The sequence below is a fragment of the Amycolatopsis sp. NPDC059657 genome (genome assembly GCF_042734395.1).
Classification (GTDB): Bacteria; Actinomycetota; Actinomycetes; order Mycobacteriales; family Pseudonocardiaceae; genus Amycolatopsis.
On sequence record NZ_JBHWEB010000046.1, the window covers coordinates 8248 to 65918 of the forward strand.

41 protein-coding genes (1 of these 41 running past the window's edge) are annotated in these 57671 nt (G+C 69.4%); 15 read left to right on the forward strand and 26 right to left on the reverse strand.

Annotated features, from left to right (window positions below):
• Window positions 1-31: 31 nt before the first annotated feature.
• The 4 genes from ACFV15_RS24410 to ACFV15_RS24425 form a co-directional block, all read right to left on the reverse strand.
• A complete protein-coding gene (locus ACFV15_RS24410; RefSeq protein WP_378352896.1) occupies window positions 32-256 on the reverse strand; it encodes a tautomerase family protein in 225 nt (74 codons plus the stop codon).
• A gap of 11 nt (window positions 257-267) precedes the next feature.
• Window positions 268-4044 (reverse strand): amino acid adenylation domain-containing protein, encoded by a 3777-nt coding sequence (locus ACFV15_RS24415; protein ID WP_378352897.1) that lies wholly within the window; start codon window positions 4042-4044, stop codon window positions 268-270.
• Between the two features lie 89 nt (window positions 4045-4133).
• On the reverse strand, window positions 4134-4799 hold the full coding sequence (locus ACFV15_RS24420; protein WP_378352898.1) for a LuxR C-terminal-related transcriptional regulator: 666 nt from the start codon (window positions 4797-4799) through the stop codon (window positions 4134-4136).
• Window positions 4800-4890: 91 nt separating this feature from the next.
• Window positions 4891-5886 carry an ArsR/SmtB family transcription factor gene (locus ACFV15_RS24425; RefSeq protein WP_378352899.1) on the reverse strand — a complete coding sequence of 332 codons (996 nt, stop codon included), beginning with the start codon at window positions 5884-5886 and terminating at the stop codon, window positions 4891-4893.
• 116 nt (window positions 5887-6002) lie between these two features.
• Between ACFV15_RS24425 and ACFV15_RS24430 the strand changes: the two genes are divergently transcribed.
• Window positions 6003-6506: an acyl-CoA thioesterase gene (locus ACFV15_RS24430; RefSeq protein WP_378352900.1), complete on the forward strand. Its 504-nt coding sequence runs from the start codon at window positions 6003-6005 to the stop codon at window positions 6504-6506.
• Window positions 6507-6550: 44 nt separating this feature from the next.
• Complete coding sequence (locus ACFV15_RS24435) at window positions 6551-7498, forward strand: glycoside hydrolase family 6 protein (RefSeq protein WP_378352901.1); 948 nt, start codon at window positions 6551-6553, stop codon at window positions 7496-7498.
• Between the two features lie 62 nt (window positions 7499-7560).
• Here the strand turns inward: ACFV15_RS24435 and ACFV15_RS24440 are convergent, their stop codons facing one another.
• Window positions 7561-7998, reverse strand: coding sequence for a YybH family protein (locus tag ACFV15_RS24440; protein WP_378352902.1), 438 nt, complete (start codon window positions 7996-7998; stop codon window positions 7561-7563).
• A 106-nt stretch (window positions 7999-8104) separates the two neighbouring features.
• Between ACFV15_RS24440 and ACFV15_RS24445 the strand changes: the two genes are divergently transcribed.
• The 4 genes from ACFV15_RS24445 to ACFV15_RS24460 all read left to right on the forward strand — a co-directional run bounded on the left by ACFV15_RS24445 (window position 8105) and on the right by ACFV15_RS24460 (window position 11471).
• Window positions 8105-8485 (forward strand): YciI family protein, encoded by a 381-nt coding sequence (locus tag ACFV15_RS24445; protein WP_378352903.1) that lies wholly within the window; start codon window positions 8105-8107, stop codon window positions 8483-8485.
• The gene (locus ACFV15_RS24450; RefSeq protein WP_378352904.1) at window positions 8473-9684 is read left to right on the forward strand and encodes an RNA polymerase sigma factor; all 1212 of its coding nucleotides are present in this window, start codon (window positions 8473-8475) and stop codon (window positions 9682-9684) included. The genes ACFV15_RS24445 and ACFV15_RS24450 overlap by 13 nt, the downstream gene beginning before the upstream one ends.
• A gap of 156 nt (window positions 9685-9840) precedes the next feature.
• Window positions 9841-10935, forward strand: a complete 1095-nt coding sequence (locus ACFV15_RS24455; protein WP_378352905.1) for a hypothetical protein — start codon at window positions 9841-9843, stop codon at window positions 10933-10935.
• Window positions 10914-11471 (forward strand): class IV adenylate cyclase, encoded by a 558-nt coding sequence (locus ACFV15_RS24460; RefSeq protein ID WP_378352906.1) that lies wholly within the window; start codon window positions 10914-10916, stop codon window positions 11469-11471. The genes ACFV15_RS24455 and ACFV15_RS24460 overlap by 22 nt, the downstream gene beginning before the upstream one ends.
• A 231-nt stretch (window positions 11472-11702) precedes the next feature.
• On the opposite strand, the gene ACFV15_RS24465 is transcribed toward ACFV15_RS24460, so the two are convergent.
• The 8 genes from ACFV15_RS24465 to ACFV15_RS24500 form a co-directional block, all read right to left on the reverse strand.
• Window positions 11703-12374 carry a response regulator gene (locus ACFV15_RS24465; RefSeq protein WP_378352907.1) on the reverse strand — a complete coding sequence of 224 codons (672 nt, stop codon included), beginning with the start codon at window positions 12372-12374 and terminating at the stop codon, window positions 11703-11705.
• A gap of 10 nt (window positions 12375-12384) precedes the next feature.
• Window positions 12385-14937: a histidine kinase gene (locus ACFV15_RS24470; RefSeq protein ID WP_378352908.1), complete on the reverse strand. Its 2553-nt coding sequence runs from the start codon at window positions 14935-14937 to the stop codon at window positions 12385-12387.
• A 4-nt stretch (window positions 14938-14941) separates the two neighbouring features.
• Window positions 14942-15172: a hypothetical protein gene (locus tag ACFV15_RS24475; RefSeq protein ID WP_378352909.1), complete on the reverse strand. Its 231-nt coding sequence runs from the start codon at window positions 15170-15172 to the stop codon at window positions 14942-14944.
• A 402-nt stretch (window positions 15173-15574) separates the two neighbouring features.
• Window positions 15575-20350, reverse strand: a complete 4776-nt coding sequence (locus tag ACFV15_RS24480) for a cytochrome P450 (protein WP_378352910.1) — start codon at window positions 20348-20350, stop codon at window positions 15575-15577.
• Entirely contained in the window at window positions 20350-22086 is a 1737-nt protein-coding gene (locus ACFV15_RS24485; RefSeq protein ID WP_378352911.1) for a fatty acyl-AMP ligase, read from the reverse strand. Before ACFV15_RS24485 ends, ACFV15_RS24480 begins: the two co-directional genes overlap by 1 nt.
• Before the next feature lie 20 nt (window positions 22087-22106).
• Complete coding sequence (locus ACFV15_RS24490) at window positions 22107-29102, reverse strand: beta-ketoacyl synthase N-terminal-like domain-containing protein (RefSeq protein WP_378352912.1); 6996 nt, start codon at window positions 29100-29102, stop codon at window positions 22107-22109.
• Window positions 29103-29112: 10 nt separating this feature from the next.
• Window positions 29113-35154 (reverse strand): SDR family NAD(P)-dependent oxidoreductase, encoded by a 6042-nt coding sequence (locus ACFV15_RS24495; protein ID WP_378352913.1) that lies wholly within the window; start codon window positions 35152-35154, stop codon window positions 29113-29115.
• A 10-nt stretch (window positions 35155-35164) separates the two neighbouring features.
• Entirely contained in the window at window positions 35165-36793 is a 1629-nt protein-coding gene (locus ACFV15_RS24500) for a PfaD family polyunsaturated fatty acid/polyketide biosynthesis protein (protein ID WP_378352914.1), read from the reverse strand.
• A gap of 171 nt (window positions 36794-36964) precedes the next feature.
• Here ACFV15_RS24500 and ACFV15_RS24505 point away from each other — a divergent pair, with 171 nt between their 5' ends.
• From ACFV15_RS24505 to ACFV15_RS24515, 3 genes are read left to right on the forward strand one after another with little or no spacing between them, the layout of a single operon-like run.
• Window positions 36965-38980, forward strand: coding sequence for an adenylate/guanylate cyclase domain-containing protein (locus ACFV15_RS24505; RefSeq protein WP_378352915.1), 2016 nt, complete (start codon window positions 36965-36967; stop codon window positions 38978-38980).
• Entirely contained in the window at window positions 38961-39686 is a 726-nt protein-coding gene (locus ACFV15_RS24510) for a GAF domain-containing protein (RefSeq protein WP_378352916.1), read from the forward strand. The genes ACFV15_RS24505 and ACFV15_RS24510 overlap by 20 nt, the downstream gene beginning before the upstream one ends.
• Complete coding sequence (locus tag ACFV15_RS24515) at window positions 39683-40468, forward strand: S8 family serine peptidase (protein WP_378352917.1); 786 nt, start codon at window positions 39683-39685, stop codon at window positions 40466-40468. The genes ACFV15_RS24510 and ACFV15_RS24515 overlap by 4 nt, the downstream gene beginning before the upstream one ends.
• Here ACFV15_RS24515 and ACFV15_RS24520 read toward each other — a convergent pair.
• Window positions 40437-41087, reverse strand: coding sequence for a class I SAM-dependent methyltransferase (locus ACFV15_RS24520; RefSeq protein ID WP_378352918.1), 651 nt, complete (start codon window positions 41085-41087; stop codon window positions 40437-40439). The two genes, ACFV15_RS24515 and ACFV15_RS24520, sit on opposite strands and share 32 nt — an antisense overlap.
• A 42-nt stretch (window positions 41088-41129) precedes the next feature.
• Between ACFV15_RS24520 and ACFV15_RS24525 the strand changes: the two genes are divergently transcribed.
• Window positions 41130-42065, forward strand: a complete 936-nt coding sequence (locus tag ACFV15_RS24525) for a 5'-3' exonuclease H3TH domain-containing protein (protein ID WP_378352919.1) — start codon at window positions 41130-41132, stop codon at window positions 42063-42065.
• A gap of 43 nt (window positions 42066-42108) precedes the next feature.
• On the opposite strand, the gene ACFV15_RS24530 is transcribed toward ACFV15_RS24525, so the two are convergent.
• From ACFV15_RS24530 to ACFV15_RS24555, 6 genes are all read right to left on the reverse strand, one after another.
• On the reverse strand, window positions 42109-42624 hold the full coding sequence (locus tag ACFV15_RS24530; RefSeq protein ID WP_378352920.1) for a GNAT family N-acetyltransferase: 516 nt from the start codon (window positions 42622-42624) through the stop codon (window positions 42109-42111).
• Window positions 42624-43835 (reverse strand): GNAT family N-acetyltransferase, encoded by a 1212-nt coding sequence (locus ACFV15_RS24535; protein WP_378352921.1) that lies wholly within the window; start codon window positions 43833-43835, stop codon window positions 42624-42626. Before ACFV15_RS24535 ends, ACFV15_RS24530 begins: the two co-directional genes overlap by 1 nt.
• Window positions 43836-43861: 26 nt before the next feature.
• A complete protein-coding gene (locus ACFV15_RS24540) occupies window positions 43862-44242 on the reverse strand; it encodes a DUF4333 domain-containing protein (protein WP_378352922.1) in 381 nt (126 codons plus the stop codon).
• Between the two features lie 34 nt (window positions 44243-44276).
• Window positions 44277-45473, reverse strand: coding sequence for a GNAT family N-acetyltransferase (locus ACFV15_RS24545; protein WP_378352923.1), 1197 nt, complete (start codon window positions 45471-45473; stop codon window positions 44277-44279).
• Window positions 45474-45527: 54 nt separating this feature from the next.
• Window positions 45528-46352 (reverse strand): DUF4333 domain-containing protein, encoded by an 825-nt coding sequence (locus tag ACFV15_RS24550; RefSeq protein WP_378352924.1) that lies wholly within the window; start codon window positions 46350-46352, stop codon window positions 45528-45530.
• Window positions 46353-46433: 81 nt separating this feature from the next.
• Window positions 46434-49205 carry a DEAD/DEAH box helicase gene (locus ACFV15_RS24555; protein WP_378352925.1) on the reverse strand — a complete coding sequence of 924 codons (2772 nt, stop codon included), beginning with the start codon at window positions 49203-49205 and terminating at the stop codon, window positions 46434-46436.
• Window positions 49206-49303: 98 nt separating this feature from the next.
• On the opposite strand from ACFV15_RS24555, the gene ACFV15_RS24560 reads away from it, so the two are divergent.
• The 5 genes from ACFV15_RS24560 to ACFV15_RS24580 all read left to right on the forward strand — a co-directional run bounded on the left by ACFV15_RS24560 (window position 49304) and on the right by ACFV15_RS24580 (window position 53840).
• A complete protein-coding gene (locus ACFV15_RS24560) occupies window positions 49304-49906 on the forward strand; it encodes a hypothetical protein (protein ID WP_378352926.1) in 603 nt (200 codons plus the stop codon).
• Window positions 49907-49971: 65 nt separating this feature from the next.
• Window positions 49972-50979 (forward strand): FecCD family ABC transporter permease, encoded by a 1008-nt coding sequence (locus ACFV15_RS24565; RefSeq protein ID WP_378352927.1) that lies wholly within the window; start codon window positions 49972-49974, stop codon window positions 50977-50979.
• Window positions 50976-52010: a FecCD family ABC transporter permease gene (locus ACFV15_RS24570; protein WP_378352928.1), complete on the forward strand. Its 1035-nt coding sequence runs from the start codon at window positions 50976-50978 to the stop codon at window positions 52008-52010. Before ACFV15_RS24565 ends, ACFV15_RS24570 begins: the two co-directional genes overlap by 4 nt.
• On the forward strand, window positions 52010-52852 hold the full coding sequence (locus tag ACFV15_RS24575) for an ABC transporter ATP-binding protein (protein WP_378352929.1): 843 nt from the start codon (window positions 52010-52012) through the stop codon (window positions 52850-52852). Before ACFV15_RS24570 ends, ACFV15_RS24575 begins: the two co-directional genes overlap by 1 nt.
• Window positions 52853-52862: 10 nt before the next feature.
• Window positions 52863-53840: an ABC transporter substrate-binding protein gene (locus tag ACFV15_RS24580; RefSeq protein ID WP_378352930.1), complete on the forward strand. Its 978-nt coding sequence runs from the start codon at window positions 52863-52865 to the stop codon at window positions 53838-53840.
• Window positions 53841-53870: 30 nt separating this feature from the next.
• On the opposite strand, the gene ACFV15_RS24585 is transcribed toward ACFV15_RS24580, so the two are convergent.
• The 6 genes from ACFV15_RS24585 to ACFV15_RS24610 form a co-directional block, all read right to left on the reverse strand.
• Window positions 53871-54752, reverse strand: a complete 882-nt coding sequence (locus ACFV15_RS24585; RefSeq protein WP_378352931.1) for a diacylglycerol/lipid kinase family protein — start codon at window positions 54750-54752, stop codon at window positions 53871-53873.
• Between the two features lies 1 nt (window position 54753).
• Entirely contained in the window at window positions 54754-55722 is a 969-nt protein-coding gene (gene tatC, locus ACFV15_RS24590; protein ID WP_378352932.1) for a twin-arginine translocase subunit TatC, read from the reverse strand.
• A gap of 231 nt (window positions 55723-55953) precedes the next feature.
• Window positions 55954-56268 (reverse strand): Sec-independent protein translocase subunit TatA, encoded by a 315-nt coding sequence (gene tatA, locus ACFV15_RS24595; RefSeq protein ID WP_378352933.1) that lies wholly within the window; start codon window positions 56266-56268, stop codon window positions 55954-55956.
• 31 nt (window positions 56269-56299) lie between these two features.
• Window positions 56300-56512 carry a bacteriophage holin gene (locus ACFV15_RS24600; RefSeq protein ID WP_378352934.1) on the reverse strand — a complete coding sequence of 71 codons (213 nt, stop codon included), beginning with the start codon at window positions 56510-56512 and terminating at the stop codon, window positions 56300-56302.
• A 9-nt stretch (window positions 56513-56521) separates the two neighbouring features.
• Window positions 56522-57493 carry a helix-turn-helix transcriptional regulator gene (locus ACFV15_RS24605; protein WP_378352935.1) on the reverse strand — a complete coding sequence of 324 codons (972 nt, stop codon included), beginning with the start codon at window positions 57491-57493 and terminating at the stop codon, window positions 56522-56524.
• On the reverse strand, window positions 57490-57671 hold the 3' end of the coding sequence (locus ACFV15_RS24610; RefSeq protein WP_378352936.1) for a helix-turn-helix transcriptional regulator. 802 nt of this gene lie beyond the right edge of the window; only the last 182 of its 984 coding nucleotides appear in the window; the start codon falls outside the window, past its right edge; the stop codon is at window positions 57490-57492. The genes ACFV15_RS24605 and ACFV15_RS24610 overlap by 4 nt, the downstream gene beginning before the upstream one ends.

Sequence of the window (57671 nt, forward strand, 5' to 3'; positions counted from 1 at the left end):
CGACGGTTCTAACCGTCGGGAACACTCACGACTAGTAGTTCGGGGTCTTGCGGAGAAGTTCTTTGCGGGCAACGATTTCCGGCAGGTAGACGCGGTCGTTCCACGACTCGGGCGACACCGCCTCGACCGCGATCGAGACGACGCCTTCGTCGCAGCCGAACGCGTCGGTGACCGCTTGGGTGACCGCGGAGACCAGTGCGGCTTCGCGGTCGTTGGTGAGCGGGGCCGGGAAGTGCTTGATGCTGACGTGCGGCATGACTTTCTCCTTCACTGGGTGAGACGGCCTGTGATGGCCTTGACGAGCGCGTCGATGTCGGGGTCCTTGAGCATGCTGTAGTGATCGGCGTCGACGTCGATCACCGTGGGGGCGACCGCGGAGTAACCCGAGCTGTTCTCGATGAACGAGTAGTCGTCGCCGCGTGCCTTGAAAATCGTGACGGGCGCCGAGATCCGGCGCTCCGCGAGTTCGCTGAAGACGTATTTGAACTGGTACGTCTGGCGGACCACCCGGACGATGCGGCGGACCAGGTCCGGGTCGAGGCCATCGAAATGTGCGCTGATGAACGCGACGAACGACTCGTCGTCGTCGACCGTGCGCAGGCATTCGTCCAGCAGCGGGCCCGTGATGCTGCCCGCGAAGACCGAGTACAGGATCGTCAGGTACGCCTCCGAGCCGGCACGCACGCGGGGCGCGCCGGGGGCGAGCAGGAACAGATGGTCGACCTTCTCGCCCGAAAGCTCCAGCTGGTAAGCGGATTCGAACGCGACACGCGCGCCGAACGAGTAACCCCACAAGGTGTACGGGCCCGCGGGCTGCAGGCGCTTGATGACCTCGACGTCGGCGGCGGCCATCTCCCTGATCGTGCGATACGGGGTCTCCCCCGCGTTGATCCCGTACGCCTGCACACCCAGGAACGGGCGGTCGATCTTGCCCGCCAGCGCACGAAGATTCATCGCGTAGCCGCCCAGGCCCGGCCAGCAGAAGATCGGCGAGCCCGATCCCTCCGAACGCAGGCGGACCAAGCGGGAGCAGGTCCGGCCGTCTCCGCAGTCGACCAGCACGGCCAGCTTTTCCACCGTGGGAGCCTCGAAGACCACCTGCAGCGGCAACATTGTCCTGAACTCCTTGTTCAGCTTGTTCACCAGCGCGACCGCGATCAGCGAGTTGCCGCCCGACTCGAAGAAATCGTCGAGCACCGAGACGGTGTCGCGGCGCATGACCTTCGTCCAGATGCCCGCGATCCGGGCCTCCGTCAACGATCGAGGCGCCACGAACGGACGGTCCGCGACGTCGGCTATGTCCCAAGTGGACAAAGCGACCGAGTCGATCTTCCCGTTGACCGTCAAGGGCAAGCGGTCCAGCACGACGACCCGGTTCGGCATCATGTAGTCCGGCAGGCAGGTGAGGAGGTCGTCACGGATCAGCTCGGTCGGTCCCTTCATGTGGACCACGTCCTCCTTCATGCCCATCGCCCGGACCTGCTCGTCGCTCACCTTCCCGCCGACGGAGAAGTACGACGGGTTGCGGGTGCCGAGAATCCCGTCCAACCGGCGAGCCGACGGGAGGTCGTTGCCGGTCTTCGAGCTGTAGCCCGCCGACATGAAGCCGAAGTTGAGGTCGTTCATCTGCAGGTGGTGGAGCTTCCGGCCGAGATCGAGGTAACCGCGCCACGACTCTCCCCTGCTCACCAGCGAGATCCCGATGCTCGCGCGCTCATAGACCTGCTGGTTGATCGCGATCACATGTTTCTTCAGCACGAGTTCGCTCGACACCCGGTGCAAATCGCCGTCGGCGTAGCGGTACTGACCCGCCGGCAGGTCGGCCACGCGTCCAGGGTGTGACTGGACGTAGACGTCGAGCGCGTCGTCCGGGCGCGGGCCCGCGTACGAGACCATTTCGAAGGCGCCGAGGTAGTAGTCCTCGTCCGCGCATTCCACAGTGGACTTGACCTCGGGCGCGAGCGGGGCCGCGCGCAGGTCGAGGCCGTGCTCGGGCAGTATCTCCTCGAACAGGCCGACCATGTGGCCCGCTTCGATCTCGAGCACCTCCTGGATGTTGTTCTTGTACACCGGCTCGATCGCCTGCTTCTTGCCGATGAAATGGACCTTCACCGTCGCCGCCGGAACCGGCGCCGACTGGATCAGAACCAACTGGTGCAGCACCGGCTGGTAGTAGTAGAACCCCGGCCGCAGGCCGAAAGCGTTCATCTCGAAGTACATCTGCGTCGCGTACAGCGAGCCCGGCGAGGCGTAGCCGTACTTCGGCAGCAGCCGCTCGTTGCTCTGAAACTGGCCGAAATACCGGAGCATTTCCCCGAATTCCGCGAATCCGAGGTCCCCCACCGCGCGCGGGTCGACGCCGCCGACGTTCGAATCCAGCAGCTTCAGGATGTCCGCCTTCAAGAACGTGCCACCCTCGAAGAAACGATACGTCTTGCGCGCGAACACGCGCCGACGCTGTTCCGGCGTCGGCATCCAGCCGCGCAGGTCGACCACCGGCTTGCCGCTCAGCGAAGCGGCGTCGCGGCAGCCGCTGTTCGCCAGCTGGGCCTTGATCTGCAGCTTGCTCTGCTTGGACTGGTGGTGGGCCCCGTGGTTGCCCTGGTCCATCAGCGCGGCTTCCTTGGGATTCAGCTCGATGAACGCGATCAGCTCCTGGAACCGGCCGCCGTCCTTCACCACGACCGCGGCGTTCTTGACCCACTCGTGGTTCTCGATCGCGAGCCTGATCTCGTCCAGCTCGACGCGGAACCCGCGCAGTTTCACCTGATTGTCGGTGCGGCCGACGAACTGCACCGTGCCGTCGGCGTTCCAGTACCCCAGGTCGCCGGTGCGGTACAGCCGGGAATACCCGAAGTCCTCCTGGAACGGGTTGGCGATGAACCGTTCCTCAGTCAGCTCTGGCCGGTGCAGGTAGCCGCGCGCGAGCTGGATCCCGCCGACGTACAGTTCGCCGACCTCGCCGACGGCCACGGGTTCCCGGCGCTCGTCCAGGATGTAGTACTGCGTGTTGTCCACGGGCGCGCCGATCGAGATCGTCGGCGGGCCTTCCGCCAGCGCGTCCCTGTCGACCGTGTGCGCGGACGAGTTGATCGTGCATTCGGTGGGGCCGTACAGGTTGACCAGGGCGCAGTCCGGCAGCGCCGCCACGCATTCGAGCGCCAGCGACTTCGACAACGCCTCGCCACCGCTGAAAACCTGGCGCAGCGACACACAGGTGGACAGTTCTTCGGTGTCCAGCAAGGCCTGTAACAGCGTCGGTACACATTGGATGGTCGTGACCTCGTACCGGCGGATCAGCGTGAGCAACCGGTCCGGGTCACGGTAGGCGCCGGGCCCGCCGACGACGACCTGGGCGCCGACGCAGGGCGCGAGGATCTCCCACTGCGCGGCGTCGAAGCTCATCGGCGTCTTCTGCAGCACGACACGGCTTTCGTCCAAGCCCTGTGCGCGACGCAGCCAGCGCATCTGGTTGACGATGGCGCGGTGGTCGACCATCACGCCCTTCGGCTTGCCCGTGCTGCCGGAGGTGTAGATGACGTAAGCCAGGTCATCGGCGGACACCGGGACACGCCGCTCCCCCGAGCCGCCGAACGTGACGACCCGCGCGCCCGGAGCGAGTTCCGCCGCGCGCGAGGCCAGCGAAGGCTCGGTGAGGATCACGCCGGCCCCATGGTCCTCGACCATGTAGCGCAGGCGTTCTTCGGGATATTCCGGCGAAAGCGGCAGGTACGCGGCGCCGGCGAACAGGATCCCCCACGCACCCACCGGCAGCTCGAGCGACGGCTCGACGAACAGGCCCGCACTACCGTCCACACCGGACTCCAGCAGCGACCCGGCCAACGCCTCCGCGCGCGCCACCAGCTCGCGGAAGGTCAGCGACTCGTCCTCGTACCGGATCGCCACGGCGTCCGGCCGTATTCGGGCCTGTTCCCGGAGCAGATCAGGCAGACATCGGGTGTCGAGCGGTACCTCGGTCGCGTTGAACTTCCGGGTGACCAGTGCCACCTCATCCGGCGCGAGGACCTGCTTCGCCTGGTTCACGTTCGGCTCCCTCGGTCAAGGCCGCTGAGACAAGTTGCGGCAAACCTAAGGAGCGCGACTTCCGATCGACTATCGATCGGCTATCCGCCTTACACGGCAGGGCGGCGCGCGGGGATGAACGAGTCCCTGATCATGAGCACGGCCTCGAGACGGTTACGTGCGCCGAGTTTGGTGAGCGCGTGCGAGACATGGCTCTTGATGGTCGCGTTCGAGACGCCGCACAGCTTCGCGGCCTCGGCCGTCGACATGCCCTGGCCGAGCAGCGTCAGCACCTCGCGTTCGCGGTCGCTGAGCTTGAGCACGGCCTCGGCGCGCGGCGAGGATTCCGCGCGCGGGACATAGAGGTCGAGCAGTTCCGGTGACAGCACCCGGTTCCCGGCCGCGACGGCGTGCACCCCACTGACCACGCCGTCGAGTTCGGTGTTCTTCACCAGGCACCCCGACGCGCCCGCGGCGAGCGCGTTGTCGAGGCCGCGCCGGGTCCAGTCCATGCCGAGCACCAGCACCGGGATGCCGCGCCCGGCGAGTTCGCGGACCACGCCGAGCAGGAAGTCGCCGTGCCCGAGGCCGAGCACGACCACATCGGTGTGGCGTAGCGGCCAGTCGGCGATCGGGCGGTGGCTGTCCACCACCGCGACGACCGAGATGCCCTGACCGGTGCTGAGCACGCCCTCGACGAACTGCCCGGAGATCGGGTCGTGTTCGGCGAGCAGGGTACGGACGCGGGGCCCGGAATCCTCGAAAGGATTCGTCATCGCTTGGTACTTCCTCTCCGCGGTGGTGACTATGCGTCACCCTCCAGCGGAATTGCCAGGCCGTCAACAACGTTCGGCCGGGGCCGAATGGTCACCTGGCCATGGGTCCCAGCAGCAACTGCAATCCCAGCGGTGAGGCACGATGCATGGTCGACCGGCCGCGGTGCCTGCTCTCGATCAGCCCGGCCTGGCGGAGCACGGAGGCGTGCTCACTCGCCGTCGCCGGGGCGATCTTGAGCCGCCGCGCCAGGTCGGTGGTGTTGAGGTCCTCCTCGGCCAGCGTCCGCAGGATCCGGGCCCTGGTCTCGCCGATCAACGCCTGGACCGCGGCGCCGGTGTCCTCCGCGCGCTTCGCGCCGAGCGCCGTCCAGTGGCCGACCGAGTAGACCAGCACGGGCGGCAGCTTCGGGTTCTTGTAAGTGGTCGGCATGCCCATGCAGAAGAACGCCGGGATCAGGCGCAGCCCGCGCCCGTTGAGGTGCAGGTCCTGGTCGACCGGGAACTCGACCTCCAGCACCGGCGCACGCCAGCGCGCCGCCGGGTGCAGCGTCGAGAGCAGCCTGCCGGGCCCGGCGACCTGGAGCGTCTCGGTGCGCCGCGAGAGGTCGCGGCCGACGACCTTGGTGATGTGCTTCCAGTGCGGCGCGATCCCACGCTGGAAGTAGTCACGGACGGCCGTGCCGAGCACGCGGACGTCGCCGTCGCTCACCCGATCGGCCCACTGCGGCAGCCGGTGGTCCTTCGCCAGCTCCGCCAGGTCCTCGCGCACGTCTTCGGCGGGCGTCGCGGCGAGCGCGTCGATGCCCTCGTCGATCGTGGCGACCGTGGCGGGCGGGGTGAGGAAGTCCGGGCAGTACCCGTGTGAGGGAATGAGGTCGAGCAGCGCGCGGCCGTTCGGCGGCAGCGCCGCACGCGTGCTGTCACGCCAGCGCCCGAAGACGGGCGCGCCCTCGGGCCTGCGCAGCCGGTACGAGCTCAGCAGCAGTTCCCACATCGGGTCCGCGGACGGCGCGAGCTCGATCCTGGACAGGTCCGCTTCGGTGAAGTGGATACGCAGCACGGCTTCTCCCCAGCGATCGGCGGGCACTACGCGCGGATGCTAACCCATGTATGCAGCTGTTGACACCAACTATCCACTGGGAGTGACACAGTCCGCATTTCCCACCGTACGAGGGTAAAACAAGGTCGGCTACCGTCAGCGTCGTGAACCACTCCGGACTACGCGCCGACGCGGCCAGGCTGACCCTGTCGCACATCATGGCCAACACCGACACCAACCTGCTGGGCACGGTGCACGGCGGGGTGATGATGAAGCTCGTCGACGACGCGGCCGGTGTCGTCGCCGCCCGGCATTCCGGTGGCGCGGCGGTGACCGCGTCCATGGACGAGATGCTCTTCCTCACCCCGGTGCGCGTCGGCGACGTGGTCCACCTGCGCGCTCAGGTCAACTGGGCGGGCGCCACCTCGATGGAGGTCGGCGTGCGGGTCGAGGCCGATCGCTGGGACGCCACCGTGCCCGCGGTGCACGTGGCGACGGCGTACCTGGTGATGGTCGCCATCGACGGCGACGGCAAGCCCCGCACGGTCCCGCCGGTACTGCCCGAGACGGCAGAGGAGAAGCGCCGGTTCGCCGAGGCGGAGATCCGCAGGCGCCACCGCCTCGCCAGGCGTGCGGCGATCCTCGACTCCCGCAACGGCGCCCGCTGAGGCTTTTGTACGGTTCGTGTATGCCGGGCCGGCACGCTCGGCGGATGCGAATGTTGACCAGACTGGCCATCGCCGCCGTCCTGATCGCCGGCCTGCAAGCACCGGGAACCGCCTTCGCGGCGGGTAACCCGCTGGAGAAGACGAACGGGTTCTACGTCGACCCCGGCTCGAACCCGGCCGTCTGGGTCCGTGACCACGCCGGCGACCCTCGCGCCGCGTCGATCAAGTCGGCGATCGCGTCGAAGCCGGGTGCGCGGTGGTTCGGCAACTGGAGCGGTGACATCCGCAAGTCGGCCGACGCCTTCACCTACGCCGCCGACGTCGTGGACAAGCTGCCGATACTGGTCGCGTACAACATCCCCGGCCGCGACTGCAACGGCCACTCCGGCGGCGGCGCGGGCAGTCCCGATGCCTACCGGACGTGGATCTCGGAGTTCGCCGCGGGCATCGGCGGCAAACCGGCCGTCGTGATCATCGAGCCCGACGCGCTGGCCCAGCTCGACTGCCTGCCCGCCGCCGACCGTCAGACCCGGCTCGACCTGCTGCGCTACGCCGCCGGCCAGTTCGCCGAGAAGGCGCCCAACACCTGGGCGTACCTGGACGGCGGCAACGCGACCTGGATCCCGGCCGCGACCATGGCGCAGCGGCTCGACGCGGTCGGCGTGCGCTCGATCCGCGGCTTCACGATCAACGTGTCGAACTTCCTGACCACCGCGGACTCGGCAGCCTACGGCCGGTCGGTGACGGCCGCGCTCGGCTACCAGACCCAGTTCGTGATCGACACCAGCCGCAACGGCAAGGGTTCCAACGGCGAGTGGTGCAACCCGGCGGGCCGCAAACTGGGCACCCCGACGCAGGTCGGCGGCGGCGCGGACCTCCTGGTCTGGGCCAAGGTGCCCGGCGATTCCGACGGCGACTGCGGCATCGGCAAGGGCATCCCGGCAGGCACCTTCAGCCCTGACCTCGCCACCCGCCTCATCACCGGCTCCTGACCCCACGGGGTCGTGAGTGTTTTGGCCGGTTAGAACCGGCCGTACCACTCACGACCCCTTTCTCAGGGTTTGAGGTCGACGGCTGTGCGGAAGGACCCGTCCATGTAGAACGGGGTCGACGAGTGCTCGTGCGTGACCAGCCACTCGCCGTCGATCTTGCGCAGGCCGACCGTCGCGCGGAACCACAGGTCGAACTGCTCGCTGGAACCCTGCGGGGTCGCCGACAGCCGGTTGAGGCTGAAGCCGAACGCGACATCGTCCCCGACGCTCAGCTCGAGGTCGCGGATCTCGAAATCCATCTCGCCGGTGAAGCCCGCGAGCCACTCGCGCACCCCCGACGGGTCCGTGACCGCCGGGCCGGCGTTGCGCAGCGGCGGGGCCAGCGTGTACGTCACGGCGTCCGGCGCGAAGCGGGCGACGAGCGCGTCGGCGTCTTTGGCGCGCATCGCGGCCACGTGGGCGTTGAAGATCTCGCGGATGCGGGTCTCGTCCTGGGTCATGATGATCTCCTAAGCTTCGATACCTCTTACGTAAGTGGTGTAGAAACCGGCGATCCGGTTTCGACATCCGGGTGAAAGAGATTTCAAGATCTTTTGGGAGGCACCCGTGAAGTACCTGATCCTCGTCCTGAGCAACGAGAAGTCCCGCGCGGCCTGGGAGACCTTGAGCGAACAGCAGCAGCTCGAGTTCGGGCTGGCACACCGGACGCTCTCCGAGCAGCTCGCGGCGTCCGGTGAGCTGGTCTACTCGGAAGGCCTGGTGCCGCAGGAGCACGCGAAACGCGTCTCCGTGCGCGATGGGCAGATCATGAGCACCGACGGCCCGTTCGCCGAGGTCAAGGAGTGCTTGGCGGGCTATTACCTGGTAGATGTGCCGACGATTGAGCGCGCGGTCGAACTGGCCGCGCTGGTCCCCGACGCCGCGCTCAGCGAGGTCGAGGTCCGCCCCGTGTTCGAAATGAGCATGCTGGACGAATGGGCCAAGTGAGCCGCGCGATCGAGGACCAGCTGCGCGCACTCGCGCCGCAGGTGCTCGGGGTGCTCGTCCGCCGCTTCGGCGGGTTCGGGACCTGCGAGGACGCGGTCCAGGAGGCGTTGCTCGCGGCGTCGATCCAATGGGCGGACGAGGGACTGCCGGCGAACCCGAAAGGGTGGCTGATCACGGTCGCCACCCGGCGCCGGACCGAGCTGTGGCGCAACGAGACGGCGCGCCGCCGTCGCGAGGAAACCGTCGCCGCGGAGCCGCCGCCTGAACCCGGCTCGTCCGTCGACGACACGTTGACCCTGCTGTTGCTGTGCTGCCACCCCTCACTCACCCCGCCCTCCCAGATCGCGCTGACGCTGCGCGCGGTCGGTGGCCTCACCACCGGCGAGATCGCGCGGGCGTACCTGGTCCCGGAAGCGACCATCGGGCAGCGCATCAGCCGCGCGAAGCAGCGGATCAAGGCCACCGGCACCGAATTCCGCATGCCGCCCGCCGACGAGGTCGCCGAGCGGATGAAGCAGGTGCTGCACGTGCTGTACCTGATCTTCAACGAGGGCTACACCGCGAGCTCCGGCGAAGACCTGCACCGCGTCGAACTCACCGCGGAGGCGATCCGGCTGACCCGCCAGCTGCGGGCGCGATTGCCGGAAGACGGCGAGGTCGCCGGGCTGCTCGCGCTCATGCTGCTCACCGACGCCCGCCGTCCCGCGCGCACCCGCGCCGACGGCGCGCTCGTGCCGCTCGCCGAGCAGGACCGGCGGCTCTGGGACGGCGAGGCCATCGTCGAAGGCGTCGAGCTGATCACCCGCACGCTGCGGGACGCGCCGATCGGCCCGTATCAGCTGCAGGCGGCGATCGCGGCCGTGCACGACGAGGCCCCGCGCGCCGAGGACACCGACTGGCCGCAGATTCTCGGCCTGTACGACCTGCTCGCCGCGTTGACGCCGGGCCCGATGGTCACGCTCAACCGGATCGTCGCGTTCGCCATGGTGCACGGGCCGCACGACGGGCTGCTGGAGCTGTCCGTCGCCGAAGCCGATCCCGCGCTCGCCGATCACCACCGGGTGACGGCGGTCCGCGCGCATCTGCTCGAACTCGCGGGCGAGCACGAAGAAGCCCGCAAGTACTACCGGCTCGCCGCGCGTCAGACGCTCAGCCTGCCCGAGCAGCGCTACCTGGAATCGCGCGCGGAACTCATTTGATCGAGTGCCGCGAGCGCGGCTACCCTGTGAATATGGCTGACACGCGCCGATTTATCGACCCCTGGCCCCGTACGGGCGCCGGCGGGTCTTCGACGCGCCGCTGACTCCCGAGGTGGCCAGGGGATTCCTTTTCCCTCAACCACTCAGGAGCCGGTCATGTCCCCAAGCCTTACCCCGGAGCAGCTTTCCCGCGACCTCGCCGTGCGCGATCTCACCGATCCCGCCGAAGGCCCGCACGCCATCCAGCTCGTGCTCGAACGCGCCGTCACCGCGTTGACCGCGTTGTGGGACTGCGAAGTCCGCTGGTGCCGCGGCCCGAGAGTCGTCACGATCGAAGACAACTATGACAATCTCGGCTACGCGGGCGAGGACGTCACGCGCGACGCCCGCTATACCCGTTACGTAGACGGACATCGGATGCTTCGCAGTCATTCGAGCGCGCTCATTCCTTCCGCGCTCAGGCAACTGTCCACCCATCCGGCGGACGACGTGCTGCTCGTGTGCCCGGGAATCGTCTACCGGCGCGATTCGGTCGACCGGTTGCACACCGGCACCCCGCATCAGCTCGACCTGTGGCGGCTGCGGCGCGGCACGCTGACCGAGCACGACCTCGACGCCATGATCACCGCGCTGCTGAAAGCGTTGGTACCCGGCGCTTCCGACCTCCGGTCACCCCGTGTCCACCCGTACACGACGTCCGGGCTCCAGGTCGACGCCGACGGCATCGAGATCCTCGAATGCGGGCTCGCGCATCCGGCGGTGCTCGCGCGCGCCGGGCTCGACGAGTCGTGGAACGGCCTCGCGATGGGCATGGGGCTCGACCGGATTCTCATGCTGCTCAAGGACATTCCCGATATCCGGCTGCTGCGCTCGCCCGGCCAGATGACGGATCTCGCGCCCTATCACCCGGTCTCCCCCATGCCCGCGATCCGGCGTGACGTGTCCATCGCGGTGGACGCCGACGACCTGGCCGAAGACCTCGGCGACCGCGTCCGCACCGCGCTCGGCGACGACGCCGACTGCGTCGAGTCGGTGGAGATCCTCAGCGAGACGCCGTGTTCGGCCTTGCCCCCGCAAGCGCTCGAGCGGCTCGGCGCGCGACCAGGACAGAAGAACGTGCTGGTCAAGATCGTTTTACGGCATCTGGCGCGCACGCTTTCGGATCCGGAGGCGAACGCGCTGCGCGACCGCGTTTATGCTGCGCTGCACCAAGGTTCAAGGGAGCACACATGCCGGTCGAAGCCGAACTGACCGCGGTACTGCGGAATCCGGACGAGGTCCGTGCAGCGCTCGGCGCACGCGCGGAGGCCGAGCGCTGCACCTACTCCGACACGTACTTCGACTGGCCCGACCACCGGCTCACCGAAGGCGACTACAACCTCCGCGTGCGCACGGTCAGCCAGGACGGGTCGACGCGAACCCTGCTCACCTTCAAGGAACCGAGGACCGGCGCCTCGAAACACGCGAAGCCCGAGCACGAAACCGAAGCGGGCGACGCCGAAGTCCTGCGCACGATCTTCCACGGGCTCGGGCTCGTGGAACGGATCGCGTTCCAGAAGCACTGCGAGAACTACCGCTTCACCGACCGAGGCCACGACCTGCTCGCCACCGTGGCCGAGATCCCGGACCTGGCCGGGCAGACCTTCCTCGAACTGGAGACCATCGTCGAACCGGAGCACGTGACCGAAGCGCTCACCGCCATCCGGGCCGTGCTGCACGACCTCGGCATCACCGACGAGGACCTGTCGACCGAGTCCTACACCCGCCGAGTCGCCGCGCGCCGCTGAGGTTGGTACCGGCAAAGTCGCCCGCCCGGGTCGGTTGAAGGAATGAATGCCACGTTCACAACGCTGAGCACAAACGCCCCGTTCATGCCGTCCAGCACGCTTCAAAATGCGGGCAAAAGCGACAATGGGGGGCAAAAATCGCCAGCGCGAGTGAAAGGAACGAACGGGGCTTATGTGTCGCTCAGGGTTGCATAAGTGGCGTTTGTGCGCAGTCGACACGAGGTGGGCAACCTAGGGCCCGGCGACCAAACCCTCGCGCACCGCCCACAACGCCGCTTGGGTACGCGAAGCCAGGTCCAGCTTCGAGAGCACATTGCTCACGTGCGTCCGTGCGGTCCGCTCGCTGATCACCAGCGCGTCCGCGATGTCCCGGTTCGACTTCCCCTGCGCCACCAGCACCAGGATCTCGCGTTCGCGCGGGGTGAGCGCGGTCGCCGTGCGCTGCGGGGCGACCAGTGAGCGCGTCAGTTTCCTGGCCACCGCGGGATCCAGGTGCACCTGGCCGCGGTTCGCGGCGCGGACGGCGGCCACCACCTGGTCGGCTTCGGCGTCCTTGAGCAGGTACCCGGCCGCGCCCGCCTCGAGCGCCGAGTGGACGCGTTCGGCCTCGCTGAAGCTGGTCAGCGCGACGACCTCGACGTGCGGGTAGAGCTTCTTGATCGCTCGGGTGGCCGCGATGCCGTCGAGCCGGGGCATGAGCAGGTCCATCAGCACGACGTCCGGCAGTTTGTCGTCGTTGGCCGACACGGCGAGCTGGTCGAGTGCCGACTGGCCGTCCGGCGCCTCGCCGAGCACCTCGATGTCGTCGAGCATGTCGAAGAATGCGCGCATACCGCGCCGGACGACCACGTGGTCGTCGACGAGGAACACCCGGATGGGCGGCGGCCCGCCTGTCTGGGTCATGGTGGTTCTCCTACGTTTCGTACTCGTCGGCGGGGGCTTCTCCGGCGACCCCTGGCAGCACCGCCCGCACGGTGGAGCCCGCGGGTGAGCTGGCGATCGTCAGCCGCCCGCCGAGCCGTCTCGTGCGCTCGCGCATGCCGTCGAGACCGAGGTGCCCGGGGTGCGGCTCCTCGGGGTCGAAACCCGTGCCGTCGTCGGTGATCTCGACGACCAGTGTGCCGCCGTCCACCGCCAGCGTGACATCGACCCGGCTCGGGCCCGCGTGCTTCACGCTGTTGTGGACAGCTTCCTGCACGACCCGGAACAGCTCTTCCTCGGCCCGCTCGGACAGCGGTACGCGGTCCTCCGGCGCGTGCACCAGGATCTGGATGCTCTCGCGGACGGCGATGGCGGCCGCCCGTTTGCGGATCGCTTCGGAGAGCCCGTCCTCGTGCAGCGCGTCGGGCCGGAGCTGGAACAGGGCCGCGCGCATCTCGGCGAGCGCGCCCTGGGTGAGGCCGCGCAGCTCGGTCAGGCCGCGCGCGACCGGGCCCACCGGATCGCCGCCTTCCTTCTGCACCGCGAGCTCGACCGCGCGGGTGTGCAGCGTCATCGAGAACAGCGCCTGCGAGACGGAGTCGTGCAGTTCGCGGGCGAGCCGGTGCCGCTCCTCCAGCGCGGCGACCTGGGACGCCTCGTCGAGCAGTTCCATGACCTCTTCGACGCGCAGCTGCTCCTCGCCGACGACCGAGGCGATCATGATCCGCGCCGAGGCAGCGCCGACGGAGCCCGCGAGCAGGGTCTCGGCATGCTGCACGAGTTCGGGGGCCGCCTCCGCATCGGGGGCGACGGCGAAACCACGTTCACGCGCATACTTGTCCAACGCGCCATCGGCGCCCACGAAACGCTCGGTGAGCGTCCGCAGCTCCCCCACGGTCACCCGGCCACGCCAGATCCTCGGCCGTTCCGGGTCGGCCAGCGCGTCGACGAACAGCACCGCCTGCGCCCGCTCGGCCGCGTTGGGCGGACGGCCCACGAGCGAGACCGCGAAGTAGCCGCCGATGTTGACGAGCATGCTCCAGAACATCGCGTGCCCGACCGGGTCCATCCCGGTCAGCCCGAACAACGCCTGCGGGCGCAGCGCGGCGATCCCGAACGGCCCGTCGGCCAGTAACGTGCGCGGCAGCAGGCCCGCGTCGGCGAACGTCGGCAGCGCCAGCGTGTACGCCCACACCGCGAAGCCCGCGGACATCCCGGCGAGCGCGCCGTTGCGGGTGCCGCCCTTCCAGAACAGTCCACCGAGTATCGCGGGCGCGAACTGCGCGACCCCGGCGAACGAGACCAGCCCGATGGACACCAGTTCCGTGCCCTGGCCTGCGAACCGGAAGTAGGCGTAGCCGAGCAGCATCACCAGCACGATCGCGATCCGGCGCACGGCCAGCGTGACGCCGGCCAGGTCACCGCGCCTGGTCAGCCTCGGATAGCGGCGCAGCAGGATGGGCACCACCAGCGAGTTCGACACCATGGTGCTCAACGCCACCGTCTCCACGATGATCATGCCGGTGGCCGCGCTCAGGCCGCCGACGAAGACCAGGAGTGTAAGCGCTTCCTGCGCCGACGCCATCGGCAGCGCCAGCACGAAGGTGTCCGGATTGACCGACCCGCCGAACCGCAGCAGCCCGGCGGCCGCGATCGGCAGCACGAAGATGTTGATCACCAGCAGGTACAGCGGGAACATCCAGATCGCCCGCTTGAGGTGACCTTCGTCGACGTTCTCGACCACGCCGACCTGCCATTGCCTCGGCAGCAGGAGCACCGCGAGCCCGGAGAGCACGATCATCCACGTCCACGTCGCCGTGGTGCCGCCGAGTGAGAACAGCGCGGTGAGCTTCGCGTGCGCGGCCTGGGTGAAAAGGTCGCCGAAACCGCCGTACAGCCCGAAGGTCACGAAGACGCCTGCCGCGACGAACGCGACCAGCTTGACCACCGACTCGAACGCGATCGCCGCGACCATGCCCTCGTGCCGCTCGGTCGCGTCGAGATGCCTGGTGCCGAACAGGATGGTGAACCCGGCGAGCAGCAAGGCCACGTAGAGCGCGGTGTCCTGGAAGAAGGGGACGGCCGAGGTGGGCCCCGGATGGCTGCGAATGACCTCGAAGGTGGTCGACACCGCCTTGAGCTGCAACGCGATGTACGGCACGACCCCGAGCACCGCGATCACGGTGACCAGCCCGCCGAGCCAGGTGCTCTTGCCGTAGCGCGCGGAGATGAAGTCGGCGAGCGAGGTGATGCGGTTGCGCCTGCTGATCCGGATGATCCGGCGCAGCACCAGCCAGCCGAGTCCGAACATCAGCGTCGGGCCGAGATAGGTGGTCAGGAAGCCGATGCCGCTGGTGGCCGCGCGGCCGACGCTGCCGTAGTACGTCCACGAGGTGGCGTACACGGTCAGCGAAAGCGCGTAGATCGTGCCGCGGCTGATCAGGCTCCGGCCGGCGTCGGCGCGGCGGTCGCCGTAGAACGCGACCGCGAAGAGCACGGCGAGGTAGGCGACGGAAACCGTGACCACGACCCAGGTCTGCAGCACCGCTTCAGCCCGAGCGTCCGGCGAGCACGGCGGTGAGTCCGATGAGGACGGCCCAGACCACGAACAGGTAGGCCCAGATCACCGGGACCCCGAAGACCTGGGCGCCGGTGTTGAACACCGACAGCAGCGGTGGCACCAGCAGCACGAATCCGAACACTGTTATCAAAATGAGGCGCCCATTGAACGACTGGTCGTCCTCCGGCCCGGTCATTCCGCCGCGTCCCGTCTCAGCCACCCGCGCCCCCATACACCCTTGCCGCGATTCCGCCCGCGAAATACCGACGATCTCCGTCAAGTCGGGCCAGCGTAGAACGCGCGGCGCGGCATTGCACCCCGGAAGCCGCTCAGCGGGACGGGCACACGGCAATCGCACTCGCGAAGGCGCGGAAAACAGGGAACGGAATCTTTGTGCGGCGCGCACAAAGATTCCGTTGTGCGCGCCGCACAGCGCGCGCGGAAACCCCAGTTGGGCAGGATCTCGACCCGTCGCCCGCCCGCGCGGCCTTTGGTACGCGGGGCGTGGCCGCCGAGCGGGCGGCGGGGTGAAAAGTCCGATTTGGATCCGGTGAAAATTCTTGTGCGGCACCGGCGTGTCGCGAACCGGCAACGCCTCGCCCGTGAGGCCGCTGAGCACCTCTCAGTCGACGCGGACGTGGAGCGTCTCGAGCCCGCGCAGCAGCGGGTCGTCACGGAACACCGGCGCGGGCTTGTCGGGGTCGAGCCGCAGGTTGGGGAACCGCGTGACGAGCTTCGAGAAGTACGTCTGCCCCTCGATGCGGGCCAGCGCGGCGCCGATGCAGAAGTGGATCCCGAAGCCGTAGCCGAGCTGCCCGTTCGGCTCGCGGGTGATGTCAAGCCGTTCCGGGTCGGGGAACCGCGCGGGGTCCCGGTTGGCCGCACCGACGACCGGGTACAGCAGCTGGTCCTTCTTGATCAGCTGCCCGCCGATCACCACGTCCCGGGCGGCCTGCTGCGGGGTCATGATCGGGGCGGGCCCGTCATAGCGCAGCAATTCCTCGGCCGCGTTCGGCGCGAGTCCCGGGTTTTCCCGCAGCAGCCGCATCTGGTCCGGATTACCGAATAATGCAAACGTTCCATTGGCGAGGTAATTCGCGGTCGTCTCCAGTCCCGCGTTGAGCATCGCCATGCAATTGAGGATCAGTTCCTCGTCGCTCAGTTTCCCGTCCGGACCGGTCAACGTGACCAGAGTCGACAAAAGGTCGTCCTTCGGGTCCCGGCGCCGCTCCTCGATGAGCTCGATCAGCCGTTGGTTGAACTCGTTGAGCCCGACATGCGCCGCCGACGCGATGGCGGGCGCGTCCTTCGCGTACTGGGCGCCGAGCAGCTGCATCATCTCGGTGGACAGGTGCGTCATCCGCTCGTGGTCCTCGCGGGGCACGCCGATGAACTCCATGATCACCGTGGACGGCAGCGGGTAGGCGATGGCGGTCATCAGGTCGCCGCCGCCGTCGGCCTCGATCCGGTCGAGCAGCCGGTCGGTGACCGCCTCGACCTGCGGCCGGTACGACTCGATCAGCTTGGGGGTGAAGGCTTTGCTCATCAGCCTGCGCACCCGCGTGTGGTACGGCGGGTTCGCGAACGGGAGCATCAGCCCGAGCTGGCGCTCGAAGTCCGCCATCCGGTCGCGCATCACCTGCGGCACGGACGCGAACAGGTAGTCGGTCACCGGCGGCCGCAGGATCGAGTGGTTGCGCAGCAGCTTCGAGACGTCGTCGTAGCGCGTGAAGATCCAGCCGCCGACGGTGTCCTCGTAGTGGATCGGCGCGCTTTCCCGCAGCGCGCGGTAGAACGGGTACGGGTCGTTGAGGAACGCCGGGTCGAGCGGGTTGAACGCGATCGTGGTCTCGGCTTTCGAACGCGTGGATTCGGCCTGGATCAACGTGTTCGCGCTGCGCCGCTCCTCATCGGACAGTGCGGAGTGGACGGCGGCGGCGACCTTCTCGTCGTTCGGCTCGACGAACATGGTGAAGTGGTCGCCGGGGATCTCGACCAGCTCCAGCTCCCCCAGCTCGACCTCTTCCCAGCCGTTCGCGGGCAGGTCGAGCTTGAGCGCGGTGTTGCGGTGCGGCTTCATCACCGGCGGGAAGCCGTCCATGGCCTTGAGCAGGGTGACCTTGAGATCGGACGGCCGCGGCTGGTACTTGACGTTGGCCTCGATGTTCGCCTGGTAGACGCGGAGCATGTTGCCGATGTGCTCCTCGACCGGCAGCGAGCCGTTCGCGCCGAGGAACCGGCCGAGCCGCTCCTTCTGCTCGGACACGGCCAGCTCCGGGTCGATCTCGACACCGGCGGGCCCGCCCGATTTGAACGCGAGCCGGTTCATGGTGAGCAGCTCTTCGATGGCAGCCGGGTCGTCCTCGGGCGGCAGCGGCTGGCCGGGGATCGGGACGTACGAGTCGAGCAGCACGATCCGCGTGACCTCTTCACCGGCTTCGCGCAGCTGGCGGCCCATCTCGTAGGCCACCACACCGCCGAACGAATGCCCGCCGAGCAGGTACGGGCCGTACGGCTGGACCAGCCTGATCGACTCGATGTACCGCGCGGCCAGCTCCTCGACCGTGTCGAGCGGGTCCTCGCTGCCGTCGTAACCGGGCGCGCGCACGCCGTAGAACGGCCGCGCGGAGCCGACATCCCTGGCCAGCTGCAGCAGGTAGTACGCCGCGCCGAGCGCGCCGCCGACGCAGAAGAACGGCCGCGCCGCCGTCAGTCCCAGAAGGAGGGTCGAGTTGGTGGTGGTGACCTCGGCCGGTTCTTCCGCGACCGCGAGGTGTTCGGCGATCGACTCGATCGTCGGGTGCTCGAGGAACAACGTGTGCGGGATCCGGAAACCGAGCCAGTCCGAGAGCCCCGACTGCAGCGCGGCGACCGACATGGACTCCAGCGCGAACCGGTCCAGCCGGACGGTCGGGCTCACCTGCTCGACGGGCAGCCGCAGCTCGGCGGCGACGTTCTCGACCAGCCAGTCGCGCAGAGCGTCCACAGTGGGCTCCGGCCGGTTGAGCAGGACAGGTTCCGCGGCCGGCGCGGCGAGGAAATGCCCGAAGACGTCGTCGCCGCCGTCGAAGTGCTCGCGCACGAGTTTCCGGCTGTACGCGACCGTGCACTCGACCAGCTCGTACGCGGGCAGGCTGCCCGCGTGGAAGGTGTGCCGCTGGCCCTGCAGGTGTTCGATCCGGTCGTAGACGCCGTCGAGGATGTCCTCGCTGCCGAAGTGCGGCAGGAAGCGCCAGCGGCGCTGGGTGTGCACCTCGACGAGTTCGCCACCCATGCGTTCGACGTTCTCCCGCAGCTTGGCGACGATGTCGTCACCGTCGAGCCCCGGCTCGCCATAGGAGTAGCAGGCGTAGACGTCCTGATCCGGATACCGGTGGTGGAACGCGACGGCGTGCCCGCGCGGGGCCGAGGGCCGGGTGTGCTGATCGACCAGGAAGAACGCGGACTTGGGCAGGCCGGTCGCGGTGATCACCGTGGTGTAGTAGTCCATCACGCGGACGCGCCCGGCGAGTTCCCGCTCCTCCGGCGTCGCGTCGAGCACCGGCAGCAGCTGGTCGAGCGGGACGGTCACCACGAGGTCGTCGGCCGTCACGACACCTTGGCAGGTCGTGATCCGCACGCTTTCGGCACGCGCGTCCGGGTCTCGCTCGATCGCGGAAATCGTTACCCCGCACCGGACATCACTGAGCTGCGCGGCGACCTTCTCCCACAGGCCCTTGAACCCGCCGAGGATGGTGAAGCTGCCGGTGTGCCCGAGCAGCTCCGGTTTGGCCGAGAGCAGGCCGGTCATCTCGGCGTACTTCACGAAGTAGAGCGCGGGCAGGTCGCCGGCGAGATAACCGTATCCGGCGGCGGTGTAGCCGATGCCGAGCGACTCGGCCAGCGACTCGAGGCCTTGCTCGGCGAGCCACTCCGAGACGGGCTGAGCCAGCGAGCGTGCCGAATGCGCGAGACCCGGTTCGGCGATCTGCGGGAACAGGCGGTCACGCAGCTCCGCGTACTTGCCGAACGTCTCACGCCGGAAGAACGCCGTGCTCTGCGGCTTCGCCTCGCCGTGGTCGATGTCGTAGACCCGGTGCGGGGTGGTGTCCTCGGTCGGCATGCCGAGTTCGCCCGCGAGCTGGGCGACGTTGGCGTACTGGGTGGTGCAGACGTGCCCGCCGAGGTCGTACGCGCGGTCGTCGATGTCCACCGACTCGCATTTGCCGCCGACCTCGGGCAACGCCTCCAGCACGATCGCGCGGTGCCCGGCGCGTTCCAGCTCCCGTGCCGCGCTCAGGCCCGCCGGTCCGGCGCCGATCACCGCGACCGTCCGCTTAGGACCGCCCTCAGTGGAGTGCCCGGAGAACGGGCAGCCGATCATCTTCTTCGTGGACGGTTCGGCCGGTTCTTCGAGACGTGCGGCCGCGCTCAGGCTGTACAGCAGGACACGCAGGTGGTTCAGCGAAGCGTTCTCGTACGGCGACGTCGCCAGCACGCTGCCGAGCGACTCCGGCGCGACCGCGGGGCTGAACCGCAGCCCCTCGATCTTCGCGTTGGTGACGAGCGAGTCGAGGTGCAGCGTCGCGAGGTCGGTCCACGGCAGGTCCCACGGCCGCATACAGTCGAGCGCGAGCTCGTTCTCCTCGTCCGATTCGGTGACCGGGTGCAGCTGGACCTGCAATGTCCCGCCGATCGGGCCGCCTTCGAGTATCCGCTCCCGCAGTTCGAGATGCAGGAAGTTCTTCGGCCGGGGATCGTCGAGGTCACCGGGATCGCGCGGGTTCTCCGCGGGCGGCTCCGGCGGCAGGCCGCGCCCCTCGAAGTCGACATGCCCGGTGTCGGGGGCGCCGGTCGCGGGCAGCAGCCGATACCGCACGAGATATTGGGTGCCGTCCGCCGCGAGATAGCCGGTCGGCGCCTGCGAGTAGTAGTGATAGTCGGCGAACGTGCTGGCGTAGCGGTAAAGCCGCCAGCCGTTCCGCTTGAACTCCGGCACCTCGCGGTCGATGTTGTCCGCGTCGCCGTTGGAGTACCGCAGGAACATGTCGGCGGTGCGCAGGAAGAACAGCTCACCCGTGTTGAGCGAGAGGTCGAGCAGCGCGTCCTCGGTGCCGGGGTCGCGCAGGCGGAGCGTGATCCCGCGGATCGAGGGCGCGATGTCGTCGCTCTCGACACCGTTGCTGTACCGGGCGATGACGTCGAATTCCCGGCCAGGCCTCAGGAAATCATGCGCGGGCAGGTCGAGCGCGTCGTTGAGCTTGAGCGTGCCCGCCGCCGTGGTCGCGGTCTTGTGGAAGGTACGCGCCCGCGTCATCCTGGCCGCCTCGACCAGCGGCGACAGGCCGTCGAGCACCGCCTGGAAGTCGTCGTCGACCTCTAGTAGGCGCGGGTCGTCGACCCCGTTCGAAAACCGCATCACGCCTCCACACTCTGCTGAACCGAAACCCGGATCGTGGCAGGCGAAGAGTTGATCTCCCCGCTGACGAAAGCCTGTTTGCAGGCGAGCCGCCGTACCTTGCCGCTCGTCGTCTTGCGCACCGTGCCCGCCTTGCCGACCACGACCGCGTGGCACGCGAGCTGGTGGTCCTCGTAGACCTGGCGCCGGACGGCCTCGACGATCCCGTCGACGTCGGCCGCGGTCACCTTCTCCTGCCTGGTCTCCACGAAGAGCACGAGCTGCTCGCCCTGCTCGTCGTCGACGGCGAACGCCGCGACCCCGCCGGGGCGCACGAGCGGGTGCACGTCGCGGACGCAGTCCTCGATGTCGGCAGGGTAGAGATTGCGGCCACGCACGATGATCAGGTCCTTGAGCCGCCCGGTGATGAACAGCTCGCCCTCGTGGAAGAAGCCGAGGTCGCCGGTGCGCAGGTAGTCGCCGTCGTCACCTTCGGCGCGCGCGTGGAACGTGTCGTCGGAGTCCATGCCCCAGTAGCCGAGTCCCTTGGTCGGCGAGTCGACCCACACCTCGCCGACCTCGCCGTCACCGCACGGGACGCGGGTCGTGGGGTCGACGATCCGGACCGCCCCTGGCTTGGTGATCCGGCCGCAGCCGAGGTAGGTGACGCCGTCCGGCGCGAGCACCACCTTGCCACCCTCCAAAGAGGACTTGTCGACCGTGAGCGCCGCGCGTCCGCCCATCGACACGCTCACCGAGGTCTCCGCCAAGCCGTAAGCGGGATAGAAGGCGTCGCGCTTGAGGCCGGTGTCCGCGAACGCGGTGAAGAAAGCGTCCACAGTGGAGGGCCGGATCGGCTCGGCAGCCGACATGACCACCCGCAGCGAGCCGAGGTTCCAGGCGGCGCGCTGGGCCGCGGTCGTCTTGCGGACCGCGAGTTCGAACGCGAAGTTCGGCGCGGCGGTGTGCGTGGCACCGACCCGCGACATGACCTCGAACCAGACCGAGGGGCGCTGCAGGAAGGTCATCGGTGACATCAGCGTGCTCCGCCCGTTGCCCGCGATGGTCGAGCAGATCACGCTGATCAGCCCGAGGTCGTGGTACTGCGGCACCCAGAAGACGCCTCGGGTGTCCGGACCGAGCGCGAGGTCGGCGGCGTTCGCGGCGACCTCGCGCGCGAGGTTGCCGTGGGTCAGGATCACGCCCTTGGGCGCCGAGGTCGAGCCGGAGGTGTACTGCAGGAACACCGGATCGCCGAGGTCGGGTTCGTGCCAGGTCACCGGGCCGGACACGGTCTTCTTCTTGTCGGTGCGGTACCAGCCGAGACTCGGCCAGCTCGGCGCGTCCTTGCTGAAGAAGCTGGTCACCGTGCCCGCCGTGCGTGACCGGTCGTACAGGCTGCTGGTGAGCACGCCGCGGGCGCCGCAGTTGTCCACAATGGCCGTGAAGGTGGCGAGATCCTTCTTCAGCTTGAACGGATTCGGCGGGTAGACAGGCACCGGGAGCACCCCGGCGGCCAGACAGCCGAGGAACGCGCCGATGAAGTCCAGCGAGGGCGGGTAGACCAGGACGGCTCGATCGCCCGGCTGGAAACCCCACTCGCGCAACGCTTCCACGACCCGGTCGGCCGCCTCGCCGAGTTCGCGCACGGTCAGGCTGGCCTCGGTCTGTCCCTTCTCGTCGACGAAGGTGAACAGGCGACGGTCCGGATCGGCCGCGCGCAGCCGCTGGAACGAGGCAAGGATGTGCTCGGTCACGGGAGCCTCCGGGGGATGAGTCAATTTCGGACGATCACGGCTTCGGCGCGGTGCTCCAGCTCCACGCGGTACGGGGTGCCCGCGACATGCGCGACGAGCGGGTCTTCACCGAGGTCGACGGCGGACGGGTGCACCCGCGCCTGGCGTGCCACGTGGTCGCGGACGGCGATCTGCACGAGGTGGTCACGGCCGCGTGCCGACGGCGGCAGGCCGTAGACCTGGGCGACCGTGCCGACGAGCCAGTCACACTGCTCGACATCGGACAGGGTGAGCGTCGTGCTGCCAGCCTTGGTGCGCGACAGGCCGAGACCGTCCACGTAGGTCCGATCGCGAAGGAAGGCGCGGCGGTGTTCCGGTGCCGCGGTGCCGAAGGATCCGGTCGGCATGAGCACTTCCACCAGCCGCATCGCGACCAGCACCCGGCCGCCGGCGATCAGCTGCAGGTCGATGAGCGGGAACCGGCCGTCGAGCCCGGCGAACCTGGCCTCCACCTGGATCTCACCGGTGTCCGGCAGCGGCGCGAACTGCTCGAAGCGGCTGATCCGGCACGGATACGCGACCTGGCCGCTCGGGATCGAACTGACCCACTGCCACAGGCTGTCGTGCGGGATGACGTGTGTCGCCGCGTCCAGCAGCCCCTGGTTCAACCGTCCACGAGGGACACTCCCCTGCCCGGCGTCGAGCACGCCGGAGGCGCCGTTCGACCCTCGCCGCAACGACTTCAGGTACTGGAAGGCCGGTCCGTGGAACAGCGAGCCGGAGGTGTAGAAGCCGGTCACCGTTTCGACATTCGCCAGCGGGGCAAGCGTTTGCGGGGGCGGACCGGGCGTGCCGATGGTCGCGGTGGCCACGGGTTCGAAGCGGGACAGCTTCGGCGTCGCCGCGTCACGCCACGCCAGCAATGTCGACTTCTCGCCGTCCTTTTCGGACTTGAGCCGGATCGGCCTGGTGGCGGGAAGCCAGCGCCGGAGTTCGATGTCCTCCAGCACGAACGCGTCCGAGTCCGGCGCGAGGCGGTCCACGACGGACATCATCGGCAGTGCCGGAACCGTCCATGTCGGACGGTGGTCGTTGAGCCAGGTGTCGGCACCCGCGTCGAGCACCTCTTCACCGGCCGGGTCACCCTCGACCACCCGCACGCCGAGATCGACCGCGCTGTAGATGCGCTTGCCGTCGACCCACAGCCACGCCTTGGCCCTGGCGTGGTCCCCGCCGAACTCGGTGATCTCCAGCTCGGTGCTGATCACCCCATGCGTCGGAATGACCTGGCCGCGGTATTTCCAGACCAGCGGCCGGTCCGCGGTCAGCGCCTCGAACCGGGGCGCGGTCATCCCCGCTCCGGCGCCGCGCTCGATCAAGTAGAACTGCAGGAGCTGGTACATCGCCTCGATGCCGAGCGAACCCGGCTGGACGGGGTCCTGGAAGAAGTGGGCCTTGAAGAACCACTCCCCCGCGTCGACGTCCTTCTCCGCGCTGAGCCGCCCGAGCCCCGCCTCGCCACCGGCGGGGTCGTACCCGGTGACCCTGTCGAGCATGAGCAGCATCGGGCCGGCGAGCCGGAGCGGGCCGCCGCAGTACTTCTCCGGGCGCGAGGCCAGGTCGATCACCGGCCCCGGCGGCGCGGCGATCGCGGCACGCTCCACATCGGACGCGCGCAGGCCCTGCTGGTCCTCGAAGGCCGACTTCGGGAAGAACCCGAAAACGGTGTCCATCTTGAACACGGACGCGTCGTCGGCGAAACACTCGACGTCGAACGAAACAATGATCATGGTCCCGGTCACCGAGATGTCCCGGAGGGTGGCATGCGTGCGAATCACCTTTGTCTCTGGCGTGATGTAGCCGGAGATCATGCCGTCACCGTCGAGATTACGGAAGAGCAGATCGTCGTCGATTTCCACCGCGCAGCCCGCGAAGGACGCGAGCCAGCCACAGGGCTGCAGCGCGACCTCCATCAGCACCGCGAGCGGCATCGTGCCGTGGTTCTCGTCGAAATACCACACCCGATCAGGCACTTCGTAGTCCGCGACGACCGAACTGCCGACCTCCATCCCGCCCAATTTCCCGGTGGTTTCCGCGATCCGGGTCATGAAGTGATAAGGCGGTCCCGGTAAACGGGCCACCCGGCGGTGACCGTCGAAGCGGGAATACAACTCGCCGAAAGCGCCGGACGGTTTTCCCCAAGCACAGGAAAGCAACGATTCGTAACCGAACCGGACACCGTCGACCTCGGCGACCACGCCGGTCTCCGGCTCGGCGAGCAACCGGTCACGCCACTGCTCGAGTGGCCAGTCGGGCACGAGCCGCAGGCCCACCCGCTTGGCATGGAACGCCTTCACACCATCCACAGTGCAAAGTACGTCGGCGAACACCGTGGGGTTCGGTCCGGCGGAAAGTTCGATCACGAAAACCTCGTACGCGAGGTTCTTGCCGGCGGGCGTCACCTGCCCACGGCACCGGAGGTCGTAGGCCTCACCCGGCACCGGCTCGAACCGCCACGCGTCGTTGCCGATGGTGAACCCGCAGGCCGCGAGGTAGAACGCCATGGATTGCAGACAGCCCTGGAACATCAGCGTGCCCGGCATGCACGGGTCGTTCTTGAAGTGCCCCTCGAAGAACCAGTCGCCGGTGGTGATCGGTGTCTCGGCGCGCAGGTAGCCGCGGCGCCACGGCCCGCCCGCCGGTTCGAAGTCGGTCACCTCCCGCAGGAAAAGCAGGTCTCCGTCATCGATCCGCGGCGACCGGCTGTGCGAGCGCGTGACGTCCCAAGCCTTGCCGAAGCAGTCGGCAGGACGGCCTTCGGCGAACGCGCGCACGGCGTCGGCGTCGTAGCGGCGGGGCGCGCCGGTGATGGCGGGCGGGTCGAGCCGGCCGGACGGCGGCTCCTCCCGGCTCGGGTCCCAGATGACACCCGCGCTGGCGGCCAGCTCTTGATCGGTGAAGAACCCGGCCTGTCCTTTGCGGACGGAAAGCCGGAGTTCGCCATCGACGTGGCAGTCGTAGTGGAAGAAGAACAGGCGGATACCGTTGAGCTCGGCGTGGTCGTCGATGTGGATCTCGTACTCGAGCTTCTCGCCCGGCTTCGGCGGACTGCCGTGGAAGGTGAGCTCGCAGCCGAGCAGGCGGTACACACGCTCGCCGCGGTTGAGCAGGTCGGCGCCTAGCCAGCTGATCAGCAGCAGGTCGGCCTGGCCTGCCTCGACCAGTACGCCAGGCGGCATGCGGCCGGTGCTGTCGAGGTACCAGCTGCCCGGTTCGACATCGGTCTCGGTCCGGATGGTACCGGTGCCCATCGAGCCGGCGACGGCGTCGATCGCGATGACGCGGTCGGCGAGCAGCATCGGCGGCGACGGCATCCTGGTCTGCCTGGCGTACCCGTCCTGCGCGGTGAACAGCTCACCGAATAGGTCCGAGATCTTGCCGACGGCAAGGTGTTCGAGCTGTTTCCGGTCGAACAGCGGCCCCTTGGTGTCCACTGTGGACAACACCGGCGGCAGGTGGGGCGCACGCGCCATGGTGGTCTCTGGCACCTTGATCTCCGGGAGGTGAGCGGGCAGCGTGACGACGCGGTCCGGTTCGTTTTCGGCGGGCAGCGACGCGGCGAGCCGGTCGAACAGCGCTGGGGTGTTCACGGGGACGCCTGCCGCGACGAGTTCCGCCGCGACACGGGACAGCTGCCGGACACTGCGGCCGTCCTGCGCGTCGAGCGGGATCGCGAGGTGCTCGCGGTCGCCGAGGGTCCGGCGGATCCAGTCGGTGCAGAGTGCTTTCGGGCCGTGCTCGAGGAAGATCCGCACACCGTCGTCCCACGCCCGCTCGACGGTGCCCGCGAAGTCCATGGTCCCGACGGCCTGCGCGGTCAGCGCGTCGGCCGCGCGTTCCGCGGTCGGCAGATAGGACCCGGTGGTGGCGCAGCTGTAGAAGCGGACGCCGTCGGGTGGCGTGGCAGGCCGGTTGTGCAGCCGCCACCACTGCCCGCGCACCTCGGCCAGTTCCGGGGTGTGCACGGCGAGTTCGTACGGCACCGGCAGCGTGTACGCGGTGTCGAGTCTGCCGAGCACCCGCTCGCACGCGGGCACGTCGCCGCCGATGAGGCACGAATCGGGCGAGTTGATCGCGATCAGGTGCGCGGCGACCTCGCCGTCGAGCGCCTTGCGCACGAGGTCGGGCTCGACGCCGACCAGGTAGTTCTTCCAGCGCGTGCCCGCGATCCCCGCACGCGCCCACGCACGGTGGATCGCCGCGAACTCGCCGGCGACCTCGCGGGTGAACATGCCCGAGGCGTTCATCTCGGCGATCAGCGCGCGCATATCGGTCCAGACGCCGAGCGCGACGAGCGCGTTCGACTCGCCCGCGGAGTAACCGAGTGCCGCGGTGGGCTTGAGCCCGAGCAGGTCACGGCTGACCCGGGCATGCACCTGGCTGAGCAGCGCGGTGCCCCAGATCTGGTCGAGCACCGTGCGCGGTGCGCTGCCGGAGCCGTCGAACGCCCAGGCCGCCGCCTCGCGCACGGAGCCGGACCTGGTCTCGATCTCCTCGAGCAGGTCGGGGAACGCGAGCAGGAGTTCCCGGCCCATGCCGGGGTACGCCGAGATCCCGCCGGTGAAGACGAAGCCGATCTCACCGGTCAGCGGGGTCTCGCGGAAGGCGACGCCCTCGGGTTTCGGTCCGCCGCTGATGAGCCAGCGCTTGGCTGCCTCGTCGTTGTCGCCGAGGAGCACCAGCCGGGCGGGGCCAGTGTCGGACTCGCGACCCGCGTCGAGCGCTTGGATCACGCCTTTCTTGTCGGCCCCCGAGTAGACGCGGAGCTTGGCGGGCCGTTCGGCGACCCATGGTTCGGACGTGCACGCCTTGACCAGCACACGCTTTTCCTTGCCCGCCAACGGCTTGATCGAGACTTCGGCCGCGCAGACGTCGAACGCGGGGTCCGCGGGCGCGCCGACGCGCGGAGTCGCCCGGTGCCTCAGTGCCAGCGCGGCCGTGGCCACGGCGAGCAGGCCTTTGGCGGCGTGCGGATTGCCGAACAGCTCGCCGGGATCGAAATCGAGGTCGCGATCGGTTTCGCTGGTCGCGTCCTCCACGAGCGCGATGACTTCGCTCTTGTCCGCATCGGACAGTCGTTTGAGGACGAGCACGACCGCCGCGTCGCCGGGTTTTCTTTCCAGACCAAGGTCTTTGAGGGCCTGCTGATGCACTGGCTCGTGGGAGAGGTCGACCGCGCCGACGACCGCGGCGTCCGCCTCACCGGTGCGCAACGCCCGCGCGGCGATCTCCAGCGCGACGATTCCCGAGGCCTCCTCGGCCGAGACCGTGAAGCTGGGACCCGCGAGATCGAGGTGGGAGTTGAGCCGGTTGGCGACGATGTTCGGCATGGTGCCGACGACGCCCGCGCTGGTGAGCACCGGCGTGAACGCGTCGCCGTCCTCCGCGCGCCAGCGTGCGCCGTACCGGGCGACCTCGGGGTCACAGCCCATGCCGACGAGCACCATCGTGCGCTCACGCGGGAGGTCCAAGCCTTTGACGGCCTCGCGCGCGGCCTCCAGCATCAGCAACTGCTGGGCGAGCGTCTGCTTCAAGTCCAGCGGCGGCACACGGAGTCCCGTGAGCTTGACGTCGACGGTCTCCCGTCGCTCGGTGTCCCCGGTGCCGCTGAACAGCGCTTCGCGGAGGTCGTGGCTGTTCTCACCGTTGCCGACCCTGGCGCCGATCGCGACGATCGCGATCGGCTCGGACTGCTTGGGCGGCAAGGGATCCACGGCTCCGCAAACGTCCACATCGTCCACGATCAAATGCGCGTTGTTCCCGCCGAACCCGAAAGCGCTGATCGCGGCACGCCGCGGCCCGGTCCACGGTTCGGGCTCGTGCAGGAGCCTCAGCGGGGTGCCGTCGAGCGCGTCGATCGGGGCGTCCGCGTTCAGCGTCGCCGGGCGGACACCGGCCCGCATGGCGCCGATCACCTTGAGCAGGCCCGCGACACCGGCGGCGGTGATCAGATGGCCCACATTGGACTTGGCCGAGCCGACGGCCAGTCCTTTGTGGTCGGCGAAGATCTTGGCGGCGCTGCGCACCTCGACGGCGTCTCCCACGGCTGTGCCGGTCGCGTGACACTCGAGCAGAGACACGGTTTCCGGCGCGACCCCGGCCATCTCGTACGCGAGCCGCATCGCCCGCTGCTGACCTTCCTCGGCGGGCGCGAGGAACCCGGCGCCGCGCCCGTCGTTCGACAGGCCGACCCCGCGGATCACGCCGAGTACTGGCTGGTCCGTCACGTCGGAAAGCCGCATCAGCGCGACGAAAGCGGCGCCCTCGGCCGGGACGAGCCCGTCGGCTCCCCGATGGAACGGGCGGCTCCGCCCGGTCCGGCTGAGCGCGGACAGCGCCGAGAACCCGACGTGGATGAACAGGTCGTCGGCGCAGTTGACCGCACCGGCCACCATCAGGTCGGCACCGCGGTCGTGCAGCCGATCGCAGGCGAGCTTGATCGCGTAGAGCGAGGACGCGCACGCCGCGTCCAGCGAGAACGCGCCGACGCCGAGGCCGAGCGCCTGCGCCGCGAGGTGCGCGGGCAGGCCGGACATGAACCTATTGCGAGCGTCGGAGCGCGGGGCGCCGCGCCAGACCTGCTCGGCGTACGCGGCCATCCCCGCGGTCGGGAAGGACAGGTTGCCCAGTACCAGCCCGGCCTTGGGCGCGGGGCCCTCCTGCCCGGCTTCGCGCAACGCCTCGCGTACCCCGTGCAGCACCCACTCGACCTGCGGATCGAGCCCGCGGGTGTCGATCGCGAACCCGGCCGGGTCGAACTCGAACCCCCGGACGTACCCGCCGATGTCACTCCACGTGCCGTCCTCCGGCGCGTCGGGGGTGGTCATCATCCGTTCGCGCGGCACCCGCCACCGGCCGTCGGGCGCGGGCCCGAGGCTGGTCCGGCCGTGCTCGATGTTCGCCCAGAACGCGTCCGGGCCGAGCGCGCCGGGCAGCACGGCTCCCCGCCCGACGATCGCGATCGGTTCGAAGCGCATGCCCACTCCCCTACGGCCGCTTGACCAGCGAAACACCGAGCATTTCGGCGCGCACGTCGCCGCTGTCGTCGACGAAGACGAGGTCGCACTCGGCGCCACCGGCGTGCACGGCCCGTGCCGTCAGGACGCACCGGACCGGACCGGCGGCCAGCCCTTTCCGGTAGGTCCGGCACTCGGTGACGCCCATCGGCAGGCTCGCGCCGAGCACCTGCTCTGCCCAGAGCAGCGCGAGCTGGAGGCCGCCGTCGATCACCGCGGGGTCGGTGTGCCAGGTCCCGCCGGGCCACCCGAGTTCCCGTGCTCCGGCGAGGATCGCGGTGCCGCCGTCCGCGCCGATCCACGGAACCTCTTGGATGGCCTGGAAGCTCGGACCATGGAAGAGCGTGCGTCCGTCGTAGACGTCGGCGCGCATTGGCTTCAGTCCATGGGGGACGGTCGGCGACGACGGCGTTCCCGTGAGCTGGCTCGCTTTCGCCCGGTAGTGCTTGCCTTCGACTTCCAGGCTGTCGCCGTCCTTGCTCACGGTGAGGGTGTCGTCGCCGGTCAGCACGATCTTGCGCAGCACGCTCAGATCCTTGATCACCTGCGTTCCGGTGGCGGCGAACCATTCCAGCACCATCGCCATCGGCACCACTGCCGAGCCTTCGATGGCGTGATCGTCCAGAAAGGACGGTCCATGGAGCCGGACGTCTCCTTTCGTGGCCGGTTCCGGCGCGAACGGCCCGGCGGCGACCACCACATGGGTGTCGCCCTTCCCGGTCAGCTCGGCGACGAAGGCCCGCGCGCCGGTTCCGACCTCGATCAGCGGAACCCCTTGGGCGGCGAAATGCTCGGCCAGCGCCGGGCTGACCATCCCGCCCGCCCACGGCCCCCACGCGATCGACCGCACCACACAGTCCGGCCGCTTCGCGCGTTCCGCGCACGCGACCTGGTTGAGCACCTCGTTGGCCATCGCGTAGTCACTCTGGCCCGGATTTCCCACATGCGCGGAGATCGACGAGAAGACACAGAGGACGGTCAGCGGATCCTTCTCGGTCGCGGCGAGCAGCGCCCGGAGCCCGTCCACCTTGGTGCCGAAGACCCGGTCGAACTGCTCATCGGTCTTCTCGGCGATCCGCTTGTCCGCGAGCACACCGGCGCCGTGGACGAGCCCGGTGATCGGCCCCCACTGTCCCCTGACGTCGTCAAGCGCTTCCGTGAGTGCCCGCCGATCGCGCACGTCGACGTCCAGGTAGCGCACCTGCGAACCGGCGGCGCGGATGGCGTCGAGGGTCTCGCGGATCTCCCGTGCGCCGAGCACGGCCTTGACCTGCTCGTTGATCTTCACCGGAGTGGGCTGGTCGGTGTGCTGCATGACCAGCCGCTTCAGCTGGGGTTCGTCGGTGATGCCGTTGAGGTAGGCGGGTTCCTCGTTCAACGGCGTCCGTCCTAAAAGGACCAATCGCGGCCGATGCGCCTTGGCGAGTTCCCTCAGCGCCTCCGCCGTCACCCCGCGAGCACCACCGGTCGCGACTATCACGGAGTCTTCGGTGATCGCACTCTTTCCGGTCTCGACCGTGCCGGCGACGGCTTCGACGGTCACCCGGGTCCCATCGGCACGCAACCCGACGTCCACAGTGGACCCACCGGTAAGCAGCTCCTTGACGATCGCACCCGCGATGGCCGAAGGTGTCCGGCTGCCCCGTTCACAGTCGATCGCCTTGACCGCGGCTTCCGGCCATTCCCGCGCGGCGGTCCGCGCCAACCCCGCGATCCCGCCGTACCAGGCCCGTTCCGAGCCACCATGCCCGAAGTCGCCCCCGGTGTCCTGCACGGTGACGAACACCCGGCAATGTTCAGCGACGGTCCGCGCGGCCCGGAAAACTTCGCGCTGCACCTCATCCGGGTCTCGGTCACTCAGCCCGCCGAGGTGGATGACCCCGTACGTCCCGTCGGCCGCCGTCCCGACCTCCGCCTGGACGCCCCGTGCCTCGAGCCGCGAAACCACATGCGCCGCGACACCCCGTCCATCGTCGGTGACAACGACCTTTCCGCCCCACAGCCCGGAAAGCGCGAGCCCCGACGCCTCCGCCTCGACCACCCGCACCGCGTGCCGGGTAAGGCCGTCCTTCGGCGTCGGCCCGCTCACGATCGACGTGTCCGCGGACGCCCGCAGCCAGTCGATGATGTCCCCCAGCGACCGCAGACTGCTCAGCGCGACCGGATCCACCTCGGGCAGCTCGATCTTCCCAGCCTGAATGGCCGACATGATCGCCACCCGTTTCACCGAGTCAATACCCAGGTCCCCGGCGAGATCCATGTACCCGGCCAGGGTCTCAACGGCATACCCGGTCTTCTCGGCGACAATCCGGAGCACCAGCCGTTCGACATCGGTCTCGGGCCGAATCGCCCCCGGCTTCTCCTCCTGCCCCCTCAGCCGCTCAACGATCTCCCCCAGCGACCGCAACTTCCCCAGCTCAACCGGATCCACCTCAGGCAACTCCGGCACAGCCCGCCGCACAGCCGACAGAATCTCCACCCGCTTAATGGAGTCAATGCCCAAGTCCGCCTCAAGATCCATCCCCGCCTCAAGCATCTCCACGGGATACCCGGTCTTATCGGCCACCACTCCGAGCATCACCCGCTCCAGGTCAGGCACGGTCGTGAGTGGTACGGCCGGTTCTAACCGGTCTAAACACTCACGACCCCTCAGCCGCTCCACAATCTCGCCCAGCGACCGCAGCTTCCCCAACTCAACCGGGTCCACCTCGGGAAGGTCAGGCGTAGCGCGACGCACGGCCGAGAGGATCTCCACCCGCTTGATCGAATCGATGCCCAGGTCCGCCTCAAGATCCATCGACGGGCTCAGCATCTCCACGGGATAACCCGTCTTCTCCGCCACCACCTCGAGCATCACGCGCTCCAGGTCAGACGGGGTCGTGAGTGGTACGGCCGGTTCTAACCGGTCTAAACACTCACGACCCCTCAGCCGCTCCACAATCTCGCCCAGCGAGCGCAGCTTGCCCAGTTCCACCGGGTCCACCTCGGGAAGGTCAGGCGTAGCGCGACGCACGGCCGAAAGAATCTCCACCCGCTTGATCGAATCGATGCCCAGGTCCGCCTCAAGATCCATCGACGGGCTCAGCATCTCCACGGGATAGCCCGTCTTCTCCGCCACCACCTCGAGCATCACGCGCTCCAGGTCGGATGGGGCGGTTTCGACGATGAGGCAGTGGCCTTGGACGTCGTCCTCGATGACCGGGGCTGGGATGCGGTCGGCCGGGGCGGGCGGGTAGGGCTTGCCGTAGTTGGCGCCGGAGAGCTTCTTGGTCATGCGGGGCTTGGCATAGAGCTTCTCGGCCGGCGGGGCGTTGTGGTCCCAGAGTGCCTCGAAGTCGGCGGTGATGCCGTTGACCGCGAGCCTGCCGAGTGCCTCGTACAGCGCGGTGACGCCGTGGCGGCCCTTGCGGTCGAGGCTGACCGCGAGGTGGGGGCGGCCGTCGAGGATCTTGCCGACCAGACCGGTCAGCGTCGCGCCCGCGCCGACCTCGACGAACGTGCGTACGCCTGCCGCGTACATCGACTCGATCTCGTCGACGAAACGGACCGGGGCCGCGAGGTGGTCGGCGATGCGTGAGCGGATCTCCGAAGCGGAGGCCGGGTAGACGCCGGCGTCGGTGTTGGCGAAGACGTCGATGCGGGGCGCCGCGATTTCGACGTCGGCCAGGTACGCGCGCAGGACGTCCGCGGCCGGGGCCACGAGCGGTGAGTGGAACGCGGTCGCCGTGTCGAGACGGCGGGTGTCGACACCTGCCGAGGCGAATTTGCGTTCTGCAGCAGCGATTCCAGCAAGAGAACCTGATAGGACGACCTGGGTCGGGGCGTTGTGGTTCGCGATCCAGACGCCTTCGGGCAACAAGGGCGAGACCGTCTCGCGGGTGGCCGAGACCGCGAGCATCGCGCCGGGAACGGATGCCGCGTCGCGCATCGCCTCGCCGCGTTGGCGGGCCAGGCGGACCAGGGTCGCGGCGTCGAAGGCGCCTGCCGTGTGCAGGGCGACCAGCTCACCGAAACTGTGGCCCGCGACCGCGTCCGGGGAGATCTTCAGCGCGTCGAGGAGGCTGATCTGCGCCAGCGACTGGACCGCCAGCGCGGGCTGGGCCCACTCGGTCGCGGTCAGCGCCGCCTGCTGGGCGTCGCGTTCCCCGTCGCTGAAGACCGGGACGGGGAACACGACAGTCTGGAGTGGACGGTCACCGATACCGAGACCGGCCGCGGCGTCCCATACCTCGCGCGCGGCGGGGAACTCCATGGCCAGGTCGCCGCCCATGCCGACGTATTGGCTGCCCTGACCGGAAAACAGGAAGCCGACACGGCCCGAAGCGACGACACCGAACTCGTACATCACACCGGTCGGCGTGGTGAAAGGCTTCTCCGGCGCCATGGTCACAAAAGCGCACGCCTGCTTGAGTTTCGAAGCCAGATCGTCCACAGAGGACGCCACGACCGCCAACCTGGCGGTGTCGGCAGGCACGAACTCGCTCTGCGACTCGCGGGCGAGGTCGGCGAGCGGAACCGAGGTGTCGACGCGGTCCGCCTTGGCCAGCAGCTCGTGTGACGTCGCGGCGCTCAGCAGCACCAGCTCGGACGGCGCGGTATGCGACCGCCAAGCCGGGCGCGCGTGACCTTCCCCAGGCATGTATTCCTCCAGCGTCAGGTGGAAGTTGCTGCCGCCGAAACCGAAACTCGACACCGAGGCCCTGCGGGGATGGCTGGTGTCACGGATCCACGGACGGGCCTGCGTGTTCAGATACAACGGGCTCTCGGCGAGGCCCAGTTTCGGGTTCGGCCGGTCCACCTTGATCGTGGGCGGCAGCACCTTGTGGTGCAGCGCCAGCACGGCCTTGAGCATCCCGGCCGCGCCCGCCGCGGACTTCGTGTGCCCGATCTGCGACTTCACCGAGCCGAGCGCGCACCACTGGCTGTCCGCGCGGCCGCTTTCGGCGAACACCGTGCGCAGCGCCGTGAACTCCGCGAGGTCGCCCGCGGTCGTGCCGGTGCCGTGTGCTTCGACGAGTTCGACCGTGTCGGGGCCGTAACCCGCCGACTCGTACGCCCGGCGCAGTGCCCGCGACTGACCGTCGGCCAGCGGCGCGTAGATTGCGGTGCTGCGACCGTCGGACGCGGTGCCCAGGCCGCGCAGCACCGCGTAGACCTTGTCGCCGTCACGCTCGGCGTCGGCCAGCCGCTTCAGCGCGAACATGACCAGTCCCTCGCCGAGGATCGTGCCGTCGGCGGCGTCGGAGAACGGCTTGCAGTCGCCCGTCGGCGACAACGCGGGCGTCTTCGAGAAGCACATGTACATGACGATGTCGTTGAGCGTGTCGACGCCGCCGGTGATCACCATGTCGGCCTGGCCGAGCGCGAGTTCGTTGACACCGGCCGAAAGCGCGGCCAGCGAGCTCGCACAGGCCGCGTCGGTGGTGCAGTTCGTCCCGTGCAGGTCGAACTTGTTCGCGATCCGCCCGGCGACCACATTGGACAGCAGACCAGGGAAAGAGGCCTCCTGCCACGGCACGTAGTTCCCGGCGATGGAGTCGCACACCGCCTGCGCCGACGACTCCGGGATCCCGTTCTCCCGCAACGCCTTCAGCCACACCGGACGCTGCAACCGGCTGGCCATGGTCGCGAGCAGTTCGAGCGGCGCGGTACCCAGTATGACGCTGACCTTGTCACGGTCTATTTCGGACTGTCCGCCGACGTCGGCGAGCACCCGGTCCGCGACCATCAGGCTCAGCAGCTGCGTGGTGTCGGTCGCTTCGAGCTGGTTCGGCGGGATGCCGTACGCCATCGGGTCGAAGTCGACCGGGTCCAGGAAGGCGCCGCGTTTCCCGTAGGTCTTGTCGGGAGCCGACGGGTCGGCGTCGTAGTAGTCCTCGATGAGCCAGTGCGACTCCGGCACGTCCTTGATCAGGTCGCGGCCACCGAGCACGGACCGCCAGAAACCGTCCACATCGGACGAACCGGGTAGCAGCGCGGAGACCCCGACGACGGCGATGGGAAGCTGGGACATCATTGTCACCTCAGATGAGTCGACGCGGCGCGAACGAGAACGCCCGCGCGGGAACGGGAACGCCATACGTGCGGAGCTGGTGAGCACGGGTGACGACGGCGGCACCCTCCAGCAGGTTCAACGCGACCTCGACGACCGTGCGGTTCTCCGGTTCGGCGAGGAACGTGCCCTCGGTCCACCGGTTGAACGCGCCCATCGCCGGGCCGCACCAGATCTGATAGTCGAACCGCCGCGACGCGTCGCCCGCGATCGCCCACCGGCTCGCCTTGCCCAGATAGGACCGGAACACCAGCGCCATCTTGTGTTTCGGATCGGCCTCCGCCTTGTCCACTTCGGACGGATCACGATCACGCCAGAACGCCGCGGTCGACGCCCATGCCTCGTCGAGGGTCGCCTGCAGGATGTCGCGCTCCAGCCGGGCACGCACCGGAGCGGGGATCTCGTCGAAGCTCCCGAACGACCGGTACATCTCGTAGAGCTGACCGGCACGCGGCGCGAACATCGTGCCCCGGCGGAGTACCTGCAGCTTCACGCCCTGCTCGAACATGTCGGCCGCGGGTGCCATGATCACGTCCGCGACTTCAGCCTTGGCGAGCATTTCCTTGGCTTCCAAGGAAAGCCCGGCCTCCACACAGGACTGGTTCACCGATCCGGTGGCCACATAGGCCGCACCGAGCGCGAACGCCGCGGCCACCGCCTCGGGGGTGCCGAGCCCACCCGCCGCGCCGACCCGGACCGGCCGCGCGTAGCCACCGGCGAGTTCGTCGCGCAGGGAAAGAATCGTGGGCAGCAAAGCCATCAGAGGCCGGTTGTCGGTGTGCCCGCCGCTGTCGGATTCGACCGTGATGTCCTCGGCGACCGGCACCCGCGCGGCCAGAGACGCCTCCTCGGCCGTGATCTGCCCACGATCGAGCAGCACCCGCAGCAGTGAATCCGGCGCTGGCGCCATGAACTTCGCGGCGACCTCGGTCCGCGAGACCTTCGCGAACACCCGCCGCGCCCGCACGACCTCGCCGGATTCCAGCCGCAGCCCCGCGACCGCGCACCGCACGACGGCCGGGGTGAGATCCATGAACGCCGACGCCGAGACGATCGGCACCCGCCGCTCGATCAGCAGTTCCGCGACCCGGTCCTCGATCGCGCTCTCGTTCGGCGAGTGGATGAGATTGACACCCCAGTTGGGCGCGTCACCCAGCGCGCGAACAAGCTCGTCGACGTCGGCCTCGACCCGCGACGGCGCGAGCCCGCCCGCACCGTGGAACCCGAGCATCTCCGCGCGGGCCATCGCGATGACCATGGCGGGCGTGGCGATCCCGTTCGCCATCTCCCCCGCGACATAAGGAAACCGCACGCCGTGCGTCTCGCAGAACGACCGGTCACCGAGCCACTCCGGGAACAGTGGCGGCAACGTTCCCAGTAACCGGTAACCCTCACCGGTGTCCGTCATCGCGCCACCCAGCGCGACACCGACACCATGACTGTGCCCGTCATGCCCGGTCAGCAGGAACACCGGTTCACGGACCTCGGCGACCACCCGCGCGATGGCATCCGCGTCGAACGCGGGCGGCTCCGCGCCGGGAATCCAGGAGGCGACCGGCTGGTGGACCCGGCGTAGGGGAATCACCTCGGCGGTGGACATAGGGAGTGCACCCTTCGGAAGGACGGTTTCCCTCATTTACGTCCTCAGATCGGTCGAGGTTCGACCGCGCGCGGTATTTTTTCGCGCGCTCCGTCGTACTGTCGGTGCGTACCGACACCGAACAAGGAGGCCGACCTGTCCACCAGCGCCCGACCCGGCCTGCCGGTCGTCATGTGGTTGCTGCATCTGGCGCTGCCGATGCTCGGGTTGTGGCTGCTCATCGCCCGTCCCGAGTTCGATCTGCGCTGGGAGGACCACCTTTCCCACCTGTGGCTGGTCGCGGGCGTCGCGGCGGTCGGCTTCGCACTGGCTGTCCGGATCAACCAGCAGGCCCGAGCCCGCGCGGACGCCAGGCTGGTACTGGTCTCGCTGGCGTTCATGGCCGCCGCCGGTTTCCTGGCGGTGCACGCGGTCGCCACCCCCGGCGTGCTCGTGCACGGCACGAACCTCGGTTTCGCGATGTCCGCCCCGATCGGGTTATTCCTCGCCAGCGGCGTGGCGGCGTTGTCAGCGATCGACTTCTCCCCGACCGGCGCGGAACGCGTACTGCGCGCGCAAACCGCCGCGCGCGTCACCTTGATCGGCTTGCTGGCGGCGACGGGCTGGGCGGGAATCGCCGTCCACACGCACTCCGCGTCGGAAGCTCACGGGCCGCTGGTGCTCGTGGCTTCGGCGGGCTCGCTGCTGTACGCCGTCGCCGCGATCCGGTTCTTCCTGATCCACCGGCGCCGCCCGGCCGCGATCTTGCTCAGTGTCATCACGTCCTATGTGCTGCTCGCCGAAGCGCTGATCGCGATGGCCTACGCGCGCAACTGGGCGGTGTCCTGGTGGGAGTGGCATCTGCTGATGCTGACCGCGTTCGGCTTCGTCGCGTACAGCGCGCACATCCACTACCAGCGCGAAGGTTCCCGCTCCGGGCTGTTCAACAGCGTCGCGCTCGAGCAGACACTCGACGACGTCCGCCGCGAGCACACGGCCGCGCTGGAAGCGCTCACCGAGACGATGCTCGCCACGCCCGACAGTGCCGAGGCGGGCAGAGTGACCGCCCGCCTCGCCGCGCAGTTCGGGCTCACCGAACGCCAAGCCGAGGTCTTGGAACAGGGCGCCGTCGCCGTCGCGCGCGAACGCGAGCAGACCAGGAGACTCGGCGCGCTCGTCGACGTCGGACTGCTCGCGCGGGTGAGTCTCGCCGAAGCGCCACTGCTCACGTCCATCTCGGACCTCGTGCGCGGGGCGTTCGGCGGCGACCAGGTGCGCATCCGGACTGTCCGCAATGGACGGTTGCAGACCGCGGCAGGCGCGATGGAGTTCGACGAGGAGCACCTCGCGAAGAGCGTGCTCGCGTCCCGTGAACCCGCCGAACCGGAGGGGCGCGGGCTGATCGTGTTGCCGCTGACCGTGAAAGACCGCGCGTCCGGCGTGCTGGAGGTGTACCGGCCACAGGGAACCTTCTCGCCACACGACCGGTTCGTGCTGCGCTCACTCGCCGGGCAGATCTCGCTGGCGCTGGAGAACGCCCGGCTGTATCAGCATCTCGACGGCCTGTTCCGGTCCTACCTCTCCCCCGATGTCGCGGGCGCGCTGATCGCCGATCCGGCGCAGGCGGCGCTCGGCGGCGAGACGGCCGAGGTCACCGTGCTCATCGCGGATCTCGCCGGGTTCACCGCGTTCTCGGAGCGGTCCGATCCCTCGGACGTCGTGGCGATGCTCAATACCTACTACGGCGCTGTCGTCCCTTGTGTACTCGCCGAGGGCGGCACCATCACCCAGTTCGTCGGCGACGCGGTGGTCGCCTTGTTCAACGCCCCGGTCCGTCAGCACGACCACGCGCTGCGTGCCGCGCGGGCGGGATTGGCGCTGCAGGAGGCGGCCGGCGAGACCGCAGAGGATGGCTGGCCGTCGTTCCGAGTCGGCGTCAACACCGGTCCGGCGCTGGTCGGCAACATCGGCAGCGAGGCGATGCGGCACTTCACCGCCATCGGCGACACGGTCAACCTCGCCGCCAGGCTGGAAAGCACCGCGCCGATCGGCGGCGTCGTGATCAGCGCGGCGACCCGCGCCAGGCTGCCGGAGTCCGCGAGCGCCGACCGGCTCGGCGCGATCACCGTCAAGGGCAAGACCGAACAGGTCGAGGCGTACCTGCTCAAGGAGATCGAAGGGGGCCACCGTGCCGGAGTCCGTGACTGAGGTGCTCAACGCGCTGGCCGTGCTGGCGGCCGAGACCGGGCCGTCGCTGGCGCCGGTCGGGCTGGACGAGCAGCTGGCGGCGGTTGTCGCGACCGCGCAACACCTGACCGGCGCGACCGCGGGTTCGGTCGCGCTCCTCGACGGTGGCGAGCTCGTGTTCCGGGTCGCGACCGGCCCCGGCGCCGAGGGCATCACCGGCGTGCGGATCCCGGTCGGGCGCGGGATCGCGGGCTGGGCGGTCAGTTCCGGCCAGGCCGTCGCGCTCGACGACGTGAGCCAGGACCCTCGGTTCGCGCGTGACCTCGCCGAGTCGATCGGCTATGTGCCACGCGGGATCGTGGCCATCCCGCTCGACACCGACGACGAGATTCTCGGCGTGCTCGAACTGCTCGACCCCGCGCCGGGCAGGCTGGCGCTGGAGGCACTCTCGCTGCTCGCCAGGCAGGCTGCGCTGTCGGTGGTGACCACGCGGGCGTTCACCGATTTCGGGCGGCTGCTGTTCACCGCGGCCGCCACCGCCGTCGACGGCACCGACCTCGCACGTGCGCTCAGGGCCGCCGCCGCGCAGGCACCCGCCGGGCGTGCGGAACCCGCTTCGCTCGCGGCCGACCTCGCCGCGTTGAGCAGGCTCGGCGCCGAGGAACGCGCGACCGCGCACGCGTTGCTGCGCACCTTCCTCGGCTACGCGGCAGGCCGCGACCGATGAAACCCGCATGGTCCTGGCAGTTCGACCGGCCGTCAGCCGCGACGGCCGTGCGGCTGCCCGGCGAGATCACCCGGGACTGGGCCTGGGGTGCGGGCACCGGCGCCGGGGTGAAGGTCGCGGTGGTCGACAGCGGGATCGACACCACGCATCCGGCGGTAGGCCCGATCGAGGGCGGGGTCGCGGTCGACGTCGTCGACGGCAAGGCCGTGCTGCGGGGCGGCGACCACGAAGACCTGTTCGGCCACGGCACCGCCTGCGCCGGCATCATCCGCCGCGCCGCGCCGGAGGCGTCGCTGTACAGCGTGCGGGTGCTGAGCACGACGTTGAGCGGGACCGGCGTGGCGTTGCTCGCGGGCCTGCGCTGGGCGCTCGACCACGGCGTCGGGGTGATCAACCTGAGCCTGAGCACCAAACGCCGCGAGCATTTCGCCGCGCTGCACGAGATCGCGGACCGCGCCTACTTCCGCAACACGGTACTGATCGCGGCCGTCAACAACGTGCCCGCCGTGAGCTACCCGGCGGAGTTCGCGTCGGTGCTGTCGGTGGCGGCGTGCGAGGGGAACGGGCCGTTCGTGTTGCGGTACAACCCTTCCCCGCCCGTCGAGTTCGGCGCGCCGGGTATCGCGGTCGAGGTGCCCTGGGCCGGCGGCGGCACGGTCACCGCGACCGGCAACAGCTTCGCGGCCGCCCACGTGACCGGCCTCGTCGCCAGGGTGCTGGGCAAACACCCCGGTATGACGCCGTTCCAGCTCAAGACGATCCTGCACGCCGTGGCTGACTGACCGTGGCCATGCCGAGGATGCGGGGCCCCACCACCGGCACCAGCACTCCGGCGGGGAAGACGAACTCACGCCAGCGTTCGATGACGAAACCGTTGGCGCGGAACAACTCCAGCGTGTCGGAGTTCGGGCGGCAGCCGCCCATCATCCTGGCCCACAGCGGCGCGACGAGGTCCTGGAACCGGCCGTGCAGCCAGGCACGCGCGCGGACATGCTCGTAGAACCGCACCTCGCCACCAGGCTTGAGCACTCGGCGTACCTCGGCGAGCGCGCGCGGCGCGTCGCCGATCGAGCACAGCACCGCCGCGATGACCACGGCGTCGACGGAAGCGTCCTCGAACGGCAGTTCCTCGGCGACGGCGTCGATCAGTTCGACGCGCTCGTTCGCGGCCTGGGCGAGGCGGGCGCGCATGTTCGGCTCGGGCTCGACGGCGAGGATCCGGGTGACCGTCTCCGGATAATGGCGCAGGTTGAGCCCGGTTCCCGCGCCGATTTCGGCGACCTCGCCGGTCAGCCCGGCGAGCATCTCGGCGCGCAGCACGGCGTTGCCACGGCGCTCGTTGCGCAGTGAATGCTTGGCGAAGAAGCGGGCGAAACGCGGGTTCTCGATCAGCGGCGGCATGCCGACCAGTCAACACCGAAAACTCGTGGCAAGCTGTCCACCGTGACACTCGCCCTGCTCGACTCCGCGAGCCTGTACTTCCGTTCGTTCTACGCGCTGCCGGAGTCCATGACCGCCCCGGACGGCACGCCCGTCAACGCCGTGCGCGGCTTCACCGACACGATCGCGCGCATCCTCACCGACCGCAGGCCGACCCGCCTGGTCGCGTGCCTCGACGCGGACTGGCGGCCGAAGTTCCGCACGGACCTGCTGCCGAGCTACAAGGCGCAGCGCGTCGCCGAGGACGTCACCGACGGCTCGGAGGAGGTGCCGGACACGCTGACCCCGCAGGTCCCGATCATCCTCGACCTGCTGGAGGCGTTCGGACTGGCCACCGCCGAGGCCGCGGGCTACGAGGCCGACGACGTCATCGGCGCGCTCGCGCACCGCGAAAAGACCGACCCGGTCGAGGTCATTTCGGGTGACCGCGACCTGTTCCAGATCGTGCGCGAGGAGCCGACCACCGCGCGGGTCATCTACGTCGGCAAAGGCTGGGCGAAGGCCGAAGTGCTCGGCCCGCCGGAGATCGCCGAGCGCTACGGCGTTCCGGTCGAGCAGGCCGGTCCGCTCTACGCCGACATGGCCGCCCTGCGCGGCGACCCCTCCGACGGCCTGCCCGGCGTCGCGGGCATCGGCGACAAGACGGCCGCGAAACTGATCACCCAGTTCGGCTCGCTCGCCGCGCTGATCGAGGCCGCTCAGACGCAGGACAGCCGCCTGCCGCTCAAGATGCGCCTCAAGCTGCAGGACGCGGCGGACTACCTCGCCGTCGCCCCGACCGTCGTCCGCGTCGCGGTCGACGCGCCGGTCGAGCAGTCCCGGCCGGACACCGTGCCTTCGGCGCCCGCCGACCCCGACCGGGTCGCGGAACTCGCCGAGCGCTGGAACCTCGGCAACTCGGTCGCCCGCCTGCTGAAAGCCCTGCCCCAAGGGTCGTGAGTGTTCAGACCGGTTAGAACCGGCCGTACCACTCACGACCCGGCTACGGGGTCTTGCGGAAGAACGTCGTCGGCTTCATGACGCCGGACGGGTCGCGGGCGTAGCCGGGGACGGTGGCGATCTCGGTCCAGCCGGTGGCTCGGTAGAGGCGCTCGGCCGGGCTGCCGGTTTCGGTGTCCAGCAGCAGAAGCGTGATGCCGAGATCGCGGGCGGCGTGCTCGGCCGTCGACAGCAGGATCCGGCCGAGCCCGCGGCCGCGCGCCTTGCGGTGCACCACGAGTTTCGACAATTCCGCGCGGTGCAAGGCGTTCGGCAGCGTGGCGCGGCGCAGTTGGACGGTGCCGACGATCTCGTCGTCCTCGCGGGCGGCGAAAACGATCACGTGCCCGGCCTCCGTGCCCGGCACCAGGTCCTGCCACCAGGCGACCATCTCCAGGTGCCCGACGGGGTCGAGGAAACCGATCGACGCGCCGCCTTCGACCGAGTCGACGAGCAACGCGGCGAGCCCGTCGACCGAGGCCGCGAGCTGGGCAGCGGTCAGTCTTTTGATCGTCGTCATCAGAAATGCGTCCCGCACCACGGCTCGGCGGCCGTCTCGAAGAGCGAATCCAGCCGGGCGGGCGCCTCGGCGTCGAAAACCTCGATCCGGCCCGCCTCAGCGAGCAGGCTCGGACGCCACCCGCCCAGGTACAGCATCGCGAGTGTTTCGACGTCCAGCCGGACATCGGCGGTCGCATCGGTACGGGACGCGCCGTCGGCGGTGACCCGGTAGGCGCCGGAATTCTCGGGCAGGCGGCGGTCGGCGACCTCGATGACCACCGGCTCGGCCCGGCCGTAGGTGCGCGCGTTCAACGCGGCGGACACGTCGAGCAGGCGCAGCCAGAGCTCGTCCTCGACGCTGATCGTCCGGCAGGCGCGCGGGTCTTCGAGCATCGAAGGCAACGGGTCGTCCATCGGCCTCGCCAGGCCATACGCGGTCTGGACCAGGTCGATGCCGAGCAGGAACCGCCACAGCCCGGCCAGCGCGGCCGGGTTCGCGGCATGCAGGTCGCGCACCTTCAGCTCGGTGTGCCAGTCGGCCAGCGCGGGCGCTCGCTGAGTGTGGGTGAGGAACGTGGCGAACCCGTCGGCGCCGTCCGGACCGAAATGGACCGCCACCCGGTGCCCGTCGAGGACATAGGACTCGTGGGTGTTGAGCCACCACGAGTCCGGCCTGCCGATGTTCCCCTGCCTGCGCAAGCCGATCGACCGGTGCACGCCCGGCACGATTTTCACCGCGTCAGCGGCGTCGAGCAGCCGGACACGGCCGGACCGTGGCGCGTCCGAGCGCCAGCGCACCTTGGCGCGGTCGATCTCGAAGATCTGCATCCGCCCGGCGATGCCGTAGCCGTAGCGGCCGTAGATCGTGGCCTCGCTCGCGTGCAGGCCCGCGAGCACGTGCCCTCGGTCGACCAGATCGGGCAGCTGCGCCGCCATCAGCTCGGTCAGCACCCCTCGCCGGGTCCACTCCGCGCGCACCCCGATGCCGTCGACGGCCGCGAAGGGCACCCGCCGCCCGCCCGGCACGAGGATCTCCGTGGTGAACGAGCTGGTCACGCCGATCGGCTCGTCGCCGTCGAAGGCCGCGAACTTCGTCGCCGCCGGCCAGGCCGGCGCGATCCGCGCCCACTTCTCGTCGCCGGTCGGCTGGCCGTGCAACGCCTGGACCAGCACATCGCGGGTGGCCCGCTCCTCGCCTTCGACCGCCGCGCGCACCACGAACTCACTCATGCCATCGATCTTGCCAGCAAACGCGGCTACTTCGCGGGCGCTCCGACCTCGTAGTTGCCGTCGGTGCCCTTGACGGTGATCGGCACCCGCCGCGGCGCGCCGCCGACACTCGCCTCGCAGTCGAAGATCCGGCCGTCCTTGACCTCGAGGTCCGCCGGGCAGGTCACCTCGGCGACGCCCTCGACCTTGTAGGACTCGACGAGGATCTGTTTGACCGAGCGTTCCATCGCGACGTGGTCGAACACCTTCGCCCGCGGTGTGGTCTCGACCGGCACCGAAGCCGTCGAGGAGGCCGTCGGCGTCGCCGTGACCGTCGTCGTGGTGACCGCCGGCGCCGGATCGCCACCGGAGCAAGCGGCGAGCAGGACTACGCACGACAGCCCCGTCAGGACCGTACGCAGAACCAACCCGGAACCTCCCTGGCAGACAAGATCGTCGAAGTCAGAAGAAAGTACCGCACCAAGCCGCCACTCGCGTGCTGAACAGCAGGTCCGCCGCCTCGGCCGCGCCGGGCTCGAGCACTTCGACCCGGCCGGCGGTCGCGAGCGCGGACGCCTGCCTGGCGCCGAAGTAGAGCATCGCGAGCGCGACGACGTCCAGGCGCAGCGCGGCGGGTTCGTCAGTACGCGCGACGCCGTCCTCGCCGATCCGGTAGCGGCCGGAATTGGCGGGCAGGAAGGCGTCCACTACCTCGAGCACGAGCGGTGGGCCGGTGTACGTGCGCGCCGCCAGCGCCGCTTCGACATCGGCCAGGCGCGTCCAGCACTCGTCCTCGTACCGGGTGACCGTGCACTGGCGGGGGTCGGTGAGCAGCACATCGACCGGCTCGTCGACGGGCCGGAAGAGCGCCCTGATCTCGTCGACCAGGTCGACACCGAGCAGGTACCGCCACAGCCCGGCGAACGCGCCGGGATTGGTGTACTCCAGCGCTTCGACACTGAGCACCGCCGGGTCCGGCCATCGCCGGCGCACGGAGTAGACCGCGAACCCGTCCGGCCCGTACTCAGCATGATGGACCACGGTGATCATCGCGTCCTCGGAGCGGCGGCACATCTGCTCGAATCCGGCCCACCAGTGCGAAGTCCGCGTCATCATGCCCGGGTGCCGATGCGCCATGGCGTCGTAGAGCTTCGGCAGCTCTTCGAGCGCGACTTCGAGTGACAGCCTGGTGATCTCGCCGCCCGCGGGTACGCCGTCGTGCAGCAGGGCACGGCGGGTGTTGATCGTGTAGGTCTTCGCGAGTGTGCCGATCCCGTAGCCGAAGCGGCTGTAGATGAGGCCTTCGGAGGCGTACAGGCACGCGGCGACCACGCCGCGTTCGGCGAATTCCGCGAACTGCGCGCGCATCAGCCCGGTCATCACGCCGCGCCTGGTCCGATCCGACCGCACGCCGACGCTGGTCACCGCGGCGAGCGGGACCCGTCGGCCACCCGGCACGGTCAGCTCGGCGTCGAACGAGCGCAGCGTGCCGATCAGCTCGGGATCGAACGCGCCGAGTGTCCGTCCTGGCTGGCAGATCCGCTGTGCGCGTTCAGCCTCCTCGTCGGTGAGGTCCTTGGCGTGCAGCGCGCCGCGGAACAGATCGCCCGCGGCGCGGAGCTCGGCGGGTTCCAGCGTCCGGATCGTGTACTCGCTCATGGAACGCATGATGGCCTGCCCGGAACCGGGCAGGCCATCCATTAAGCGCGTGCCCTACTTGGCCGGGATGCCGACCTCGTAGTTGCCGTCCTTGCCCTTCACCGTGATGGGCACCTTCTGCTCCTTGCCACTGATCGTGGCGGTGCAGGTGAAGGTGGCGCCGTCCTTGACCTCCTGCTCGGCGGGGCAGGTGACCTTGGTGACGCCTTCGAGCTTGTACGTGCCGGTGAGGATCTTCTGCACATCGGTCTGCATGGCGCCCGAGTCGAACACCTTGGTGTTGAAGAACCCCGGAGTCACGAAGCCGAGCACCAGCACCGCGGCGATCACGACGAGCGCCGCGCCGACGCCGATGAACAGGCCCTTCTTCGACTTCTTCTCACCGGCGGGCGGCGCGGGCGGGAACCCGGGTTGCTGGCCGTACTGACCGGGCTGGCCGTACGGCAGCTGCTGCGGCCCGCTCTGCGGGTACGCGCCGCCTGGCTGTTGCTGCTGCTGTGCCCACTGCGACGGGTCGTGCTGACCGGTCTGACCAGGCTGCTGGGCCCACTGGTTCGGGTCGTGCGCGCCGGTCTGGCCGGGCTGCTGCTGCGGTGCCCACTGCTGCTGGGTCTGGTCCGGCTGCGCCCACTGCTGGGGCTGCTGTTGCTGCGGGTAGCCGGGCTGCTGGCCATAGGCCGGCGGCTGCTGGCCCCACTGCTGTTGCTGCTGGGCAGGGTCCTGGCCGTAACCAGGCTGCTGCTGGGCGGGATCCTGGCCGTAGCCGGGCTGCTGCTGCGGCCCGCTCGGCGGCGGCGGGTACGCGCCACTCGGCTCCTGCCCGTGCTGGGGCTGCTGACCCCACTGTTGCGGGTCGTTGCCGCCGTACGGCGTGCTCATCTGTTCGCCTCCGCCAAAGTCACCATGGATTACCGGATCGATCCAACCACAAGGTCCCAGTGCACACACGCACCATTCGGCCTAGGCGCCCCCGGCGGCCACCACGCCCCTTCGCAGCGCGCGCACCGCGTCGGCCGCGGCCGCGCCGATCGGATCGGCCTTGCCCAGCACTTCCTTGATCTGGTCGAGCAGGTCGATGACCTGCCGTGACCAGCGCACGAAGTCGCCCGCGGAGAGTTCCTGGCCGTTCGCCTCGGCCGCGGTGAGCACCTTCTCCAGCGACTCGCCGCGCGCCCAGCGGTACACCGGCCAGGCGAACCCGGCGTCCGGCTCCCGCGTGCGATCGAGCTTGTGCCGCCGCTCGTCGTCGGCGATATCGGCCCACAGGCGGATCATCTCGTCCCACGCCTCGGGAACCGCGCCCTGCGGCAGCCGCGCCTCGCCCGCGATGTCGCGGCGCGCCTCGAAGACCAGTGTCGACACCACCGCGGCCAGTTCGGCGGGCTTGAGGCCCTCCCACACGCCGTGACGGATGCACTCGGCGGCGAGCAGGTCCGACTCGCTGTAGAGCCGCATGAGCCGCTTGCCGTCCTCGGTCACGTGCTCACCGTCGGCCGCCTTCTTCACCGGGGTGAGGTAGCCACGCTCGGTCAGCAACGCGCGGATCCGGTCGAAGGCGCGCGCCAGCGAGTGCGTCGTCGCGGCGACCTTGCGCTCCAGCTGCTCGGTCTCGGCGGAAAGCCGCTGATACCGCTCGACCCAGCGCAGGTTCGCCTCGCGCTCGGCGAGCCCGTGGCACGGGTGCGCGCGCAACGCGCGGCGCAGCGCGGCCAGCTCGCCGTCCTCGTTCGCGCCCGAACGCCGCTTTTCCCTGCCTGGCAAGGAAATCCCGGCATTGCGCAGGCTGGACGCGATGTCGCGGCGACTCTTCGGCGAGCGCAGCTCGACGTGCTTCGGCAGCCGGATGTGCCCCAGCGGCTCGACCGGCGACGAGAAGTCCGACGCCGATAGCGGCCCCGACCAGCGGTCCTCGGTGACGACCACGGGCCTCGGCTCGCGGATCGGGTCGAGCCCGGGGTCGACGACCACGGCGAGCCCCGACCGGCGCCCGGCGGGCACCGCGATCACGTCGCCCTTGCGCAGTTTCTCCAGCGAGGCGGCGGTTTCGGCGCGACGGCTCGACGTGTTCTGCCGAGAAAGAGCCTTCTCGCGGGCCGAGATCTTGGCGCGCAACTCGACGTATTCGAGCAGCTCGTCGAAGTCGCCGGTGGTGGCCTTTTTGTACCCGGCGAGCGCTTCGCGGTTGCGGTCGATCCGGCGAGCTGTGCCGACCACCGACCGGTCGGCCTGGAACTGCGCGAACGACAGTTCCAGCAGGTCACGGGCCTCATCGGCGCCGAGCTGGGCGACCAGGTTGACGGCCATGTTGTAGCCGGGCCGGAACGACGAGCGCAGCGGATACGTGCGCGTGGAGGCGAGCCCGGCGACCTGCTTCGGGTCGACACCCGGCTGCCACGCGACGACCGCGTGCCCTTCGACGTCGATACCCCGGCGCCCGGCGCGCCCGGTGAGCTGCGTGTACTCGCCAGGCGTGAGGTCGACGTGCGCCTCGCCGTTGTACTTGACCAGCCGCTCCAGCACGACGGTGCGGGCGGGCATGTTGATGCCCAGCGCGAGCGTCTCGGTCGCGAAGACGACCTTGACCAGCCCCAGCAGGAACAGCTGCTCGACGGTCTCCTTGAACGCGGGCAGCATCCCCGCGTGGTGTGCGGCGATGCCCCGCTCCAGCGCGTCACGCCACTCCCAGTAGCCGAGCACCTCGAGGTCGCCCTCGGGCAGCCCGGAAGTGCGCTCGGCGACGATCCGGCGCACCTGCTCGACCTCGTCCGGCCCGTTGAGGCGCAGCCCGGACCGCACGACCTGGCCGACGGCCGCGTCACAGCCCGCGCGCGAGAAGATGAAGTCGATCGCGGGCAGCAGCCCGGCCCGGTCCAGCCGCTCGACCATTTCGGCCCGCGCCGGCGGGCGGAACCTCGGGCCGCGCTGCGGCGGGTTGCGGCGGCCACGCGGACCGCGCAGTCCCGGTCCGCCCTGGTAGCGGTGGTTCTCCTCGACCTTGCGCAGCAGCGACGGGTTCATCCGCAGCTCGGCCTGGCCGTCCTCCTGGCCCGCGAACAGGTCCAGCAGCTGGTTGCCGACCAGCATGTGCTGCCACAGCGGCACCGGCCGGTGCTCGTCGACGACGACCGTGGTGTCGCCGCGCACCTCGACCAGCCACTCGCCGAACTCCTCGGCGTTGCTGACGGTCGCGGACAGGCCGACCACCTTGACGTGCTCCGGCAGGTGCAGGATGACCTCCTCCCACACCGCGCCGCGGAACCGGTCGGCGAGGTAGTGCACCTCGTCCATGACCACGTACGCGAGCTCGTCGACGGTGGAGGATCCCGCGTAGAGCATGTTGCGGAGCACCTCGGTGGTCATGACGACCACCTGGGCGCCGCCGTTGATCGAGGTGTCGCCGGTCAGCAGGCCGACCTTGTCCGCGCCGTGGCGGGCGACCAGGTCGGTGAACTTCTGGTTCGACAACGCCTTGATCGGCGTCGTGTAGAAGCATTTGCGGCCCTCGGACAGCGCCAGGTGCACCGCGAACTCGCCGACCACGGTCTTGCCCGCGCCGGTCGGGGCGCACACGAGCACGCCGTGTCCGCCCTCCAGCGCCTCGCAACCGCGGACCTGGAAGTCGTCGAACTCGAAGGACGCCTCCGCCGCGAAGCGGGTCAGCTGCGGGTACTTGCCGCGGCGTTGCGAGGACGCATAGGCCTCGGCCGGTGATTGAGAAGGGCTACTGGCCACGTCGTCAGGGTTTCACATGCCACCGACAGTTCGCACGCGGGAACCGAACGGGCGCCGCCGAGGTCCTAGCTGCCGACATCGGGAAGGAAGGGTGAGCCGTGAACCTCGCTTGTCCGCAGTGCGCGCAGGTCGACCAGGTGCAGAGCGTCCCTGCCGTCCACCAGGGCGGTTCGGTCGCGCACACCGTGGTCGGCGGCGCGATCCCCGTCTCGTACGGCAGCGGCAACGTCACCTACGTGCAGGGCAACTACCGCGGCACGTCGACCACGGCACTCGCCCGCGAGCTGGACCCGGTCCCGCCACTGCGCGGTGGCGGCTGCTTCCTCGCGCTCGCGCTGGTGCTGCTCATCCCGACGGTGTTCATGGCGATCATCGGCTTGCTGGTGGTCGGCGACCATCACCCGGAGATGGCCGAGTCGCCGATCATCTCCACCATCACCGTGTTCGCCCCGGCCGGGCTGCTGCTGGCGCTGGTCGCGTTGTTCGGCGGCCTGTACGGCACGCGTGTCAAGAAGAACCGTCACCTCCGGCAGGGCACGCCGGAGTCGCGCGAGCTCTGGGCGAGCGCTTGGTACTGCCATCGCTGCGGTGGCGTCTTCCTGCCGGAGCAGACCCGCCACGAGGTCCCGGCACGGCTGCTGATGACCCCGTCGACCTTCCGCACCTACGTCTGGCGGGCGGGCGGCTACCCGGCCGCCTAAGCGGCTGACCACTGGCGATATAGGGTAGGCATACCTAATCATCAGTGGCAAAGGCGAGAAGACCTGTGCGAGCGAGAGCTACCCCGCTGACGGCATGGCTGCTGGTGGCGGCGGCGGCCGTCGCGTTCGCCGTGCTGCTGAGCATCTCCGTCGGCACCCGTGAGCTGTCCTTCCCGACGGTACTCGACGCGCTGTTCCACTTCGACGCCGCCAATCCCGATCACCTGGTCGTGCGCGAGCTCCGGCTCCCCCGCACGCTCGCTGGGCTGCTGGCAGGCGTCGCGCTAGGGCTGTCCGGCGCGGTCATCCAGGGCGCCACGCGCAACCCACTGGCCGACCCCGGGCTGCTCGGCGTCAACTCGGGCGCCGCGTTGTTCGTCGTACTTGGCATCGGGACGTTCGGGATCAGCAGCGTCGGCGGCTACGTGTGGTTCGGCTTCGCGGGCGCGGCGGTCGCCGGTGGCGTCGTCTACGGGATCAGCTCACTCGGGCGAGCGGGCGCGACGCCGGTGAAGCTCGCGCTCGCCGGTGCCGCGGTTTCGGCCGCGCTGGCTTCGGTGACCAGCGCGTTGCTGCTGACCGACACGACCACCTTCGACCAGTACCGGTTCTGGCAGGTCGGCTCGCTGACCGGGCGCGACGCGGCCACGATCGCGGGCGCGGTGCCGTTCATCGTGGCCGGGGTGGTGCTCACGCTCACCGCCGCCCGCATGCTGAACGCGCTCGCGCTCGGCGAGGACGTCGCGCGGTCGCTGGGCCAGAACGTCGTGCTCGCCAGGGCCGTCTGCGCGCTGGCCGTGATCGTCCTTTGTGGAGCAGCGACGGCCATCGCGGGACCGATCGCGTTCGTCGGGCTGACCGTCCCGCATGTCGCGCGGATGCTCACCGGGCCGGATCATCGCTGGCTGCTGCCGTTCTCGGCGTTGCTGGCGCCGTTGCTGCTGCTCCTGTCGGACGTCGTCGGCCGGGTGGTCGCGCGGCCGGCGGAGGTGCAGGTCGGGATCATCACCGCGCTGCTGGGCGCGCCGGTGTTCGTCGCGCTCGTGCGCCGCAAGAAGCCGGTGGCGGTATGAGCACACTCGCCGAAGCGGTCGGGACCATCAGGGCGGTACGCCGCCGCGGTTTCGTCAGAAGCCGTTCCGTGTCACTGGTTTTGTGCCTGGCCGTCGCCGCGATCTTCGCGTTGTCACTCGCTGTCGGGGATTTCGAAGTCCCGCTGGGTGACCTGCCTGCCATCCTGTTCGGCGACGGCTCCGGGCGCGCCGCGCACGTCGTACTCGAGCTGCGGCTGCCGCGCGCGCTGACCGGGTTGCTGGTCGGGATCGCGCTCGGCATGGGTGGCGCGCTTTTCCAGCGCCTGCTGCGCAATCCGCTCGCCAGCCCGGACGTCATCGGCGTGACGCAAGGCGCGAGCGCCTCCGCGGTGACGGGCATCGTGCTGTTCGGCGCATCGGGTGCGCTCGTGTCGGCCGCCGCGCTCGCGGGCGCGCTGCTCGCCGGTCTCACGATCTATCTGCTCGCGCGCCGGGGCGGGGTGAGCGGCTATCGGCTGGTGCTGATCGGCGTTGGCGTCGGCGCGGCGCTGAGCAGTGTCATCTCGTATCTCATGACCTGGGCGGACACGACGCTGGCGCAGCAGGCGCTGGTGTGGCTGACCGGCAATCTCAACGGCCGGGGCTGGGATCACGTCGCGCCGCTCGCCGTCGCGCTCGCGGTGCTGGTGCCCGCCGCGCTGCTGTCGAGCCGCGCGCTGATCGGGCTTCAGCTGGGTGACGACACCGCGGCCGGGCTCGGCCTGCGCGTCGAACGGACCCGGATGCTGTTGCTGCTGATCGCGGTCGCGCTGGCCGCGTTCGCGACCGCGGCGGCCGGGCCGGTGGTGTTCGTCGCGTTCGTCGCCAACCCGATCGCGAGCAGGCTGACCGGCGCGCGCGGTGGTCTCGTGCCTGCGGCGCTGACCGGCGCGCTCGTGGTGCTGCTGGCCGATTTCACGGCCCAGCACCTGCTCGGGCCGCAGATGCCGGTCGGGGTCGTGACCGGCGCGGTCGGCGCGCCGTACCTGCTGTGGTTGCTCGCGACGGCCAACCGGGCCGGGCGGATCTGATGGGGAAAGCCGTGACACCGACGCTGCACACCGAAGACCTCGAACTCGGCTACGGGCCGTTGCGGGTGGTCAAGGACCTCTCGGTCCGCATTCCCGACGGCAAGGTCACCATGATCGTCGGCACCAACGCCTGCGGGAAGTCGACGCTGCTGCGCGGGCTCGCGCGCCTGCTCACCCCGGCCGCGGGCGCGGTGTTCCTCGACGGCAAGGGCATCACCACGTTGCGCAGCAAGGATGTCGCGACCGTGCTCGGCATGCTGCCGCAGTCGCCGACCGCGCCGGAGGGCATCACGGTCGCCGATCTCGTCGGCCGCGGCAGGCATCCGCACCAGGGCATGTTCCGCCGCTGGAGCGACGAGGACGACGCCGCCGTCGCCCGCGCGATGCTCGCGACGGACACGGTCCAGCTCGCGTCGCGCCCGGTCGACGAGCTGTCCGGCGGGCAACGCCAGCGGGTGTGGATCGCGATGGCGCTCGCGCAGCAGACCCCGTTGCTGCTGCTCGACGAGCCGACCACGTTCCTCGACATCGCGCATCAGGTCGAGGTGCTCGACCTGCTCGCCGAGCTCAACGCCGCGGACGGCCGCACGATCGTGATCGTGCTGCACGACCTCAATCTCGCCGCCCGCTACGGCGACCATCTCATCGCCATGAAGGACGGCCGCATCGCCGCCGAGGGCGCGCCAGCCGACATCCTCACCGCCGAGCTGGTCGCGGAGGTGTTCGGCATGCCGTGCCAGATCATCGCCGACCCGGTGTCGGCGACGCCGATGGTCGTCCCGATCGGCAGGCACCGCGCTTTCACCGCAGGAAAGGAAAACCCCGATGTCATCTCGTCCTAAATGGACAATCGTGGCCGCCGTGCTCCTCCTCGTCTCGGCGTGCGGCCAGCCGTCCAAGCCGAGTTCGTCTGGCGTCGGTGACACCGAGGTCGCCACCGGCGGCCGCCTCTTCGCGACCGCCGACACCGAGACGGCCAAGCTCGGCACGGACGCCGCACCCGGCGTCTTCCCGCGCACGGTCAAGCACTCGCTGGGCGAGACCAAGCTGGAGAAGAAGCCTTCACGCGTGGTCGTGCTCGACAGCGGCGAACTCGACGCGGTGCTGTCGCTCGGCCTCACCCCGGTCGGCATGGCGACCACGGCCGGCCAGACCGGCGTCCCGTCGTACCTGGCCGACCGCGTCAAGACGGTGCAGACCGTCGGCGAGATCAACAACCTCAACCTCGAGGCGATCACGAAGCTCAACCCGGACCTCATCTTGGGCAGCAAACTGCGCGCCAACGACCTGTACCCGCAGCTCTCGGCGATCGCGCCGACGGTGTTCAGCATCCGCCCCGGCTTCCCGTGGAAGGAGAACACGCTGCTGGTCGCGGACGCGCTCGGCCTGGAGACGCAGGCCGTCACGGTGCTCAACGACTACCAAAAGCGCGTCAACGAGGTGAAGCAGGGCATCAAGGGCACGCCCAAGATCTCACTGCTGCGTTTCCTGTCGGGCAACATCCGGCTGTACGGCAACCTGTCGTTCATCGGCGTGATCCTGAAGGACATCGGCCTCGCCCGTCCCGCCAACCAGGACATCAACGAACTCGCCGCGCAGATCTCCAAGGAGCGCATCGACCAGGCCGACGCCGACTGGATCTTCTACTCCAGCTACGGCGCGGGCCCCAGCCCCGACGAGAAGGCCGTCACCGCCAGCGGCCTCTGGACCGCGCTCGGCGCCGTCAAGGCAGGCCACGCGATCCCCGTCAACGACGAGGTCTGGTTCCTCGGCCTCGGCCCCGTCGGCGCGATGAAGGTCTTGGACGACCTCAAAAAGCACCTCGCCTAAGCGTTGGGGTCGTGAGTGGTACGGCCGGTTCTAACCGGCCAAAACACTCACGACACTCAAGGCACCGGGTACGCAGTGGATGTCGGCGGGGACCTGGCCGAGGGGTTCGCCGTCGGCGTAGACGGGCCAGGTGTTGCCGTCGAGGTGGACCGAGTTCGCCTTCAGGGTGCGGACGGCCGGGTGGTCGATGTGCCTGCCGGTGCGCAGGCTGGGCAGCATGCGCAGCAGCCGGCGGCGTGGGAGCTTCCCGACCACCGTGACGTCGAACGTCCCGCTGTCGGCGCGGGCGTCGGGGCAGATCGGGACGCCGCCGCCGTAGAACGGGGTGTTGCCCACCGCGACCAGTGTCGCGTCGAGCTGCAAGGTCTCGTGCTCGGTCCGGATCAGCACCGGGCTCGCCCGGAACGACGCCAGCTCGGCCACGATCGCCACGTCGTACCGGCGCGGCCCGGAAGGCCAGCGCAGGTTGTTGGCGCGTTCGTTGACCAAAGCGTCGAAACCCGAGCAGAGCACCGTCGCGAACCAGGTCTCCCCCACGCGACCCAGGTCGATCTTCCGGCGAGCCGTGAGATCAAGCGCGTCAACGGCGGCCAGTGGATCGCTTGGCACGCCCAAGGCGCGGGCGAAGTCGTTGCCGGTGCCCGACGGGACCAAGCCCAAAGCCACGTCGGTGCCCGCGCAGAACTGGACGCCTTGGTGAGCCGCGCCGTCGCCGCCGAGCACCACGAGCACGTCGAGGCCCTCGGCCGCCGAACTCGTCATGAGTGCACGGGATTCGGCAACCGTGTTGGCCACGAGCACGTCGAGACGGTCGACGCGCGCACGGAGCCTGGCCGCGACCGAGTCCATGATCCTGGCGGCCGCGCCATGCCCTGAGGCGGGGTGGACGGCCAGCGCCGCGTGGATGCCCAAGCTAGGTGATGTCGTCGGTGCTGGGCTTGACCTTGGGAGCGTCTTCAACAGGGTCATCGGCCGTGCTCGGCGTGTACTCGAACGGCGCGGCCTCGTCGTCGGCGAGCTGGTCCCAGCCCTCGGCGTCACGGACCTTGTCGAGCTTGCGGTCGTGGAAACGCGCGATCTGGATCGACAGCTCGAACAGCACGGTCAGCGCGCCCGCCAGGCCGATCATCGAGAACGGGTCCGAACCCGGCGTCGCGAACGCGGCGAAGAGGAACAGCACGAAGATGATGCCGCGGCGCCACTTCTTGAGCTGCTGGTACTTGACCACGCCGACGCGGTTGAGCATCACCACGAACAGCGGCAATTCGAAACTGACACCGAAGATGACCAGCAGCGACAAGATGAACGAGATGTACTTGTCACCGGTCAGTGCGGTGACGAACTGGTCGCCACCGAAGTTCATCAGCAGCTGCAGCGCGTGCGGAATGAGAATGTAGGCCAGCACCGCGCCGGTCGCGAACAGGAGCGACGCGAACGCCACGAAGGTCAGCGCGTGCTTGCGCTCCTTCGAGTACAGGCCGGGCGCGATGAACGCCCAGATCTGGTAGAGCCACAGCGGCGACAGCAGCACCGCGCCGGCGGCGACACCGACCTTCAGCTGGATCATGAACGCTTCGAACGGCACGGTCTGCAGCAGCTTGCAGTCGTCGGGGCCGGTCGAGCCGAGCCGCCGGTGCCAGTCGATGCCGCAGTACGGGCCGTTCATGAGCTCGCCGAGCGAGACCCCGAAGACCTTCGTCTGGAACCAGATGAAACCGAGGATGCCGCCTGCCACGATCGCGAGCAGCGCGTAGCCGAGACGGCGGCGGAACTCGTAGATGTGCTCGATGAGCGTCATCGTGCCGTCGGGGTTCAGCCGCCGGCTGCGACGGCGTCGCTTGCTGAAGCGGCCTTCTGGCTTCTCGGAGGCGGCATCCGCCACTGGACGATCCGTTCTCGTCAGAGCCGGCCGGGACGACACCTCGCCCGACCGGCTGTAGGTCGTGTTTCTCGGATCTGGTGCGTGGGAGTCGTGATCCAGGTTGTTCCTGGCGGTGCCTCGGCATCGCCCTCGTACCGGGTTGTACTCGGGTGATGCCGCGGTGCCGTCAGGGACGACCTGGGCGCGGCTATCGCGTGCCCGATCCGAGAAACGCGGCCTCGACCAACTACGTCAGCTGGCGTTCTTCTGCTCGGCCTGCTGCTTCTTCAGCTCGTCGAGCTGCTTCTGCAGCGCCGCGACCTGGTCGTCGGCTGGCGTGGCAGGCTTCGCGACCGGCGGGATCTGCTTGGTGTCCGGGGCGACGACGTCGTCCGAGGAAGCCGCGGCGGCATCCTTCTCACCGTGCAGGTCCTTGGTCTCGGCCTTGAAGATCTTCATCGACTTGCCGATGGACCTGGCGGCATCCGGAAGCCGCTTGGCGCCGAACAGCAGCACGACGACAAGAACCAAGATGATCAAGTGCCACGGCTGCAATCCGTTCAGCATGGTGGCCTCCTATCTGCGTCTGGATGCGATGTTACTTGTTTTCAGGCTTGCGTCGACGGTCTTCGATCGCCACTCGCAAGGCGGCCGAGCGGGCGCGGATCATCCCCGCCCGATCTTGGGTGCTCGCCGTCACCATGCTCGCGGTCCTGGTGAACCGGCGCAAGGTACGAATTGTGCGAAACGTGATGATCCCGAACACGAGTAGCCCGGCCGCGAGCAGCGCGAGACTTGGGACGTACGACACGTCGTCACCCTACTGGTTCGAGGCGGACGCGAGGTGACGCGCCCGCGCCAGCGCGTCGGCCGCGCGCCCGCGCACCGCGTCGGCCAGCCGAGCCGGATATTCGACCACCGCGTCGCCGCCGAGCCCGAGCACCAGGCGCACCATCCACGACTCGTCGCCGTAGCGCATCTGGACCCGCAGCCGGCCGCCTTCGAGCTCGTCGAGCTCCTCGCACGGGTAGTACTCGGCCACCCAGCGCGCGTCGGGGGCGAGCACGAGCACGGCCTCCGGCTGCTGCGGCAGCGTCGAGTAGACACCGCCGGAGATGTCGGTCGGCCTGGCGTCCGGCGGCGGCTGGGCAGGCTCGTCCAGCACGGTGACGTGCTCGACGCGGTCGAGCCGGAACAGCCGGACGCCCTCGGCGCGGCGGCACCAGGCTTCGAGGTAGGCGACGGCGTCGACGATCAGCATCCGCATCGGGTCGACCGTGCGCTCGCTGATCTCGTCGCGCGAAGCCGAGTAGTACCGCATGCGCAGTGCCTTACCGGCGTGCAGCCCACGCTGGACGATCTCGCGCGTGCGCGCGGTCCGCTTGCCCTCGCGCACTCCCCCGCCGACGACCACGCCTGCCGGCTGCGCCTGACCTGCCGCGGCCTCGATCTTGGCGATCGCGCGGCGCACGGCGTCGGTGTCGAGCACGCCCGGCGTCTCCGCGAGCGCGCGCAACGCGACCAGCAGCGCCGTCGCCTCGCCGCCGGTGAGCCGCAGCGGGCGGTTCATCCCGGCGTCGTGGGTGACGGTGATCGTCTCGCCCTCGAAGGACAGGTCGATCAGGTCGCCGGGCCCGTAGCCGGGCAGCCCGCACATCCACAGCAGCTCCAGGTCCTTGCGGAGCTGCTTGGGCGTGATGTCGAAGTCCTGCGAGGCCTCGTCGAAGCTGATGCCGGGGCGGGCCAGCAGGTACGGGACGAGCGCGAGCAGGCGCGGCATCCGGTCGTTCATCGGACACCTCCGTGCAGCACGGCCTCGAGCCGTTCGCGGACAGCCTTGGCGAGCACGTCCGGTTCGAGCACGAGCGCGTCGGGGCCCTGTGCGGCGATCCAGTCGGCGGCGCTCTCCGGGAAGTACAGGTTGATCTCGACGACGTCGCCCTCGGTGCCGCCCGCGCTGTCGCGGCCGA

Bases quoted from the DNA above. Each gene is read 5' to 3' on its own strand.
- ACFV15_RS24410 (WP_378352896.1), bottom strand. From the start codon at position 256: ATGCCGCACGTCAGCATCAAGCACTTCCCGGCCCCGCTCACCAACGAC.
- ACFV15_RS24420 (WP_378352898.1), bottom strand. From the start codon at position 4,799: ATGACGAATCCTTTCGAGGATTCCGGGCCCCGCGTCCGTACCCTGCTC.
- ACFV15_RS24435 (WP_378352901.1), top strand. From the start codon at position 6,551: ATGCGAATGTTGACCAGACTGGCCATCGCCGCCGTCCTGATCGCCGGC.
- ACFV15_RS24440 (WP_378352902.1), bottom strand. From the start codon at position 7,998: ATGACCCAGGACGAGACCCGCATCCGCGAGATCTTCAACGCCCACGTG.
- ACFV15_RS24450 (WP_378352904.1), top strand. From the start codon at position 8,473: ATGGGCCAAGTGAGCCGCGCGATCGAGGACCAGCTGCGCGCACTCGCG.
- ACFV15_RS24455 (WP_378352905.1), top strand. From the start codon at position 9,841: ATGTCCCCAAGCCTTACCCCGGAGCAGCTTTCCCGCGACCTCGCCGTG.
- ACFV15_RS24460 (WP_378352906.1), top strand. From the start codon at position 10,914: ATGCCGGTCGAAGCCGAACTGACCGCGGTACTGCGGAATCCGGACGAG.
- ACFV15_RS24465 (WP_378352907.1), bottom strand. From the start codon at position 12,374: ATGACCCAGACAGGCGGGCCGCCGCCCATCCGGGTGTTCCTCGTCGAC.
- ACFV15_RS24480 (WP_378352910.1), bottom strand. From the start codon at position 20,350: ATGCGGTTTTCGAACGGGGTCGACGACCCGCGCCTACTAGAGGTCGAC.
- ACFV15_RS24490 (WP_378352912.1), bottom strand. From the start codon at position 29,102: ATGCGCTTCGAACCGATCGCGATCGTCGGGCGGGGAGCCGTGCTGCCC.
- ACFV15_RS24495 (WP_378352913.1), bottom strand. From the start codon at position 35,154: ATGTCCCAGCTTCCCATCGCCGTCGTCGGGGTCTCCGCGCTGCTACCC.
- ACFV15_RS24500 (WP_378352914.1), bottom strand. From the start codon at position 36,793: ATGTCCACCGCCGAGGTGATTCCCCTACGCCGGGTCCACCAGCCGGTC.
- ACFV15_RS24505 (WP_378352915.1), top strand. From the start codon at position 36,965: ATGTGGTTGCTGCATCTGGCGCTGCCGATGCTCGGGTTGTGGCTGCTC.
- ACFV15_RS24515 (WP_378352917.1), top strand. From the start codon at position 39,683: ATGAAACCCGCATGGTCCTGGCAGTTCGACCGGCCGTCAGCCGCGACG.
- ACFV15_RS24520 (WP_378352918.1), bottom strand. From the start codon at position 41,087: ATGCCGCCGCTGATCGAGAACCCGCGTTTCGCCCGCTTCTTCGCCAAG.
- ACFV15_RS24530 (WP_378352920.1), bottom strand. From the start codon at position 42,624: ATGACGACGATCAAAAGACTGACCGCTGCCCAGCTCGCGGCCTCGGTC.
- ACFV15_RS24535 (WP_378352921.1), bottom strand. From the start codon at position 43,835: ATGAGTGAGTTCGTGGTGCGCGCGGCGGTCGAAGGCGAGGAGCGGGCC.
- ACFV15_RS24545 (WP_378352923.1), bottom strand. From the start codon at position 45,473: ATGAGCGAGTACACGATCCGGACGCTGGAACCCGCCGAGCTCCGCGCC.
- ACFV15_RS24550 (WP_378352924.1), bottom strand. From the start codon at position 46,352: ATGAGCACGCCGTACGGCGGCAACGACCCGCAACAGTGGGGTCAGCAG.
- ACFV15_RS24570 (WP_378352928.1), top strand. From the start codon at position 50,976: ATGAGCACACTCGCCGAAGCGGTCGGGACCATCAGGGCGGTACGCCGC.
- ACFV15_RS24575 (WP_378352929.1), top strand. From the start codon at position 52,010: ATGGGGAAAGCCGTGACACCGACGCTGCACACCGAAGACCTCGAACTC.
- tatA (WP_378352933.1), bottom strand. From the start codon at position 56,268: ATGCTGAACGGATTGCAGCCGTGGCACTTGATCATCTTGGTTCTTGTC.
- ACFV15_RS24605 (WP_378352935.1), bottom strand. From the start codon at position 57,493: ATGAACGACCGGATGCCGCGCCTGCTCGCGCTCGTCCCGTACCTGCTG.